This window comes from Janthinobacterium sp. GW821-FHT03C08, assembly GCF_059420905.1.
Window position 1 is genome coordinate 169,832 of record NZ_JBWKUP010000012.1, and the last position, 54,616, is coordinate 224,447.

Annotated in this window: 57 protein-coding genes and 1 other RNA gene (2 of these 58 cut by a window edge); 26 read left to right on the forward strand and 32 right to left on the reverse strand. The window is 63.4% G+C overall.

All coding sequences use genetic code 11. From position 1 onward, the window contains the following. The 3 genes from AC07VL_RS18820 to AC07VL_RS18830 form a co-directional block, all read left to right on the forward strand. Positions 1–336: the 3' end of a transglutaminase TgpA family protein gene (locus AC07VL_RS18820; protein ID WP_494807185.1), read on the forward strand. It extends 1,692 nt beyond the left edge of the window; only the last 336 of its 2,028 coding nucleotides appear in the window; its start codon lies off the left edge, out of view; it ends in the stop codon at positions 334–336. Between the two features lie 8 nt (positions 337–344). Further along, on the forward strand, positions 345–1,490 hold the full coding sequence (gene mltB / locus AC07VL_RS18825) for a lytic murein transglycosylase B (RefSeq protein ID WP_494807186.1): 1,146 nt from the start codon (positions 345–347) through the stop codon (positions 1,488–1,490). 440 nt (positions 1,491–1,930) lie between these two features. Further along, positions 1,931–2,263 carry a hypothetical protein gene (locus tag AC07VL_RS18830; RefSeq protein WP_034751784.1) on the forward strand — a complete coding sequence of 111 codons (333 nt, stop codon included), beginning with the start codon at positions 1,931–1,933 and terminating at the stop codon, positions 2,261–2,263. 230 nt (positions 2,264–2,493) lie between these two features. Here the strand turns inward: AC07VL_RS18830 and cysM are convergent, their stop codons facing one another. Continuing rightward, positions 2,494–3,396 (reverse strand): cysteine synthase CysM, encoded by a 903-nt coding sequence (cysM, locus tag AC07VL_RS18835; RefSeq protein WP_034751785.1) that lies wholly within the window; start codon positions 3,394–3,396, stop codon positions 2,494–2,496. 248 nt (positions 3,397–3,644) lie between these two features. Between cysM and AC07VL_RS18840 the strand changes: the two genes are divergently transcribed. After that, positions 3,645–5,402: an FAD-dependent oxidoreductase gene (locus AC07VL_RS18840; RefSeq protein ID WP_494807187.1), complete on the forward strand. Its 1,758-nt coding sequence runs from the start codon at positions 3,645–3,647 to the stop codon at positions 5,400–5,402. Between the two features lie 38 nt (positions 5,403–5,440). Here AC07VL_RS18840 and AC07VL_RS18845 read toward each other — a convergent pair whose 3' ends face one another. Continuing rightward, complete coding sequence (locus tag AC07VL_RS18845) at positions 5,441–6,796, reverse strand: M20/M25/M40 family metallo-hydrolase (RefSeq protein ID WP_494807188.1); 1,356 nt, start codon at positions 6,794–6,796, stop codon at positions 5,441–5,443. Positions 6,797–6,998: 202 nt separating this feature from the next. On the opposite strand from AC07VL_RS18845, the gene AC07VL_RS18850 reads away from it, so the two are divergent. From AC07VL_RS18850 to AC07VL_RS18860, 3 genes are all read left to right on the forward strand, one after another. Continuing rightward, a complete protein-coding gene (locus tag AC07VL_RS18850; protein ID WP_494807189.1) occupies positions 6,999–8,573 on the forward strand; it encodes a phospholipase D family protein in 1,575 nt (524 codons plus the stop codon). Positions 8,574–8,818: 245 nt separating this feature from the next. Then, complete coding sequence (locus AC07VL_RS18855; RefSeq protein WP_494807190.1) at positions 8,819–9,565, forward strand: PEPxxWA-CTERM sorting domain-containing protein; 747 nt, start codon at positions 8,819–8,821, stop codon at positions 9,563–9,565. Between the two features lie 179 nt (positions 9,566–9,744). Further along, entirely contained in the window at positions 9,745–10,605 is an 861-nt protein-coding gene (locus AC07VL_RS18860; protein ID WP_494807191.1) for a sterol desaturase family protein, read from the forward strand. 124 nt (positions 10,606–10,729) lie between these two features. On the opposite strand, the gene AC07VL_RS18865 is transcribed toward AC07VL_RS18860, so the two are convergent. The 15 genes from AC07VL_RS18865 to gyrA all read right to left on the reverse strand — a co-directional run bounded on the left by AC07VL_RS18865 (position 10,730) and on the right by gyrA (position 27,738). Then, positions 10,730–11,422: a ComEA family DNA-binding protein gene (locus AC07VL_RS18865; RefSeq protein WP_494807192.1), complete on the reverse strand. Its 693-nt coding sequence runs from the start codon at positions 11,420–11,422 to the stop codon at positions 10,730–10,732. A gap of 164 nt (positions 11,423–11,586) precedes the next feature. Beyond that, complete coding sequence (gene rfaE1 / locus AC07VL_RS18870; RefSeq protein WP_494807193.1) at positions 11,587–12,531, reverse strand: D-glycero-beta-D-manno-heptose-7-phosphate kinase; 945 nt, start codon at positions 12,529–12,531, stop codon at positions 11,587–11,589. Continuing rightward, positions 12,528–13,895, reverse strand: coding sequence for a UDP-glucose dehydrogenase family protein (locus AC07VL_RS18875; protein WP_494807194.1), 1,368 nt, complete (start codon positions 13,893–13,895; stop codon positions 12,528–12,530). The genes rfaE1 and AC07VL_RS18875 overlap by 4 nt, the downstream gene beginning before the upstream one ends. Before the next feature lie 85 nt (positions 13,896–13,980). Further along, positions 13,981–15,156 carry a lipopolysaccharide assembly protein LapB gene (lapB, locus tag AC07VL_RS18880; protein WP_290605964.1) on the reverse strand — a complete coding sequence of 392 codons (1,176 nt, stop codon included), beginning with the start codon at positions 15,154–15,156 and terminating at the stop codon, positions 13,981–13,983. Between the two features lie 46 nt (positions 15,157–15,202). Continuing rightward, positions 15,203–15,505, reverse strand: a complete 303-nt coding sequence (locus tag AC07VL_RS18885) for a LapA family protein (protein ID WP_034751796.1) — start codon at positions 15,503–15,505, stop codon at positions 15,203–15,205. Positions 15,506–15,746: 241 nt separating this feature from the next. Next, the gene (locus AC07VL_RS18890) at positions 15,747–16,052 is read right to left on the reverse strand and encodes an integration host factor subunit beta (protein WP_332848161.1); all 306 of its coding nucleotides are present in this window, start codon (positions 16,050–16,052) and stop codon (positions 15,747–15,749) included. A gap of 17 nt (positions 16,053–16,069) precedes the next feature. Next, the gene (gene rpsA / locus AC07VL_RS18895) at positions 16,070–17,782 is read right to left on the reverse strand and encodes a 30S ribosomal protein S1 (RefSeq protein ID WP_071650172.1); all 1,713 of its coding nucleotides are present in this window, start codon (positions 17,780–17,782) and stop codon (positions 16,070–16,072) included. 118 nt (positions 17,783–17,900) lie between these two features. After that, positions 17,901–18,569, reverse strand: coding sequence for a (d)CMP kinase (cmk, locus tag AC07VL_RS18900; RefSeq protein WP_494807195.1), 669 nt, complete (start codon positions 18,567–18,569; stop codon positions 17,901–17,903). 15 nt (positions 18,570–18,584) lie between these two features. Beyond that, positions 18,585–19,940, reverse strand: coding sequence for a 3-phosphoshikimate 1-carboxyvinyltransferase (aroA, locus tag AC07VL_RS18905; protein ID WP_494807196.1), 1,356 nt, complete (start codon positions 19,938–19,940; stop codon positions 18,585–18,587). A 15-nt stretch (positions 19,941–19,955) separates the two neighbouring features. Beyond that, positions 19,956–20,861 (reverse strand): prephenate dehydrogenase, encoded by a 906-nt coding sequence (locus AC07VL_RS18910; RefSeq protein WP_494807197.1) that lies wholly within the window; start codon positions 20,859–20,861, stop codon positions 19,956–19,958. 4 nt (positions 20,862–20,865) lie between these two features. Beyond that, the gene (gene hisC / locus AC07VL_RS18915) at positions 20,866–21,972 is read right to left on the reverse strand and encodes a histidinol-phosphate transaminase (protein WP_494807198.1); all 1,107 of its coding nucleotides are present in this window, start codon (positions 21,970–21,972) and stop codon (positions 20,866–20,868) included. A 125-nt stretch (positions 21,973–22,097) separates the two neighbouring features. Further along, entirely contained in the window at positions 22,098–23,168 is a 1,071-nt protein-coding gene (gene pheA / locus AC07VL_RS18920) for a prephenate dehydratase (RefSeq protein WP_494807199.1), read from the reverse strand. An 83-nt stretch (positions 23,169–23,251) separates the two neighbouring features. After that, positions 23,252–24,343: a 3-phosphoserine/phosphohydroxythreonine transaminase gene (serC, locus tag AC07VL_RS18925; protein ID WP_494807200.1), complete on the reverse strand. Its 1,092-nt coding sequence runs from the start codon at positions 24,341–24,343 to the stop codon at positions 23,252–23,254. Positions 24,344–24,368: 25 nt separating this feature from the next. Beyond that, positions 24,369–24,953 carry a DUF2059 domain-containing protein gene (locus tag AC07VL_RS18930; RefSeq protein ID WP_494807201.1) on the reverse strand — a complete coding sequence of 195 codons (585 nt, stop codon included), beginning with the start codon at positions 24,951–24,953 and terminating at the stop codon, positions 24,369–24,371. A gap of 106 nt (positions 24,954–25,059) precedes the next feature. After that, positions 25,060–27,738 (reverse strand): DNA gyrase subunit A, encoded by a 2,679-nt coding sequence (gene gyrA, locus AC07VL_RS18935; RefSeq protein WP_494807202.1) that lies wholly within the window; start codon positions 27,736–27,738, stop codon positions 25,060–25,062. A 613-nt stretch (positions 27,739–28,351) separates the two neighbouring features. Here gyrA and ompA point away from each other — a divergent pair. From ompA to AC07VL_RS18960, 5 genes are all read left to right on the forward strand, one after another. Beyond that, on the forward strand, positions 28,352–29,065 hold the full coding sequence (gene ompA / locus AC07VL_RS18940) for an outer membrane protein OmpA (RefSeq protein WP_290605993.1): 714 nt from the start codon (positions 28,352–28,354) through the stop codon (positions 29,063–29,065). Between the two features lie 129 nt (positions 29,066–29,194). Continuing rightward, entirely contained in the window at positions 29,195–29,890 is a 696-nt protein-coding gene (gene ubiG, locus AC07VL_RS18945; protein WP_290608814.1) for a bifunctional 2-polyprenyl-6-hydroxyphenol methylase/3-demethylubiquinol 3-O-methyltransferase UbiG, read from the forward strand. Positions 29,891–29,957: 67 nt separating this feature from the next. Continuing rightward, complete coding sequence (locus tag AC07VL_RS18950; protein ID WP_494807203.1) at positions 29,958–30,662, forward strand: HAD family hydrolase; 705 nt, start codon at positions 29,958–29,960, stop codon at positions 30,660–30,662. Between the two features lie 91 nt (positions 30,663–30,753). Further along, positions 30,754–31,114: a transfer-messenger RNA gene (gene ssrA, locus AC07VL_RS18955) on the forward strand. Between the two features lie 389 nt (positions 31,115–31,503). Continuing rightward, a complete protein-coding gene (locus tag AC07VL_RS18960) occupies positions 31,504–31,806 on the forward strand; it encodes an HNH endonuclease (protein WP_494807204.1) in 303 nt (100 codons plus the stop codon). A gap of 391 nt (positions 31,807–32,197) precedes the next feature. Here AC07VL_RS18960 and AC07VL_RS18965 read toward each other — a convergent pair whose 3' ends face one another. From AC07VL_RS18965 to AC07VL_RS18975, 3 genes are read right to left on the reverse strand one after another with little or no spacing between them, the layout of a single operon-like run. Continuing rightward, a complete protein-coding gene (locus AC07VL_RS18965; protein ID WP_494807205.1) occupies positions 32,198–32,824 on the reverse strand; it encodes a diguanylate cyclase in 627 nt (208 codons plus the stop codon). Between the two features lie 6 nt (positions 32,825–32,830). Next, positions 32,831–33,100 carry a hypothetical protein gene (locus AC07VL_RS18970; RefSeq protein WP_494807206.1) on the reverse strand — a complete coding sequence of 90 codons (270 nt, stop codon included), beginning with the start codon at positions 33,098–33,100 and terminating at the stop codon, positions 32,831–32,833. Positions 33,101–33,104: 4 nt separating this feature from the next. Next, the gene (locus tag AC07VL_RS18975; protein WP_494807207.1) at positions 33,105–33,800 is read right to left on the reverse strand and encodes a cache domain-containing protein; all 696 of its coding nucleotides are present in this window, start codon (positions 33,798–33,800) and stop codon (positions 33,105–33,107) included. 239 nt (positions 33,801–34,039) lie between these two features. Here AC07VL_RS18975 and AC07VL_RS18980 point away from each other — a divergent pair, with 239 nt between their 5' ends. Next, positions 34,040–34,549, forward strand: coding sequence for a M74 family metallopeptidase (locus AC07VL_RS18980; protein WP_494807208.1), 510 nt, complete (start codon positions 34,040–34,042; stop codon positions 34,547–34,549). A gap of 429 nt (positions 34,550–34,978) precedes the next feature. Here AC07VL_RS18980 and AC07VL_RS18985 read toward each other — a convergent pair whose 3' ends face one another. Then, positions 34,979–35,221 (reverse strand): hypothetical protein, encoded by a 243-nt coding sequence (locus AC07VL_RS18985; protein ID WP_494807209.1) that lies wholly within the window; start codon positions 35,219–35,221, stop codon positions 34,979–34,981. Between the two features lie 250 nt (positions 35,222–35,471). Between AC07VL_RS18985 and AC07VL_RS18990 the strand changes: the two genes are divergently transcribed. The 3 genes from AC07VL_RS18990 (at position 35,472) to AC07VL_RS19000 (ending at position 37,522) form a co-directional block, all read left to right on the forward strand. Continuing rightward, positions 35,472–36,230, forward strand: a complete 759-nt coding sequence (locus tag AC07VL_RS18990) for a hypothetical protein (RefSeq protein WP_494807210.1) — start codon at positions 35,472–35,474, stop codon at positions 36,228–36,230. Continuing rightward, positions 36,227–36,469, forward strand: coding sequence for an Imm32 family immunity protein (locus tag AC07VL_RS18995; RefSeq protein WP_494807211.1), 243 nt, complete (start codon positions 36,227–36,229; stop codon positions 36,467–36,469). The genes AC07VL_RS18990 and AC07VL_RS18995 overlap by 4 nt, the downstream gene beginning before the upstream one ends. A 63-nt stretch (positions 36,470–36,532) precedes the next feature. Beyond that, positions 36,533–37,522, forward strand: a complete 990-nt coding sequence (locus AC07VL_RS19000; RefSeq protein WP_494807212.1) for an SMP-30/gluconolactonase/LRE family protein — start codon at positions 36,533–36,535, stop codon at positions 37,520–37,522. Here AC07VL_RS19000 and AC07VL_RS19005 read toward each other — a convergent pair. Further along, a complete protein-coding gene (locus AC07VL_RS19005) occupies positions 37,509–38,576 on the reverse strand; it encodes an SDR family oxidoreductase (protein WP_494807213.1) in 1,068 nt (355 codons plus the stop codon). The two genes, AC07VL_RS19000 and AC07VL_RS19005, sit on opposite strands and share 14 nt — an antisense overlap. A 97-nt stretch (positions 38,577–38,673) precedes the next feature. On the opposite strand from AC07VL_RS19005, the gene AC07VL_RS19010 reads away from it, so the two are divergent. The 3 genes from AC07VL_RS19010 to AC07VL_RS19020 all read left to right on the forward strand — a co-directional run bounded on the left by AC07VL_RS19010 (position 38,674) and on the right by AC07VL_RS19020 (position 41,839). Then, a complete protein-coding gene (locus tag AC07VL_RS19010; protein WP_494807214.1) occupies positions 38,674–39,588 on the forward strand; it encodes a LysR family transcriptional regulator in 915 nt (304 codons plus the stop codon). Between the two features lie 69 nt (positions 39,589–39,657). Then, positions 39,658–40,692, forward strand: a complete 1,035-nt coding sequence (locus tag AC07VL_RS19015) for a MerR family transcriptional regulator (RefSeq protein ID WP_494807215.1) — start codon at positions 39,658–39,660, stop codon at positions 40,690–40,692. 67 nt (positions 40,693–40,759) lie between these two features. After that, a complete protein-coding gene (locus tag AC07VL_RS19020) occupies positions 40,760–41,839 on the forward strand; it encodes a hypothetical protein (RefSeq protein WP_494807216.1) in 1,080 nt (359 codons plus the stop codon). On the opposite strand, the gene AC07VL_RS19025 is transcribed toward AC07VL_RS19020, so the two are convergent. Then, the gene (locus AC07VL_RS19025; RefSeq protein WP_494807217.1) at positions 41,814–43,037 is read right to left on the reverse strand and encodes a D-amino acid dehydrogenase; all 1,224 of its coding nucleotides are present in this window, start codon (positions 43,035–43,037) and stop codon (positions 41,814–41,816) included. The two genes, AC07VL_RS19020 and AC07VL_RS19025, sit on opposite strands and share 26 nt — an antisense overlap. Then, a complete protein-coding gene (locus AC07VL_RS19030; protein ID WP_494807218.1) occupies positions 43,034–43,486 on the reverse strand; it encodes a winged helix-turn-helix transcriptional regulator in 453 nt (150 codons plus the stop codon). Before AC07VL_RS19030 ends, AC07VL_RS19025 begins: the two co-directional genes overlap by 4 nt. Positions 43,487–43,573: 87 nt before the next feature. Here AC07VL_RS19030 and AC07VL_RS19035 point away from each other — a divergent pair, with 87 nt between their 5' ends. Continuing rightward, a complete protein-coding gene (locus tag AC07VL_RS19035; RefSeq protein ID WP_494807219.1) occupies positions 43,574–44,767 on the forward strand; it encodes an MFS transporter in 1,194 nt (397 codons plus the stop codon). Here AC07VL_RS19035 and AC07VL_RS19040 read toward each other — a convergent pair. The 4 genes from AC07VL_RS19040 to AC07VL_RS19055 all read right to left on the reverse strand — a co-directional run bounded on the left by AC07VL_RS19040 (position 44,764) and on the right by AC07VL_RS19055 (position 48,177). Next, positions 44,764–45,459: a Crp/Fnr family transcriptional regulator gene (locus tag AC07VL_RS19040; protein ID WP_290606391.1), complete on the reverse strand. Its 696-nt coding sequence runs from the start codon at positions 45,457–45,459 to the stop codon at positions 44,764–44,766. The two genes, AC07VL_RS19035 and AC07VL_RS19040, sit on opposite strands and share 4 nt — an antisense overlap. 155 nt (positions 45,460–45,614) lie before the next feature. Further along, entirely contained in the window at positions 45,615–46,262 is a 648-nt protein-coding gene (locus AC07VL_RS19045) for a response regulator (RefSeq protein ID WP_494807220.1), read from the reverse strand. Positions 46,263–46,299: 37 nt separating this feature from the next. Next, positions 46,300–47,532 (reverse strand): GAF domain-containing sensor histidine kinase, encoded by a 1,233-nt coding sequence (locus AC07VL_RS19050; protein ID WP_290606389.1) that lies wholly within the window; start codon positions 47,530–47,532, stop codon positions 46,300–46,302. Between the two features lie 63 nt (positions 47,533–47,595). Then, a complete protein-coding gene (locus tag AC07VL_RS19055; protein ID WP_494807221.1) occupies positions 47,596–48,177 on the reverse strand; it encodes a DJ-1/PfpI family protein in 582 nt (193 codons plus the stop codon). Between the two features lie 207 nt (positions 48,178–48,384). On the opposite strand from AC07VL_RS19055, the gene AC07VL_RS19060 reads away from it, so the two are divergent. Together AC07VL_RS19060 and AC07VL_RS19065 are read left to right on the forward strand one after the other, a co-directional pair. Next, on the forward strand, positions 48,385–48,804 hold the full coding sequence (locus AC07VL_RS19060) for a hypothetical protein (protein ID WP_494807222.1): 420 nt from the start codon (positions 48,385–48,387) through the stop codon (positions 48,802–48,804). Between the two features lie 66 nt (positions 48,805–48,870). Beyond that, positions 48,871–49,170 (forward strand): antibiotic biosynthesis monooxygenase family protein, encoded by a 300-nt coding sequence (locus tag AC07VL_RS19065; protein WP_494807223.1) that lies wholly within the window; start codon positions 48,871–48,873, stop codon positions 49,168–49,170. 141 nt (positions 49,171–49,311) lie between these two features. On the opposite strand, the gene pncB is transcribed toward AC07VL_RS19065, so the two are convergent. Further along, the gene (pncB, locus tag AC07VL_RS19070; protein WP_494807224.1) at positions 49,312–50,502 is read right to left on the reverse strand and encodes a nicotinate phosphoribosyltransferase; all 1,191 of its coding nucleotides are present in this window, start codon (positions 50,500–50,502) and stop codon (positions 49,312–49,314) included. Between the two features lie 79 nt (positions 50,503–50,581). Further along, entirely contained in the window at positions 50,582–51,445 is an 864-nt protein-coding gene (locus AC07VL_RS19075) for a cysteine hydrolase family protein (protein WP_494807225.1), read from the reverse strand. A 70-nt stretch (positions 51,446–51,515) separates the two neighbouring features. Between AC07VL_RS19075 and AC07VL_RS19080 the strand changes: the two genes are divergently transcribed. Then, positions 51,516–51,755 (forward strand): TIGR02450 family Trp-rich protein, encoded by a 240-nt coding sequence (locus tag AC07VL_RS19080; RefSeq protein ID WP_494807226.1) that lies wholly within the window; start codon positions 51,516–51,518, stop codon positions 51,753–51,755. On the opposite strand, the gene AC07VL_RS19085 is transcribed toward AC07VL_RS19080, so the two are convergent. Beyond that, a complete protein-coding gene (locus tag AC07VL_RS19085; protein WP_494807227.1) occupies positions 51,737–51,991 on the reverse strand; it encodes a hypothetical protein in 255 nt (84 codons plus the stop codon). The two genes, AC07VL_RS19080 and AC07VL_RS19085, sit on opposite strands and share 19 nt — an antisense overlap. A 143-nt stretch (positions 51,992–52,134) precedes the next feature. Between AC07VL_RS19085 and AC07VL_RS19090 the strand changes: the two genes are divergently transcribed. Further along, positions 52,135–52,434, forward strand: a complete 300-nt coding sequence (locus tag AC07VL_RS19090) for a YciI family protein (RefSeq protein WP_494807228.1) — start codon at positions 52,135–52,137, stop codon at positions 52,432–52,434. 281 nt (positions 52,435–52,715) lie between these two features. On the opposite strand, the gene AC07VL_RS19095 is transcribed toward AC07VL_RS19090, so the two are convergent. After that, positions 52,716–53,321, reverse strand: coding sequence for an FMN-dependent NADH-azoreductase (locus AC07VL_RS19095; protein WP_290606373.1), 606 nt, complete (start codon positions 53,319–53,321; stop codon positions 52,716–52,718). Positions 53,322–53,454: 133 nt separating this feature from the next. Here AC07VL_RS19095 and AC07VL_RS19100 point away from each other — a divergent pair, with 133 nt between their 5' ends. Both AC07VL_RS19100 and AC07VL_RS19105 read left to right on the forward strand, forming a co-directional pair. Further along, entirely contained in the window at positions 53,455–54,369 is a 915-nt protein-coding gene (locus tag AC07VL_RS19100) for a LysR family transcriptional regulator (protein WP_494807229.1), read from the forward strand. Positions 54,370–54,428: 59 nt separating this feature from the next. Next, a protein-coding gene (locus AC07VL_RS19105) for a hypothetical protein (RefSeq protein WP_290606369.1) crosses the window boundary here: on the forward strand, positions 54,429–54,616 show its 5' portion. It continues 40 nt past the right edge of the window; 188 of the gene's 228 nt are visible here — the first part of the coding sequence; it begins with the start codon at positions 54,429–54,431; its stop codon lies beyond the right edge, outside the window.

The window sequence follows — 54,616 nt, forward strand, 5'->3', positions numbered from 1 at the left end:
CAGAAGCTAGCGCAAGCCTGCGCCGTGCTGGCCCTGCTGGCGGCGCTGGCCGGCGGCCTGCTGCACTGGCGCCACGGCCGCACCGGCGATCCGCTCGACGCCCTGTACGCGCGCTTTTGCCGCCTGCAGGCGCTGCGCGGCTACAGCCGTGCGCCGCATGAAGGCCCGCACGGTTATGCTGCGCGGCTGGCTGCGGGCAAGGCCACGCCCGAGGCGCACGCCGCCATGGCACGCTTTCTGGCAATCTATGCGACGATGAAGTATGGTAATGCCAGCCCAGACGACCACCTCCGCGCGCGGCGCAGCTTGCGCCGCCTGTTAACCCAATGCCGATGAGACGCTCCTTGTTACCGATCACATACCCCGCCCTGTCCCTGCTCCTCTCCCTCCCCCTGTGCCTGGCGACCGCGCATGCGGGCGAGAACAGCAATATTTCCGCCGCCGACCGCGCCCGTGCAGTGCGCGCGGCCAAGGCGCCGGCCGCCAAGGCAACCGTAAAGAAAGCCCCCGCGAAATTCGACTTCGAAGGCGAATTTGTCGACTATGTCAACTGGAAGGAAGTGCGCGCCTTCCTCGACGACATGTCGGCCAAGCATGGTTTTGACCGTGCCGAACTCGACACGCTGTTCGGCAAGGTGCGCTACGTGGACACGACGGTGCAGCTGATGAAACCGGCGCCGCCGGGCAAGCCGAAGAACTGGCAGGCGTACAGCGCCCGCTTCATCGAGCCCGTGCGCATCAATGCCGGCGTGAAATTCTGGGACGAGAATGCGGAAGCGCTGGCCCGTGCCGAGCGCGAATATGGCGTGCCGGCCGAGATCATCGTCGGCATCATCGGCGTGGAAACCGTGTATGGACGCAATACGGGCCGCTTCCGCGTGCTCGATGCGCTGACGACCTTGGCGTTTTCCTATCCGGAAAGTCCGACCCGCGCCGCCCGCATGGAATTTTTCAAGGGCGAACTGGAAAACGCGCTGCTGTTCGCGCGCAAGGATGGCATCGACCCGCTGACCTTGCTCGGCTCGTATGCGGGCGCCATCGGCCTACCCCAGTTCATGCCCAGCAGCATCATGAAATACGCCGTGGACTTCGATGGCGATAGTCACATCGACCTGCGCAATTCGACGGCGGACGCCATCGGCAGCGTGGCGCATTTTCTCGTCGAACACGGCTGGCGCCGCGACGACCCCGCCATCAGCGTGTATCCCGTCACCGTCTCGGCCAGCCACGCGTGGGAAAAATTCATCGGCCAGGGCTTGCAAGCCAAGTACCGCCTCGATGAGTTGCAGGCGGCCGGCGTCAGCGTCGTTGTCGCCCCGCCACCCAACATGCTGTTCGGCCTGATTGATTTACAAAATGGTTCAGAAGCAACTGAGTATAGCTTGGCAACCAATAACTTCTTTGCTATAACTCAGTACAACAGAAGTTATTTTTATGCCATGTCAGTGATCGACCTGGGCAAGGCCATCAGCCAAGTGCGCGCTCGCTAACCGAAAGTCAGTGTAAAGTTGTAATATTACTTGTAAGAAAGCGTAAGCGATGTTGAAGCGACCTGCAAACAGGTCTATGGTGGAGTCGATAACATCGTGCCAGCCTCGCTCGCCAGCCTGTTGTGCGGCACGGGATACGGAAATGGTTTTATACTTAACTTTTGTCAAAGTACAATTTTTGTTCTATCATAGAGCATAATAAAGAATAAATAGGTGTTGCAGCTAGACAACGCCGATTCTGTACAAAGCAAGATTACGGGGCTTTCCAGCCTGAAATTAAATCCTGCTGTACAATTGTGTATATATTATGAAAAACTGTATCCCGGATCGTACCGTGTGTGAATTCGTTCCTTTTAGTAAAGAATGAACATGAACGCAGCAAGAGCGAGCTCCGAGTGTTTTTTACTTTGCAGTGCAACTACAGAAGGAACAATAACATCATGACAAACCAAGTCGGCATTGATATGAACAGCGATTCGGACTCCGACGATCTGCTTCAGTACAACCCAAACAGACTGCTCGATACCCTGATCGAAAACCTGCGCCTGAAAAACGACGCAGCCCTGTCGCGCGCCCTGGAAGTGGCGCCACCAGTCATCAGCAAAATCCGCCATCACCGCCTGCCGGTCGGCGCTTCGCTGCTGATCCGCATGCACGAAGTCAGCGACCTGAGCATCCGTGACCTGCGCTACCTGATGGGTGACCGTCGCAACAAATTCCGCATCAGCGACAAGCAATTCAAGCCAAAAGAAGGCGAAACGCCACAAGGCTGATCCTGCCAGTTACGCAGGTTTTCCCTCCCCGCCATGGGGAGGGGGTGTTTCCGCAGTCCACAGGCCGTTCTGGCCGACATATTTTCCACCCTACATTATTCTCCGCGCTGTATCGACGCCCGGCAAAACCGTCGCGCGCGGCAGTGGCCAGGCAGCGCAACCGAGCTGACGCACAGTAAGCAGCGCAGGCCGCATGGCGCGCCGCGCGCCGTGTGCCTGGCCGTCCGCCATCAGGCAGGAAACACGCCCGTGGACAGATAGCGGTCGCCGCGGTCGCAGACGACGAAGACGATGGTTGCGTTTTCCACCGTCTGCGAGATGCGCAGGGCAATTTCGCAGGCGCCGGCCGCCGAGATGCCGCAGAACAAGCCTTCCTCCGCCGCCAGGCTGCGCGCCATGCGCTCGGCCACGCCCTGGCTCACATATTCCACCTGGTCGACGCGGCTCTTGTCGTAGATTTTCGGCAGGTAGGCTTCCGGCCACTTGCGGATGCCGGGAATCTGCGACCCTTCCTCGGGCTGGGCGCCGATGATCTGGATGGCGGGATTCTGTTCCTTCAGGTAGCGCGACACGCCCATGATGGTGCCCGTCGTGCCCATGGCGCTGACGAAGTGCGTGACCCGGCCTTCCGTGTCGCGCCAGATTTCCGGCCCCGTGCTTTCATAGTGGGCGCGCGAATTGTCTTCGTTGGCGAACTGGTCGAGGATCACGCCGCGGCCATCCTTCTGCATCTGCTCGGCCAGGTCGCGCGCATATTCCATGCCGCCCGTCTTTGGCGTGAGCAGGATGTCGGCGCCGTAGGCGGCCATGCTCTGGCGGCGTTCCACGCTGAGGTTATCGGGCATCAAGAGCAGCATCTTGTAGCCGCGCAGGGCGGCAGCCATGGCCAGGGCGATGCCCGTGTTGCCGCTGGTCGCCTCGATCAGGGTGTCGCCCGGCTTGATGACGCCGCGCTCTTCCGCGCGCTTGAGCATGGACATGGCGGCGCGGTCCTTCACTGAGCCGGCCGGATTGTTGCCTTCCAGCTTGCCGAGGATGACGTTGTTGCGCGCAAGCGCGTCGGCACCCGGCAAGCGCGTCAGCTGCACCAGCGGGGTATTGCCTATCGTATCTTCGAGTGTCTTGTAAGCCATCGTGTCTGTTTGAGTAATTTCAACAAAGACCCATTCTAATATGAGATGCTGGACGGCGTATGGCGAATAAGCCCGCACCCGCCAGCCGGCCGGTGCCGTGGCCGCTGCCGCGCCAGGCCGCATGGCGCCTGGCTTTACGCCAGGCAAGGGCATGCGCGCGCGGTTGGCCAGCGCCCCGCGCGCGCATGCGCTAGACTCGTGGCGGTTAGTTATTTTAGTAATTTGCTTATTCAATCAATGGATCAGTCATGGCCAGCAGCGCACCCGAATTCATTCCCGAAACCACGCAGGACGACCCGGTCCAGCCCAGCAGCCTCGATATCCAGGGCCGCATGCACCAGATTTCCCCCGTCTTCACCGAAGCGGAGCTGCGCCGGCTGCAGCGCTATGGCAAGGTCTGCCACTACGCGGGCGGCGCCAGCCTGTTCGAGGCGGGCAGCAGCAGCTTCGGCATGCTGGTCATCCTGTCTGGCCAGGTCGCCGTCACGCGCCATGAGGGACTGGGCCGCACCTCGCTGATGCGCGAGATCGGCCCCGGCCACTTCATCGCCGAAGTGGCGCAGCTGTCGGGCCGCCCCGCCCTCGTCAACGGCCATGCCGTGGGCGACGTGGACGTGCTCGTGATCAGCTCGGAATCGCTGCGCGCGCTGATCGTGGCGGAAGCGGAAATGGGCGAGCGCATCGTGCGCGCCCTGATCCTGCGCCGCGTGGCCTTGATCGAAATCAATTCGGGCGGCCCCGTGCTGGTGGGGCCGCGTGGCAATGGCAACCTGTTCCAGCTGCAAAGCTTTTTATCAAGCAATGGCCATCCGCACACGGTGCTGGACCCCGCCACGGATGCGGCCGCCGCCGCGCTGGCCGAGCGCTACCGGCCCGCGCCGCAGGAGTGGCCGCTGGTCGTGTGTCCTGACGGCAAGGTCATGAAAAACCCCGGCAATGCGGAACTGGGGCGCTGCCTGGGCATGCTGCCCGATTTGTCCGGCGACAAGATTTTCGACGTGCTGGTGGTGGGCGCGGGACCGGCCGGCCTGGCCACGGCCGTGTATGCGGCCTCGGAAGGGTTATCGGTCCTGGCGCTGGAACAGCGCGCCTATGGCGGCCAGGCGGGCGCCAGCGCGCGCATCGAAAACTATCTGGGCTTTCCTACTGGCATTTCCGGCCGCGCCCTGGCGGGACGCGCCTACGTGCAGGCGCAGAAATTCGGCGTCGAGATCGCCACGCCGGCCAGCGCCGCCAACCTGCTGTGCGACGGCTGGCCCCTGCGCGTCAAGCTGTGCGACGGCACCCAGGTGCGCGCCCGCACGGTGGTGCTGTCCTGCGGCGCGCGCTACCGCCGCCCGTCGCTGGCCAACCTGAAAACCTATGAGGGACGGGGCGTGTATTACTGGGCCTCGCCCATCGAAGCCAAGCTGTGCCGGCAGGAAGAGATCATTCTAGTCGGCGGCGGCAACTCGGCCGGCCAGGCGGCCGTGTTTCTCTCCGGCCACGCGGCCAAGGTCCACATGGTGATCCGCGGCGAGGGCCTGGCGGCCAGCATGTCGAGCTACCTGATCGAGCGCATCGCCGCCACGCCCAACATCACCCTGCACACGCACACGGAAATCATTGCCCTCGAAGGCGACGAGGATGGCTTGACGGGCGCCCGCTGGCGCAATAATCAAACAGGCGAAGAGTGCGATTGCGCCGTGCGCCGCGTGTTCCTCTTCGTCGGCGCCGATCCGAACACGGACTGGCTGCACGACTGCGCCGTGGCCGTCGACGAGCAGGGTTTTATCCGCACGGGCTTCGACGTCACGCGCGCCGAATGCCGCGCGCACGGCCACGCAATCTATCCTCCCGACTTGCCGGACCGTGCCGCGCTGGAAACGAGCGTACCAGGCGTCTTCGCCATCGGCGACGTGCGGGCCGGCTCCACCAAGCGGGTGGCCGCGGCCGTGGGCGAAGGCGCGGCCGTCGTGTCGCAGATCCACGGCTTCCTGGCCAGATTGCCCGCCGGCAGCGCCTGAGCACAGCGCCTGCGCGGGGGGCCAGTCAGGCCGTGACGCTAGCGCAAGGGAGTGGGATAGGTTGCCACGCTGACATTGCCATCCTTGTCGATGGCCTGGACGCCGAAGAAGTAATTATCTTTCGACAATTTCAGCCGCGCCTCGGTGACCTTGCCCACGTCCTGCGCACCCTGCCACTGATCCGCCGTCGTGGCGCGCCAGACGATGCGGTAGCCGGCCAGGTCCGGTTCCGTATTCGGCTGCCATTGCAGGGTAGTGGCGTTTTCCAGCTGCGCCGTGCGCACCTGCACGCCGGCGGGGGCGGCAGGCGCCAGGGCCAGCGAGGCCAGGGCCGCCGCATTCACCCGCGTCACTTTCGCCACATAGTCATAGTCGACGAATTGCGGCAAGTCGCCGTATTGCACGCCGTTTTCCACGCGTACATCCTGATGCTGATGGGAAAAATCCTCGTTCGGTTCCGTGAAGCGCAGGGCCGCGTAGCCTTGCGCGAGGAAGGGCATGTGGTCGCCGCCACGCAGGTAGCGGTCGGCGCGCTGGATGACGTTGACCTTGAAGCCGGGCACATAGCGCTCCCCTACCTGCTTCACATGGCGCGCCAGCTGGCGCGAAATGGAGTCGTTCTCTCCGCCCGTGGCCACGAGGCTGCGCACGCCGTCGCTCATTTCCTTGACGGCGGGAATGCCCTCGGCAAACAGGCGCACCTGGCCGCCATCGACCGTGCCGTCGTCGGCGCGCGAACTGCCGATGATGTCGTTATTGAGCATGCCGGCGATATTGAGTTTTTTCAGCTTTGCCTGTTCCGCCCAGTGGCCGGAGCCGAGCAAGCCCTGCTCCTCGGCCGCCACGGTCATGAAGACGAGGGTGGCGTCGAACTGGTAACGCGCCATCACGCAGGCCATTTCGATCACGGCCGCCGTGCCCGAGGCATCGTCGTTGGCGCCGGGGGCGTTGCCCGTGGCATCCATCACGTCGGTGGCGCGCGAGTCGTAGTGGCCGCTGACGACGTAGATGCGCCCGGCCGACTGCGGCTGGCTGCCCGGCAAGGTCGCCACCACGTTGACGATTTCCGTCGGCCGCGAAATGCGCTTCGAGACGGGTGCCACGTGGCTGTCGAAGGCCACCTGCAGGCGACCGCCCGCCTGCGCGCCGCAGCGCTCCAGCTCGGCCTTAATCCAGCGCCTGGCCGCGCCGATGCCCTGCGTGTCGGAGACGGTATCGGACATGGTATGGCGCGTCTGGAAACCGACCAGCTTGCGCACATGCGCCTCGATGCGCTGCGGCGAGATCTCCGCCACGACGCGCTCGATCTGCGGCTGTGCCCTGTCGCTGGCCGGCGCCGCCAGCACGCCCGCCGACAGCAGCGCTGCCGTCATTCCCGTCAATATCCGTACCATGCCACTGTCTCCTGAGAATTGTTAGACGGCCATTCTCGCATTTTTGACGGCAGGCAAGGAAGTTCCCGGATGAAATTCATGCATTATAGAAACTGCTACAATCGCCTCTCTCCATTCCGACCACGAAAGACCGCCGCATGCGCCAGCCCTCCCTCCTCCCCGCACGCCGCCGCGCGCGCGCGGTCCGTTGACGGTGCGCCGCATGCTCGTCAAGCTGCTGCTGTTCGCCGCGCTGTTTGCCCTGCTCAGCATTGCAGCCCTGTACAGCTACGGCCGCTTTGCGGAACGTTCGCTGGGTGCGCCGGGCACGGCCTTGCCCGTGGCGGCCGATGCCACCCTGCTCGACCGCGTGCTGGCGCCGCAGCTGGCACAGCGCCCGCAGCAGAGCGGCACTGCCCTGATCGACGACAACCTGGAAGCGTTTGCCCTGCGCGCCCTGAGCGCGCGCGAAGCGGGCCGCAGCATCGACCTGCAGTACTACATCTGGCATAACGACGTCACGGGACGCCTGCTGGTGCGCGAACTGCTGCGCGCGGCCGACCGCGGCGTGCGCGTGCGCGTGATGCTCGACGATATCAATGCACGGGGCCAGGATGCCGCCATCCTCGCGCTCGACAGCCACCCGCTGATCGAGGTGCGCATCTTCAATCCCGGCCGCAACCGCGACGGCATCTGGCGACGCGCCGTGGAAATGGCCTTGCGCGCGGTCAGCCTGAACCGGCGCATGCACAACAAGGCCTGGATCGTCGATGGCCGCGTCGCCCTCGTCGGCGGGCGCAATATCGGCGACGAGTATTTCGATGCCGCCGAGCAAGTCAACTTCCAGGATGCCGACCTGCTGCTGGTGGGGCCGGCCGTGCAGCAGGCGAGCGACATCTTCGACCGTTTCTGGAACAGCCGCGCCGTCATTCCCATCCGTGCCTTGCATGTCGGCAAGAACGCGGACGCGCCCGAGGCAGTACAGCTGCACGCCGTGCGCGCCCGTCTCGCGGCGCTCGGCGGCGAAGTGGGAGCCTCGCCGTATCTGCAGAAACTGACCGATACGGGCCAGCTGCAGGCGCACCTGGACGGGCGCCTGCGCCTGCACTGGAGCGGCCAGGTGCAGGTGGTGTCGGACCCGCCGGAAAAAGCCGCCCCCGTGGCCGGCTTGCAGCGCAGCGAGCACTGGCTCATGCACAGCCTGCTCCCCTTGCTGACGCAGGCGCGCGAGGAAGCGCTGCTGACCTCGCCATACTTCGTGCCCGGCGCCGCGCTCAGTACGCTGTTGGGCGACAAGGCCGCCGCCGGCGTCCAGGTCAGCGTGCTGACCAACTCGCTGGCCGCCACCGACGTGGCCCTCGTGCATGCAGGCTATGCGCGCTACCGCCAGGTGCTGCTGGGTGGCGGCGTCGACCTGTTTGAATTGAAGACCCTGCACCGCAAGCGCATCAGCCTGACGGGTTCGAGCCGCGCCAGCCTGCACACCAAGGCCATGGTGGTCGACCGTGCGCGGGGCTTCGTCGGCTCCTTCAACCTAGATCCCCGCTCGGCCCAGCTGAACACGGAGATGGGCGTACTGTTCACCGATCCGGCGCTGGCGGCCGACCTGCGCACGCTGTTCCTGCGCTCGACGGCCGGCGACACCAGCTACCGCCTGTTCCTCGACGACGGCGCGCTGCGCTGGTCGGATGCCACGGAAGAGCCTGCAAAAGTGTGGACGCATGACCCGGAAGCGGGTGTCTGGCGCCGCGCGCTGGTCTCCCTGATGCGCTGGCTGCCCATTGAGTCGCAGCTGTAATCGACGCCGACATGCATCAACCTCAAGCTCGACGAATTTACCATGCAAAAATAAATGTTGTTTTCAAGACATGTCACATGCTTTTTTGCCAAACGCTGCTATAATCGAGCCAACAAGACATAATAGTTGTCACAAATATACTTTCATAGTATTGCCCATCTCGCCTCTTCCGCGATATATTCATCGTTGGCCAAAAGCTCGCCGACAGACTGCAAGACCAAGCTGTCACTTTTGGAGCTATTACCATGCCTAAACCATACACCCTGCTGGCGCTGGCCGCCGCTATCTCCCTGTCCGCTGCCGGTGCCCAGGCCGCGACCAACCTCGTCAAGAACGGCGACTTCGAACTGACCAGCAATGGCACTTCGAAACAGCTGAACGAAGGCAATTACGACCGCGCAGACCGCACCTACCTGACGGACTGGTCCAGCAAGGGCTATAACTTCGTCTTGAACGGCAACAACATCGACGATACCAATGCCGCGACGGCGCTGGCCTTGTGGGGTCCGAACTCCTACAGCGGCCGAGGCCCGCAAAACGGCCTGGGCGTCAGCCCCACGGGCGGCAACGTGCTGGCCGCCGACTGGGATTATTTCCCCGGTCCCGTCACGCAACTGGTCAGCGGCCTGGTCGCCGGCCAGGCCTACACCCTGAGCTTTTCCTATGGCGCAGGCCAGCAGGTAGGCTTCCGCGGCGATAACCTCGTCAATTACTGGGACGTGTCGCTGGGCAGCAGCAAGCAGCAGACGGCGTCCCTGGCCAACGTCAGCCAGGGCTTCACGGGATGGCACCAGGCCAGCATGACCTTCACGGCGACGAACAGCAGCGAATTGCTGTCCTTCATGGCCAAGGGCAGCCCGACGGGCGCGCCGCCATTCATGCTGCTCGACGGCGTATCGCTCGTGTCGGCCGTGCCGGAACCGTCGACCTGGGGCATGCTGATCGGCGGCCTGGGCTTGATCGGCTTCGCGGCGCGCCGCCGCAAAGGCTAACAAAACCGGCTGCCCGGCGCGGCGCGCGTCCTGCGATGCTCGCCGTACGTTAGTGCAGCTGCGCCTCCCAGCCGCGCCGCGCATCGGCCCGCCACGGTTGTGTTACGCCTTGGCGCGCCAGCAAATCCGCACCGGCATTTCCTGGGCCGGGGTTTTCACCACCCGATCACGTTCCTGCCATGAGCCTGCTACAAACCCTACAGACGCACCTGCCTGGCCTTGCCGTGGATGTCCTGCGCCTGAGCCTGTGGCTGGTGCTGCTGGCCGTCCTCTTCGTGCCGCTCGAACGCTACTTTGGCGAACGCCACGCGGGGCGCCCGCGCACGGAACTGTTCAGCGACCTGGGCTTCTATTTCATCAGCAGCCTGCTGCCGGCCGCGCTGCTGGCCGTGCCGCTGGCCCTGGTCGCCGTCGCCGGCCAGCGTTTCCTGCCGGACGCCGTGCCCGCCGCCCTGGGCGCCCTGCCCCTGTGGGCCAAGCTGCTGCTGGGCTTGTTCATCGGCGAAGTCGGCACTTACTGGGGCCATCGCCTCAGCCATGAAATACCGTGGCTGTGGCGCTACCATGCCGTGCATCACAGCACGGAGCAGCTGTATTTCCTCGCCAACACGCGCACCCATCCCGTGGACATGGTCGTCACGCGCCTGTTCGGCCTGACACCCCTGTATCTGCTGGGACTGGCCGGCCCTGGCGCCGCCGGCAGCGCCGCACCCGTGCTGCTGCTCCTGATCGGCACCGTCTGGGGCTTCTTTATCCACGCCAACCTGCGCTGGCGCTTCGGCCCGCTCGAATGGCTGGTGGCCACGCCCGCCTTCCACCACTGGCACCACAGCAAGTTCGAACACATCAACCGCAATTACGCATCCACCCTGCCCGTGCTGGACCGCCTGTTCGGCACGCATCACCTGCCGGCCGAGTGGCCGGCCAGCTGCGGCATCGAGGCGTCCATGCCCGCCAGCCTGGCCGGCCAGTTGCTCGCACCCTGGCGCCGCGCGCCTGCCCCGGCCGCGCTGGCAACACGGCCAGGGCCAGCCGGCTGATCCCGGCAGCGGCACCCACGGCCCGGCCCACCGGCGTAAAAAAACCCCGCGCGGCCGGTACCACGCGGGGTTTTCTCGCAAGACTGCGCGGCACCACCACGCAGCCAGCTCCACGGCAAAACGCTTATTTCTTCTCGGCTTCCGCTTTCTTCGCGTCGGCAGCAGCCAGTTTCGCTTCCTTCTTCGCGGCGGCTTCCGCAGCCTTGGCTTCTTTCTTGGCGGCCGTAGCCGCTTTCTTCGCGGCAGCGGCTTCCTTCTTCGTTTCGGCAGCCGTTTTCACGGGAGCGGCATCGGCTGCGGCGGCGGGAGCGGCGGCAGGGACGGCCTTGGCGGCAGCTTCTTTCTTCGCGGCAGCAGCGGCAGCCTTGGCTTCTTTCTTGGCAGCAGCAGCTTCCTTCTTCGTTTCAGCGGCTGTCTTGGCTGGCGCCGCAGCGGTGTCGGTCACAGCAGCTGGCTTCGCTGCGGCTTCTTTCGCTGCAACTTCCTTCACAGCAGTTTCCTTTTTTGCGGGGGCTGCCTTCGCCACCGGGGCCGCCGGCGCGCCGGACTTGGCCTGGCCATTCACCTGCAGGCCCGCTTCCGACAGTTTCACGGAGCTTTTCGGGCCGATGCCCTTCACGCGGCTTTCGAAATCCGCCCAATCCTTGAAGGGGCCGCCCTTGGCACGCTCGTCGACGATGGCTTTTGAGGTGACGGGGCCGATGCCCTTGACGCTGTCGAGTGCCGCCTGGTCCGCCTTATTGACATCGACCTGGGCAAAGGCAAAGCCCATCGTCGCGACCAGGGTGGCGAAGGCCAGCAGTATTTTTTTGAACATGGGTATCTCTCCGTGGTGTGGTTTCAAGATGACTCGAACGCAAGGGAGGAACAGCGCCTTAACGGCTTTAACGGCTGGGACGTGATACGGTTGACAAGACGGGGACACGACAGGAAGGGAAAGCCTGCGCCAGATCAAACGGACGGCGCAGGCAAGACAGCGGTTTATTGCGGGAACAGCTCGTCGCGGGTGACGGTGGCCGTGCCCAGCTTGCCGACGACGATGCCGCCGGCGCGGTTGGCCGTGCGCACGGCGTCACCCAGGCCCATGCCGGCGCCCAGCATGGCCGCCATGGTGGCGATCACCGTGTCGCCGGCGCCCGAGACGTCGAACACTTCGCGCGCGTCGGTGGGCATGTGCAGCACCTCGTCGGCCGTGTACAGGCTCATGCCCTCTTCCGAACGGGTCAGCAGCAGCGCTTCCAGGCCCAGCTGCGCGCGCATCTGCTGCGCCCGCTCCGTGAGCTGCTCTTCCGTGCTCCAGCTGCCGATCACGCGGCGCAGTTCCGCCTTGTTCGGAGTGAGCACTGACGCTCCCGCATAGCGGCTGAAATCATCGCCTTTCGGGTCGACCATGACGATCTTGCCGGCGGCGCGGGCGGCCTTGATCATCTCGGCCACGTTCACCAGGCTGCCCTTGGCGTAGTCGGACAGGATCACCACGTCGTAGCTGGGCAGCAGCGCGTTGAATTGCTTGAGCTTGTCGCGCAGCACCGTGTCGCTGGGCGCATCCTCGAAGTCGATGCGCAGCATCTGCTGCTGGCGGCCGATCACGCGCAGCTTGATGATGGTGGAAATGGCCGCGTCGCGCTGCAGGTAGCTGTGGATGCCGCCGCCTTCGAGCAGGCGCTCGACCTGGCTGCCGGCCTCGTCGTCGCCGACCACGCCCAGCAAGCTCGTCTTCGCGCCCAGCGCGGCCGCATTGCGCGCCACGTTGGCCGCGCCGCCGAGACGCTCTTCGCGCTTCTCGATACGCACGATGGGCACGGGCGCTTCCGGCGAGATACGGCTGACATCGCCGAACCAGTAGCGGTCCAGCATCACATCGCCCACCACCAGCAGGCGCACCTGGGCCAGAGCGGCTGGCGCCGTCAAGTCGCGGGCGTTCATGCGCGCGTCAGGATCGAGCGACCGATCCCGTGGTATTCGATGCCCGCCTCGACCATGACGGCCGGTTCGAACAGGTTGCGCCCATCAAAGATCACGGCCTGCTTCAGGCGCGCCTTGACCTGCTCGAAATCGGGGCTGCGGAAGGCTTTCCATTCCGTCACGATGACCAGTGCATCGGCGTCCGTCAGCGCATCCTTCGGGCTGTCGGCGAAGCGCACCTTGGCCAATTGCTCCGGCGTCAGGTCCAGCTGCAGCACGCGGCGGGCCTCGGCCATGGCGACGGGATCGTAGACGGCCACCGTGGCGCCGCGCTGCAACAGGTCCGCCAGCAGCACGCGGGCCGACGCTTCGCGCATGTCGTCCGTATTCGGCTTGAAGGCCAGGCCCCAGACGGCGAAATGGCGGCCCGTCAGGTCGTCGCCGAAGCGCTTGACCACCTTGCCGCCGAGAATATGTTTCTGCTTGTCATTCACTGCTTCCACGGCGCGCAGGATCAGCAATTCCTGGCCGTGGCCGCGCGCCGTGCGCTCGAGCGCCTGCACGTCTTTCGGGAAGCAGGAACCGCCGTAGCCGCAGCCGGCGTACAGGAAGCTGTGGCCGATGCGCGGGTCCGAGCCAATGCCGTGGCGCACGGCCTCGATGTCGACGCCCACCTTGTCGGCCAGGTTCGCCAGTTCATTCATGAACGAAATACGCGTGGCCAGCATGGCGTTGGCCGCGTATTTGGTGAACTCGGCCGAACGCACGTCCATCCAGTAGGTGCGCTCATGGTTGCGGTTGAACGGCGCGTACAGGCTTTTCAGCAGGTCGCGCGCGCGTTCGCCCTGTGGCGTGGCATCGACGCCGATGACGATGCGGTCAGGGCGCATGAAGTCTTCGACGGCCGCGCCTTCCTTGAGGAATTCCGGGTTCGATGCCACCGAGAACGTCGCGGCCACGCCGCGCGCGTCCAGCTCGCCCTGGATGGCGGCGCGCACTTTTTCGGCCGTGCCGACGGGCACGGTCGACTTGTCGACGATGACCTTGAAGTCCGTCATGTACTTGCCGATGCCGCGCGCGGCGGCCAGCACGTACTGCAGGTCGGCCGAGCCATCTTCGTCGGGCGGGGTGCCGACGGCGATGAATTGCATCACGCCATGGTTGGCCGCCGCTTCCACGTCGGTGGAGAAGGTCATGCGGCCGGCGGCGCGGTTGCGCGCCACGACTTCTTCCAAGCCCGGTTCATGGATGGGGATGCCGCCGCTGTTGAGCAGCGCTACCTTTTGAGCGTCCAGGTCGAGGCAAAAGACGTCGTTGCCCAGCTCCGCCAGGCAGGCGCCGGTGACGAGGCCCACATAGCCCGTGCCGATAATGGTGATTTTCATGGTTGTGCAGTATTTCTTATTAGTGAATTTCAGGTGCTACATACGAGTACACGCCACGTTGCGCGGGGCAAGGTGGCGTGTAGGGTTAGTTCATGACGTTGAGCTCTTCGGTCCGGCGCGGCGGGTAGGTTTCCCACTTGTTGCAGCCCGGGCAGTGCCAGTAGAACTGGCGCGCCTTGAAGCCGCAGTGGCTGCACTGGTAGCGGGCCAGCTTCTGCGTGTAGCCGTGCACGAGGTTTTTCACCATCGACAGCTCGGACCAGATGGCGGCCGGCGCATCCATCATGCGCGCCTCCAGCAGCTTGTCCAGGCCCAGCAGGGTCGGCGTGCGGCGCAGTTCCGCGCTGACCAGCTGCTTCGCCGCTTCCACGCCGTCGAGTTCGATGACGGCCTTGAAGACGACTTCGATCAGGTCGATCGACGACGCTTCTTCCAGGTAGGAGCGCAGCAGGTTGACGCCTTCCTGCGGACGGCCCACTTTCGTGTAGCCATCCATCAGGCGCTGCGCCACCAGGGCCACGTGCGGCACGCTTTGCTGCTCCACGCGACGCCAGGTGGTCAGCGCGCCTTCCACGTCGCCGCGCGCCAGCAGCACGTCACCCGTCAAAATGGTGGCGCGCACGCTCTTGCGGTCCGTCTGCAGGGCTTTTTCCAGCAGCGGCATGGCTTCGTCCGGCTTCAGGTGCACCAGCGCGTCATGCGCCAGTTCGCAATAGAACTGGGCGATTTCCTTCTGGCGCGCACCGGCGCCCGATTCCTGCAAGCCCACGGCAGCCTCGATGGCGCGCGGCCATTCCTTTTCGCGCTGGTAGATTTCCAGCAGCGCGCGGCGCGCCTGGGCCGCATATTGCGTATCGACCAGGCCATTGAAGGTTTCCTCGGCGCGGTCGAGCAAGCCCGCCTTCAGGTAATCCATGCCCAGCTCGTAGGCGGCGTGGCCCTGCTGCTCCAGCGGCAGGTCGGGACGCGCCAGCAAATTCTGGTGCACGCGGATGGCGCGCTCCGTCTCGCCGCGGCGGCGGAACAGGTTGCCCAGCGCAAAGTGCATATCGGCCGATTCCGGGTCCAGCTTGACCACTTCGATGAAGGCGTCGATGGCCTTGTCATGCTGTTCATTGAGCAGGAAATTCAAGCCCTTGAAGTAATTGCGCGGCAAGCTGCGCGATTCCGACACCAGTTGATGAATGTCAACGCGCGCGGCTATCCAGCCCAGCGCGAAAAACACCGGGATACCCAAAAGCCACCAGAGTTCAAATTCCATGCGATTGTTTTTATTCGAATAAGAGAGATAGGAGCGACGGCGCTGCTTACTGCGCGCTCACGCTGTCCGGTTGCGGCTGGACATTGCTGGCCACGCCAACGGTCTGCAGCGCGGCAATGGTAGTTTTTTGCTTGGTCGCTTCGCGGCGGTGACGGAACACGGTCGGCGTCAGGGCCAGGACGCCCAGGCTGGCGCCAGCGACAAAAAAGCCCAGCAGCATCAGGACCAGGGGGCCGCGAATTTCATAATTAAGGAAAACATGCAGGTCGACAACCTGCGCATTCTTCAGCGCAAAACTGAAGAACAGGACGAAAAGAACACAGCCAACGATGGTGGAGATGATTTTCATCGATACGCCCAGAAAGTACAAAAAATGCCCGTGCCACATGGCACAAACGTAGAGTGCTGATCAAACCGTAGCGAGCGGCAGTGAGTTGTGGCCAAGAAGCGCAACCGTACTTTAGTACGGTGAGCATCGCAGGCCGCAAATCGCGACGCGCAGTAGGTTTGATTAGTGCTCTACGGCATATTAACAAAAAAAAGCGGCATCCAAGGACGCCGCTCTTTATTTTCCGCCTTCCAGCAGACGATTAATCCTCGATAATCGGTTGCCCGACCATCGCGTCCACCCGCTCGCGCAACTGTTTGCCCGGCTTGAAGTGGGGGACCCGTTTTTCAGGAACCATCACCTTGTCGCCGGACTTCGGGTTGCGGCCGATGCGCGGGGGCCTGCTGTTCAGGGCAAAACTGCCAAAACCGCGGATCTCGATGCGCTGGCCCGTAGCCAGGGCGTTGGTCATCGCATCGAGAATGGTCTTGACGGCATACTCCGCATCTTTCGCCACCAGCTGAGAGTAACGCTCAGCGAGGCGGCTGATCAGCTCGGACTTTGTCATCTGCCGTATCCGCAGTCTTAGTTCTTGTTATCGAACTTAGCTTTCAACAAGGCGCCCAGGCTGGTGGTGCCCGAAGCTGCGTTGTTGTCGGTAGCTGCCATCTTCTGCATGGCTTCCTGGGTTTCCACGTTGTCTTTCGCTTTGATCGACAGTTGGATGCCACGGGCTTTGCGGTCGATGTTCAGGACCATTGCTTCGACGGTGTCGCCGACTTTCAGGTGCGTGCCAGCATCTTCAACGCGGTCGCGCGAGATTTCGGAAGCGCGCAGGTAGCCTTCAACTTCTTCGGACAGTTGGATCACGGCGCCTTTAGGCTCAACCGATTTAACGGTACCGGTTACCAGCGAACCTTTGTCGTTCATGGCTGCGAAGTTGTTGAATGGGTCACCTTCCAGTTGCTTGACGCCCAGGGAAACGCGCTCGCGCTCAACGTCGATGGCCAGAACGATGGCTTCCAGTTCGTCACCTTTCTTGAAGCGACGCACGGCTTCTTCGCCGGTTTCGGTCCAGGACAGGTCGGACAGGTGCACCAGGCCGTCGATGTTGCCGGCCAGGCCGATGAACACGCCGAAGTCGGTGATCGATTTGATCGCGCCGCGGACTTTGTCACCTTTCTTATGGGTAACACCGAAGTCGTCCCATGGATTGGCTTTGCACTGTTTCATGCCCAGCGAAATACGACGACGCTCTTCGTCGATTTCCAGAACCATTACTTCTACTTCGTCGCCCAGTTGGACAACTTTGTTAGGAGCAACGTTTTTGTTCGTCCAGTCCATTTCGGAAACGTGTACCAGACCTTCGATACCCTGTTCCACTTCAACGAACGCGCCGTAGTCGGTCAGGTTCGTTACTTTACCGAACAGACGGGTGCTTTGTGGGTAACGACGGGACAGACCGGTCCAAGGATCGTCGCCCAGTTGTTTCACGCCCAGCGAAACACGGTTTTTCTCTTGATCGTACTTCAGGACCTTGGCGGTGATTTCCTGGCCAACCGTCAGCACTTCCGACGGGTGACGTACACGGCGCCATGCCAGGTCGGTGATGTGCAGCAGGCCATCGATACCGCCCAGATCCACGAACGCGCCGTAGTCGGTGATATTTTTGACGACGCCGGTCACGACCGTGCCTTCTTTCAGCGTTTCCATCAGTTTCTGACGCTCTTCGCCCATCGAAGCTTCGATGACGGCGCGGCGGGACAGAACCACGTTGTTACGCTTGCGATCCAGCTTGATCACTTTGAATTCGAGGGTCTTGCCTTCGAATGGGGTGGTGTCTTTGACAGGACGGGTATCAACCAGCGAGCCCGGCAGGAATGCGCGGATGCCGTTGGTCAACACGGTCAGACCGCCTTTGACTTTACCATTGACGGTACCGACGACGATTTCGCCCGATTCCATCGCTTTTTCCAGAGCCAGCCACGAAGCCAGACGCTTGGCTTTATCGCGCGACAGGATGGTATCGCCGAAACCGTTTTCCAGCGATTCGATCGCCACGGAAACGAAGTCACCAACTTTGACTTCCAGTTCGCCGTGGTCGTTCTTGAATTCTTCGACAGGGATGAATGCTTCGGATTTGAGGCCGGCGTTGACGATCACGAAATTGTGGTCGAGGCGCACGACTTCAGCGGAAATAACTTCGCCGGAGCGCATATCTTGACGCGACAACGATTCCTCGAAGAGCGCAGCAAAACTTTCCATACCGGTAGATTCGTTAGTTGTAACAGTAGACATAGGGTTCACACAGGTTATCCAGCAGAGATCGCACGATGCGACTTAAACTGGGTTAGGTTTTTGACACACCCGGACAGGCCAGGAGCCGTCAACGGGCACCACATAGCACAACAACACGCTATTTTGCTGCAGCTGCATACCATTTCAACACGGTTTCAACGGCATCATCTGCCGTCATGGCCGAGGTATCGAGGACATGCGCCCCTTCCGCGGGGACCAGTGGCGCAATCGCACGGTGAGTATCACGTTCGTCCCGCGCCTGCAAATCCATCAGAAGGTCTTCCATATTAGCAGAAAAACCCTTGTCTATCAATTGCTTGTAGCGCCGTTGCGCGCGCGCCTCGACGCTGGCCGTGAGAAACACCTTCAGCGGGGCGTGCGGGAAGATCACCGTGCCCATGTCGCGCCCGTCGGCCACCAGGCCCGGCGTCTTGCGAAAGCCCAGCTGCAAACCGACGAGGGCATGGCGCACCGTTGGTAAAACGGCAATTTTCGACGCCGTATTGCCCACTTCTTCGGCGCGGATCTGTTCGGTCACATTTTCGTTGGCCAGCAGGATTTCGCCGCCCGCGAAGTGGCAGGGCAGGTGCTCGGCCAACTTGGCCAGCGCGTGCTCGTCGCGCAGGTCCGTGCCGCGGCGCAGCGCCGACAAGGCCGTCAGGCGGTACAGCGCGCCCGAGTCCAGGTAATGAAAGCCCAGCTTGTCGGCCACGCGGTGGGCCACCGTGCCCTTGCCGGAAGCGGTGGGGCCGTCGATGGCGATGACTGGGATGGTGGAGGTCGGCATTGTATTATTTATCAATTAAATTAAGGTATCTTTGGCAATCCCCGCGAACGCGGCGAAATACTCGGGGAAGGTCTTCGCCACGCATTTCGGGTCCATGATGCGCATTTCATTGCCGCGGCGGGCGGCGCCGTCCAGCGAAGCGAGCGAAAAGCACATGGCCATGCGGTGGTCGTCATACGTGTCGATGGTGGCCGCCTGGATCTCGGCCGGCGGCGTCACGCGCAGGTAATCCGCGCCCTCTTCCACTTCGGCGCCCAGCTTGCGCAGTTCCGTGGCCATGGCCGCCAGGCGGTCCGTTTCCTTCACCCTCCAGCTGGCGATATTGCGCAAGGTGCTCGTGCCATCCGCGTACAAGGCGGCCACGGCGATCGTCATGGCCGCGTCGGGAATATGGTTGAAATCCATGTCGACGGCTTTCAGCACGCCGTTCGAACGCGCCTCGATCCAGTTCTCGCCCATGGTGATGGTCGCGCCCATCTGCTGCAAGGCTTCGACGAAGCGCACGTCGCCCTGGATGCTGTCGCGCCCCACGCCTTCCACGCGCACGGGACCGCCGCCGATGGCGCCGGCCGCCAGGAAGTAGGACGCCGACGAGGCGTCGCCTTCCACGTGGATGGTGCCCGGGCTCTGGTACTGCTGACCCGGCTGCACGGTGAACGACTGCCAGCCGTCATGCTCGACCGTCACGCCGAAGCGGCGCATCAGGTTCAGGGTGATCTCGATGTAGGGCTTCGAGATCAGCTCGCCCGTGACGTCGATGGTGACCGCATGGTCGCGCGCCATCAGCGGCGCCACCATCAGCAAGGCCGTGAGGAACTGGCTCGACACGTTGCCGCGCACGGCGATGCGCTGCGCGTGGATGTGGCCGCGGCGGATGCGCAGCGGCGGGAAGCCCTGCTCGCCCGTGTATTCGATCTGCGTGCCGACGGCGTTCAGCGCGTCGACCAGGTCGCCGATGGGGCGCTCGTGCATGCGCGACACGCCGTGCAGCGTGTAATCGCCGCCGATGACGGCCAGCGCCGCCGTCAGCGGGCGGATGGCCGTGCCGGCATTGCCCATGAACAGGTCAGCAGCATGGTGCGGGAAGACGCCGCCGCAGCCTTCCACGTGGTGGATCTGGTGCGCCGTGGCCGGATCGCCCTGCAATTCGTCCTGCGTCCATTTCACGCCCAGCGACGTCAATGCCGTGAGCATGACGAAGGTGTCGTCGGAGGCAAGCAGGTCGACGATCTTGGTCTTGCCCTTGGCCAACGCGGCCAGCAGCAGCACGCGGTTGGAAATGCTTTTCGAACCGGGCAGACGCACCGTGCCTTCGACGTGCATCACCGGCTTCAAATCGATATGGTGGGGGTAGTGCTTGGTCTGGGTCATGCTGGAATCCTTCAATTATTGTGTGGGCGCGGGCGCTTCCGCCGTTTCGATCGCCTCGATCCATTGCTGCCGGGCGTGCTGGGCGTTCGCATACACGCCCTCGATGGCGGCGCCGTCGCCAGCGGCCAGGTGGGCGCGCAAGGTCGTCAACTGCGCCAGGTAGGCGTCCAGTTCGTGCAGCAGCGCCGGCTGGTTGGCCAGGCTGATGTCGCGCCACATTTCCGGCGATGAGCCGGCGATGCGCGTAAAGTCGCGAAAGCCGCTGGCCGCGTATTGAAATAGCAGGCCCGCGTGGGGCTTGTTGGCGATGTCGTCGACCAGCGCAAAGGCCAGCAGATGCGGCAGATGGCTGACGGCGGCAAACACCTTGTCATGTTCTTCGGGGCTCAAGGCGTGCAGGATGGCGCCGCAGGCGCGCCAGGCGGCCGCCACGCGTTCCACGTCAGGCGCGGCGTTTTCCGCCAGCGGCGTGAGCACCACTTTCTTGCCTTGATACAAATCAATGATGGCCGCATCGGGGCCATTCGTCTCGCGTCCCGCGATCGGGTGGCCGGGAACGAACTGGCCCGCCTTGCCTCCCAGCGCCGCGCGCGCGGCCGCCACCACGTCGCTTTTCGTGCTGCCCGCGTCGGTGACGACGGTGCCCGGCTGCAGGTGCGGCGCGATGGAGGCGAGGATGGCCCCCGTCTGCGCCACGGGCGCGGCCAGCAGCACCAGGTCGGCGCCCGCGATGGCCGTGGCCATGTCGCCGCCGATCTCGTCGATGATGCCCAGCTCCAGGGCGCGCGCCATCGAGGCCGGCGAACGGCCCATGCCGACCACCGTGGCGACTGCCCCCGCGTGCTTCAGGGCGCGCGCGAACGAGCCGCCGATCAGGCCTACGCCGAAGATGACGATTTTTTTCAGTGCAGGCGTCGTCATGGCGTCAGGCCAGCGCTTTCGTCAGCGCCGCGATGAAGATGGCGTTTTCCTGCGGCAGGCCGATGGAAATGCGCAGCCATTGCGGCAAGCCGTAGCTGCCCACGGGGCGCACGATGACGCCCTGCTTGAGCAGCGCCAGGTTCACGCGCGCGCCCGCCTCGTCGTCGTCGCCCACCTTCACCAGCACGAAATTGCCGTGCGATGGCACGTATTCCAGGCCCAGGGCATCGAACGCCTCGGTGAACTGCTGGTAGCCGGCCGCGTTGTTGCGCGCGCTCTGCTCGAGGAATTCCTTGTCGTTCAGGGCGGCGATGGCGGCCGCCTGCGCCAGCGAGTTGACGTTGAACGGCTGGCGGATGCGGTTCATCAGGTCCGTCAGCGCCGGCTGGGCGATGGCGAAGCCGATGCGCAGGCCAGCCAGGCCATACGCCTTCGACAAGGTGCGCGAGACCACCAGGTTCGGATACTGGCGCACCCATGCCGTCGACTCGTACTGGTCTTCAGCCGAGAGGAATTCGTTGTAGGCCTCGTCGAGCACGACGACGACGTGCGCCGGCACTTTTTGCAGGAAGGCTTCCAGCTGCGCCGCCGACAGGAAGGTGCCGGTCGGGTTGTTCGGGTTGGCGATGAAGACCAGGCGGGTGTCGTCGGCAATCGCCGCCGCCATGGCGTCGAGGTCATGGCCGTAGGCTTGCGCCGGCACGACGATGTGGCGCGCGCCCAGGCCTTGCGTGGCCAGCGCGTACACGGCAAACGAGTATTGCGAGTACACGACGGACTGGCCATGCTCGACAAACGCGTGCGCGGCGATTTCCAGGATATCGTTGCTGCCGTTGCCCAGCGTGATCCAGTCGGCCGGCACGTCATAGCGCTTGGACAATACGGCTTTCAGGTCGAAGCCGTTGGCGTCCGGATAGCGGCCCAGGTCATCGATGGCGGCGATCATCGCCTGCTTGGCCGATGCCGGCATGCCGTACGGGTTTTCATTCGACGCCAGCTTGACGATGGCTGCCTCGTCGAGGCCAAATTCACGCGCAACTTCCGCGATCGGCTTGCCGCTCTGGTAAGGGGCGATGGCGCGGACGTATTCAGGACCGATATTTTTAGACATGGTGTTCTTTAAAAGTTGGTGAATGATTAGGCTGGTGGCTGTTGTTGGGTTACGCTGCGCTAACCCAACCTACAGCTTACCGTAGGTCGGATTAGCGCAGCGTAATCCGACACCAGTCAACGAAGTCACAGACTGACCGGATACGACCCCAGCACCTTGAAGAACGCCGCATTGCCCTGCAGTTCGGCCAGCGCCTGGGCGACGGCTGCGTCGTGCACGTGGCCTTCCACGTCGACATAGAAATAATACTCCCAGCTGCCCATGCGCGCCGGGCGCGACTCGAAGCGCGTCATCGACACGCCATGCTTGGCCAGGGGCGCGAGCAGCTGGTACACGGCGCCCGCCTTGTTCGGCACGGCCAGCACCAGCGAGGTCTGGTCCTTGCCCGACGGCGCCGTCTGCAAGGTGCCGACGACGGCAAAGCGCGTGCGATTGTGCGGGTCGTCCTGGATATGGCCTTTCACCACGCCCAGCTTGTACTGCGCGCCCGCCAGTTCGCTGGCAATCGCCGCCACCGTGCCATCCTCGCCGGCCAGGCGCGCCGCTTCGGCGTTCGAGGCCACGGCGCGGCGCTCGATGTGCGGGTAGTTCTGGTTCAGCCACACCTGGCACTGCGCCAGCGCCTGCGAATGGGCGCAGATGGAGGTCACGCCATCCATGTTGCCGCTCTTCGTCATCAGGCTGTGGTGCACGGCGATCGATACTTCGCCGCTGATGATGAGGCTAGTCTGCAGCATCATGTCCAGGGTGCGGTTGACGGCGCCTTCCGACGAATTCTCGATGGGCACAACGCCGAAGTCCGCCGTTCCCGCCTCGGCGGAGCGGAACACTTCGTCGATGGACGCGCACGGCAAGCCTTCGACGGCGCTGCCGAACTGCTGGTAGACGGCTTGTTCGCTGAAGGTGCCGGCCGGGCCCAGATAGGCCACGGTGACGCGTTTTTCCAGCGAGCGGCAGGAGGACATGATTTCGCGGAAGATGGTCTGCACTTCGCGGTCGCCCATGGGGCCGGGATTGCGCTCGGCCACGCCGCGCAGCACCTGCGCTTCGCGCTCGGGGCGGAACACGGGCGCCTGCGTTTCGGCCTTCACGTGGCCCACTTGCTGGGCGATCTGCGCGCGGCGGTTCAGCAAGTCGAGGATTTGCGCGTCGATCGCATCGATCTGTTCGCGCAGCGGTTTCAGTTTATCGGTCATGGTTGGTTTGTTTCGTCAGCTGTACTTCAATCATTGCCGCGCGGCCTGCGCCGGCGGCGGGCCGGCGCGGTCGCTTAAGCGACTCAGCGTCCGGCAAACTCGTTCAGATAATTCACCAGGGCTTGCACGCCCTCGATCGGCATCGCGTTATAGATCGATGCACGCATGCCGCCGACGGACTTGTGGCCCTTCAGTTGCAGCAGGCCGCGCTGTTTCGCGCCGGCCAGGAATGCGTCGTTCAAGCTTTCGTCGCGCAGATAGAACGGGATGGTCATGCGCGAGCGGTATTCCGGGGCGACCCGGTTCTGGTAGAAGTCGTCCGCATCGAGCGCCGCGTACAGCAGCGCCGCTTTCTCAATATTACGCTGTTCCATGGCTGCCACGCCACCCTGGCGTTTGAGCCACTGGAAAACCAGGCCGGCGATATAGATGCCGTAGGTGGGCGGCGTGTTGTACATCGACTCATGTTCGGCCACGATGCTCCAGTCGAAGGCCGACGGGCAGATCGGCAGCGCCTTGCCCAGCAGGTCTTCGCGCACGATGACCAGCGTCAGGCCGGCCGGGCCGATGTTTTTCTGCGCGCCGCCGAAAATCACGCCGTATTGCGATACATCAATAACCCGCGACAGAATGTGCGAGGACATGTCGGCCACGATGGTGGTCCCCGCCGGCACGTTCGGCGCCTGCTGGAATTCCACGCCATCGATGGTTTCATTGGTGCAGATGTGCAGGTAGGCGGCGCCTGGCGTCAGCCGCCAGTCCGATACGGCCGGCACATGCGTGAAACCGGCCGCCTGCGACGATGCCGCCACGTTGACGTTGGCGTACTTGGCCGCTTCCTTGATCGACTTGCCGGACCAGGAGCCCGTGTGCACGAAGTCGATGGTGGCCGGCTGCGTGGCGCCATGAGCCACCAGGTTCATGGGGATGATGGCATTTTCGCCCAGGCCGCCGCCCTGCAGGAACAGGATCTTGTAGTTCTCGGGCACGGCCAGCAGCTCGCGCAGGTCGGCCACGGCCTGTTTGTAGATGGAGATGAACTCGGGACCACGGTGGCTCATTTCCATCACCGACATGCCGCTGCCATGCCAGTCCTGCATCTCAAAGGCCGCTTGCGCCAGCACTTCCTTGGGCAGGACGGCCGGGCCGGCGGAGAAGTTGTAGATTTGGGTCACGATACGGTCCTTGGCAAAATGAAAATTATTGGGGCGGCTGCGTGGCCGCCCGCATGACTTGCTCCAGCACGGCATTGACGCGCGGGATCAGCACGCGCTGGCTGATGGCCATCGATTCGGCCGACAGCTGCGGCATGGTGGCCAGCATCTTGCGCCCCAACGGCGTCTTGTAGAAGGCCGTCAGCTGCTCGACTTCCGGCACCGTGTAATAGCGCGCGTACAGGGGCACCATCTCGGCGCTCAGCTCGTCGATCAGGGTCGGGTCGGCCAGCACCTGCGTCAGGGTGGCGACGGCGACGGGAATCTCTTCCTCGGCACTGGCCAGCGCGCGCGCCTTGCGCTGCTCGTCGAGCCGCGGATCGGTATTGATTTGCTGCTGCGCCGACTGGCGGATCATTTCAGGCACCGATTGCAGCATCTGGTCGAAGATGCTGCGCGTGAGCTGCGGGAACTGCATCGCCTCGAGCATGCGCCGCACGGCCACTTTCATGGCGGGGCTGGGCGCGGCCTGGCGGGCCGGCGCGGCTTGCGTGCTCTGGGCCAGGGCCGGCAGGGTGGCAAGAAAGGCCAGCGAAAACGCGGCGAAGAAGGTGGCGACGATTTTTCTCATGGCATGCGGGACTTTACAAAAGCGGGGAACAACTTGAAATAGGCTGGCTGGCGCCGCAACGGGCACGCCAACAGCAATTGGGGCTCCTCGCGGAGCCCCAATCATCTTACTCCGGCTGGGCCGGGTCGGCCGGATCGGCTGGTTCGGCCGCCGCCGGCGCGGCATCCGTGCCCGCCTCCGTCGTCAGCTCGACTTCATCGATATCCGTCTCCACCACGCGCTGCAGGCCGGACAGCTTGGTGCCGTCTTCCACGGCGATCAGGGTCACGCCCTGCGTCGCGCGGCCCATCTCGCGGATTTCCGACACACGGGTGCGGATCAAGACGCCGCCGGTGGTGATCAGCATGATTTCATCGCTGGTATCGACCAGGGTCGCGGCAACCACTTTACCGTTGCGCTCGCTGGTCTGGATGGCGATCATGCCTTTCGTGCCACGGCCGTGGCGCGTGTACTCGGTGATCGGCGTACGCTTGCCGTAGCCGTTCTCCGTGGCCGTCAGCACCGACTGCTGCTCGTTCTCGGCCACCAGCAGGGCGATCACGTGCTGGCCCTCTTCCAGGTTCATGCCGCGCACGCCGCGCGCCGTGCGGCCCATCGGACGCACGTCGTTTTCGTCGAAGCGCACTGCCTTGCCCGAATCGGAGAACAGCATCACGTCGTGCTGGCCGTCGGTCAGCGCGGCGCCGATCAGGAAGTCGCCGTCGTCCAGGTCGACCGCGATGATGCCGGCCTTGCGTGGATTGCTGAAGTCCTTCAGCGGCGTCTTTTTCACGGTACCCAGGCTGGTCGACATGAAGACGTAATGGTCTTCCGGGAAGGTGCGGTTCTCGCCCGACAGCGGCAGGATCACGGTGATCTTTTCGTTGTCCTGCAGCGGGAACATGTTGACGATAGGCTTGCCGCGCGAGTTGCGCGAGCCTTGCGGCACTTCCCACACCTTCAGCCAGTACATGCGGCCACGGTCCGAGAAGCACAGGATGTAGTCGTGCGTATTGGCGATGAACAGCTGGTCGATCCAGTCTTCCTCTTTCGTCGCCATGGCCTGCTTGCCGCGCCCGCCGCGCTTCTGCGCACGGTATTCGGTGATCGGCTGCGCCTTCATGTAGCCCGTGTGCGACAGGGTCACGACCATGTCCTGCGGCGTGATCAGGTCTTCCGTTTCCAGGTCGGTGGCATTGAGTTCGATCTGCGAACGGCGCACGTCCTTGTTGCCGGCGCCGTATTCGTTCATCGCCAGGGTCATTTCATCGGTGATGATGACGGTGACGCGCTCCGGCTTGGCCAGGATGTCGAGCAAGTCGGCGATGTGCGCCATGATGTCCTTGTACTCGTTGACGATCTTGTCCTGCTCCAGACCGGTCAGGCGCTGCAGGCGCATCTGCAGAATTTCCTGCGCCTGGTCGTCCGACAGCTTGTACAGGCCATCCGTCTGCATGCCGTAATGCTTCGGCAGGTTTTCCGGACGGTAGGCATCCACGCCGCCCGGCGTCGTGCCGTCGCCCGTGCGCGCCAGCATTTCGCGCACGACGGACGAATCCCAGGCCTTGGCCATCAGCTCGACCTTGGCGATCGGCGGCGTCGGCGCGGCCTTGATGATGGCGATGAAGTCATCGATATTGGCCAGCGCGACAGCCAGGCCCTCGAGCACGTGGCCCCGTTCGCGCGCCTTGCGCAGTTCGAACACGGTGCGGCGCGTCACCACTTCGCGGCGGTGCGACAGGAAGCATTGCAGCATCTGCTTGAGGTTCAGCAGTTTTGGCTGGCCATCGACCAGGGCTACCATGTTCATGCCGAAGGTGTCTTGCAGCTGAGTCTGCTTGTACAGGTTGTTCAGCACCACTTCCGGCACTTCGCCCCGTTTCAGCTCGATCACCACGCGCATGCCCGACTTGTCGGACTCGTCGCGGATGTCGGAAATGCCGTCCAGCTTCTTGTCGCGCACGTTTTCGGCGATGCGCTCCAGCAAGGACTTCTTGTTCACCTGGAATGGCAGTTCGTCGACGATGATGGCGATGCGGCCGCCATCCTTGCCGTATTCCTCGAAGTGCGTCTTGGCGCGCATAACGACGCGGCCGCGGCCCGTGCGGTAGCCGTCGCGCACGCCCGAGACGCCGTAGATGATGCCGGCCGTCGGGAAATCGGGCGCGGGGATTAGTTCGATCAATTCATCGATCGAGCAGTCCGGGTTGCGCAGCACGTGCAGGGCGCCGTTGATGACTTCGGTAATGTTGTGTGGCGGAATGTTCGTCGCCATGCCCACGGCGATGCCGGAAGAGCCGTTGATCAGCAGGTTCGGGATACGCGTCGGCAAGACCGTCGGTTCCTTTTCCTTGCCGTCATAGTTGGGCTGGAAGTCGACCGTGTCCTTGTCGATATCGGCCAGCAGTTCGCTGGCGATCTTGTCCAGGCGGCACTCCGTGTAACGCATGGCCGCGGCGCCGTCGCCGTCGACGGAACCGAAGTTGCCCTGGCCATCGATCAGCATGTAGCGCAGCGAAAAATCTTGCGCCATGCGCACCAAGGTGTCGTAGATCGAGGCATCGCCGTGGGGGTGGTATTTACCCATGGTTTCGCCGACCACGCGGGCGCACTTGACGTAAGGGCGGTTCCACACGTTGTTCATTTCATGCATCGCGAACAAGACGCGGCGGTGCACTGGCTTCAAGCCATCGCGCGCATCCGGCAAGGCGCGCCCGACGATCACGCTCATGGCGTAATCGAGGTAGCTCTTGCGCATCTCTTCTTCGAGGGAAATAGGAATTGTTTCTTTTGCGAATTGATCCATTGGCGGTTCGACTGATCTCAGGCTGTGGTTAACTTATCTGCTACGCAATGTATGACGCAATACTGCATATCCTGGGTGGCTGCTAGGGCGGAGTGCCGCGCAAAAAAATGGCCGGGACAGTGACAAGGCCGCTAGCCGTACCATTCGGTCCGTCCAGCCCATGCCGCGCTACCGTGCACTTTTTGTTTAGCACTCTTAACAGCCAAGCGCACGATTTTAGCATGCGCGCCCGGCTACCTGTACAAATTGGCCAGACGGGCAATATTGACAGTTTGCACCGGCGCCGTGCGGGCTTGCCTGTCGATAATGCACAATGGCAATACCAGTTCAAGTCCTCTGCCCTAAAAAGAGGCAAAAAAAGCGATCAATTGTTACAGACGCGTTACAAATGAGCATTTCCGTTGCGTGAAAACAACGTGCGGTCTAAAATCGGGCAAGCTTTGATTTAACCACGGTCGTGTGCCCCTGATGCGTGTGGCAAAATGACTGGGAAGTTAATTGCTAGTTTCGCAATCTGAAACGAGCGCATATGGTCTACATGATAAAATCTTGGCACGTAGCACCAGTAGCGCAGTGTTGTTCTGCGGATATCACCCCCCGAAAGGAAAAAAGAATGAATAAATTTGTAACGCTGTTTTTCGCTGCATCCGCAGTGATTGCTGGCTCGGCTTCGGCCCAAACCCCAACCTCCCCACCGTTCGCGCCAGTTACCACTGACATCAAAGCACCAAGCCCAAAAAGCGCTTACGTGCAAGATGCTCGCGGCGTGATCGTGCGTGACCCATTCGGCCTGTGCTGGCGTACCGGTTACTGGACACCTGCTGACGCGGTGCCAGGTTGCGACGTTCCCCTGTGCGTAGAGCCAGAAACTCTGCAAGACGGCAAATGCGTGGCTCCACCTCCGCCACCAGCACCACCAGCACCAGCGCCAGTCGTCGTGGTACCAGTACCAGTCGTCGTAGCTCCTACCTCGGAAAAAGTCAGCTTCGCTGCTGATGCATTCTTCGATTTCGACAAAGCTACGCTGAAGCCAGAAGGCAAAGCCAAGCTGGACGAGCTGACCGCACAACTGGGCGGCATCAACCTGGAAGTCATCATCGCCGTGGGTCACACCGACTCCGTCGGCACCGATGCTTACAACCAAAAACTGTCGGTACGTCGTGCTGATGCTGTCAAATCCTACCTGGTTTCCAAAGGCGTTGAAAGCAACCGCGTGTACACCGAAGGCAAAGGCGAAAAGCAACCAGTGGCTAGCAACGCTACCGCTGAAGGCCGCGCTAAAAACCGTCGCGTGGAAATCGAAGTTGTCGGTACCCGCAACAAGTAATAGCTGAGCCCCCTGGACTTGCCGCAAGTTATCGCGCAAGTCAAGGACAGCAGGAAAAAACCCCGCCACGGCGGGGTTTTTTTTCGTCCGTGGCTGCCCAATTGTGAAATTGCCGCTATTATTCGACCTATGAACGCCGACCCTCTTGAAATCCAAAAATTCAGTGAGCTGGCCCACCGCTGGTGGGACCCCACTTCCGAGTTTCGTCCCCTGCACGAAATTAACCCCCTGCGCCTGGAATGGATCAACGCGAAGGTGCCGCTGGCCGGCAAGCGCGTGATCGACATCGGCTGCGGCGGCGGCATCCTGGCCGAATCGATGGCCCGCAAGGGTGCCGACGTGACGGGCATCGACCTGTCCGACAAGGCCCTGAAAGTGGCCGACCTGCACAGCCTCGAATCGGGCGCCAAGGTACGCTACAAGCTGATCGCCGCCGAAGCCATGGCCGAGGCCGAGCCGGGCCAGTATGACGTCGTCACCTGCATGGAGATGCTCGAGCACGTGCCGGACCCCGCCGCCATCGTCCAGGCCTGCGCCGCGCTGGTGAAACCGGGCGGCCACGTCTTCCTGTCGACCCTGAACCGCAACCCGAAAGCCTACCTGTTCGCCATCCTGGGCGCCGAATACGTGCTGCGCCTGCTGCCGAAAGGCACGCACGACTATGACAAATTCATCACCCCGGCCGAACTGTCGCAATACGTGCGCAGCGCCGGCCTGGATGTCAACAGCATGCGCGGCATGGGCTACAATCCATTGACCAAGATTTACTCACTTAATAGCGATACCAGCGTCAATTATTTGGTGGCCTGCACCCGGCCCTTGTAACCATCACGCACAAAACAAGGCGGCTACGGCCGCCATTTTTCATTCCCACTTGACACATTTGCCCGCCATGACCACCGACCACCTGCCAGCCCCGCGCGCCATCCTGTTCGACCTCGACGGCACCCTGGCCGACACCGCGCCTGACCTGGCGGCGGCCATCAATCTGCTGCGCGCGCGCGCAGGCCTGGCGCCAACGCCCTACGACATCCTGCGCCCCACCGCCTCGGCCGGCGCGCGCGGCATGATAGGCGCTTCCTACGGCGTCCAACCGGGCGAAAGCGGCTACGAAGCCCTGAAAGACGGCTTCCTCAACAACTACGAAGCGGCGCTGGCCGTGGAAAGCCGTTTGTTCGACGGCATTCCCCTGCTGCTCGACGGCCTGAGCGCCCTGGGCCTGGCCTGGGGCGTCGTCACCAACAAGGCCGCCCGCTTCACGGAGCCGCTGGTCGGCCAGATCGGCCTGGGCGCCGCCGGCTGCGTGATCTCCGGCGACACCATGGCGCACCCGAAACCCCACCCCGCCCCCCTGCTGGAAGCGGCGCGCCGTCTGGAGCTGGCGCCGGAAGACTGCTGGTACGTGGGCGACGACCTGCGCGACATCCAGGCCGGCCGTGCCGCCGGCATGCGCACGGTCGCCTGCGCCTGGGGCTACTGCGGCCCCGTCGAACCGCAACACTGGAACGCCGACCACCTGCTGGACACGCCGCAAGCCCTGCTGGAATTGGTGAGCACGGTAGTCAAGGCAGCACAGGCGCGGCAGCTGGCGGCGTGAGGGCTTGAAACTGCCGCCAGCTGGCCGTAGATGCATCACTGCGAATGCATCATGCAAGAGTGTGAAGATTGCGCTACAATGAAGGTTCTGTGGGGACGACCTGGTTTCGACGTGGGTTGCAAAGCAGCGCAGGGCATACCGAGGGCTGGCTACCTCGTAAATACACCCAGAAAAAACTTAACTGCAAACGATAACTCGTACGCACTGGCAGCTTAATCGCTGTTAGCTCTAGAACACCTCGTCCCTGGGGTGGGCCGTCAAAAGCTCTAGAGTCATTTACAGGGACTCGTCGTATGCTGGGTTACTTAGCGTCCGACTAAATAATAGGTAACTCGCTTGCCCATAACGTGCACATCCGTGCTGGCTGAGTTAAATTAAATGATAGTGCTAAGTATGTAGAACTGTCTGTGGAGTGCTTGCGGACGCGGGTTCGATTCCCGCCGTCTCCACCACTGAATAAATAAAAGGGCTTCCCCGTCTTGGCGGGGAGGCCCTTTTTATTTATTCCATGCATGCAGAATGCGGGCATCAAAGCCGCGTCCGGTACGGACGCGGGGGTTTTGCGGGACTTCGGCAAGCGCAGCTTGGCGCCGCAAAACCGGGTTGCGCTTGCAAGCGCAACCCTCTCCGATTCGTCCGACCAGGTTTACGCCGCAGGCGGTTTTTCCTAAAGACAACCTTAGCGGCTCAGGCTGTGTACGAATGCCGGACCTGACCCTCGCTCCTCCGTTGGTTGTTCAGGCTGCATACGAATGACGGACCGAACCCTCGCTTCGTCATGCGACATCCGGGGCCAATGATATAGTGGCGGAAATATAGATAGTCACTGAAGGAAACCACCATGAAAAACGACGCAAGCGCTCGCCCGCGAGCAAGCCAGACACCGGCCAGACTCAGCAAAGGGGACTTCATCACCGCACTGCGCAAGCTGCTGCAAGAAGAAGCAAAGGCCGGCAAGTCCAGCGTGGATGTACGCGCTGCAACCCTGCATACCGACGTTGGCGTTTATCCCGCGCGCGGCCACTCGATGCCAACTTGTTGCACCGTCATGCATGAAGAGATGCAGCCGGGCGACGAGGTACTGCTGACGCCACCCGGCGGCAAAGGACCTGCGCTGCTGGTCCGGTATAAATTGCCGCGCTGAAAATCGCGGCCTTGAGCTACCGGCGGCGATTCAGCTGGCGGGTTTGCCTGTGACCTCGCCAATGGCATACCCGAGCATCGCTCATCCTTGCAGCATGAACCCGATTGATGGGCGTGGCACGGGCAGCAGCCGCCGCAAGCAGGCGCGCTGCATACAAAAAATGGGCGCGATGTCCACGCATGGCGGACCTGCCGCCGCCCCACTCTCCCCGCAACCGCTCCCCCAATGCTCGGCCCTGTGGACACATCGCAAGCGTAACCACAGCGCCCCCCCTCCCTGGGACGATGCCGGAACAGCAATCCGTCACGCTGGCGTCGAACAGGTCTTTTGCGGCGCCTCCCGTCAAGCGAAGCGCGACCTTGGTTTCGCCCGCAGCCGGGGGCAAGCATGGCTAGCGAAACGCAAGAAGGCTCGCTATCCGTCCGGCACTGTCGCGCGACGATGCATGGCGAACCTGGTTTCTCCCGGAGGATTTGGCCTCATACAAAGCCTGGTCAGCGAGTTCGATCAGCTCGACTGGCTGGTTTTCCAGGTGCGCCGGTACAAACGCCGCCACGCCGACACTGGCCGTCACCACGCCAGGGGGATTGCCCCGATGGTCGATGCCCAGCGATTGCATGGCCTGGCGCACGCTTTCCGCCACTGCCAGGGCGCCAACCAGATCCGTTCCGGGCAACAAAATGACCATTTCCTCGCCACCGTAGCGCGCCGCAAGGTCGCCCGGCCTGCGCATGCTGTAGGCCACCACCTTGCCGATCTTTCTCAGGCACTCGTCGCCAGCCACATGGCCATACAGGTCGTTGTATTGCTTGACGCAATCGACATCGAGCAACACCAGCCCTAGCGGGCTGCCTTCGCGCTGGGCGCGGCTGAATTCGGCGAGCAGCGACTGGTCGAAGTGGCGCCGGTTCGCCAGCCCCGTCAGCCCATCCTGGTTGGCAAGCCGGGCCAGGGTTTCATTGATCAATTCCAGTTCGTTGCGTGCCGCGAGCAGTCCCGCCTCGCTGTTTGCCCGCAACTCGATCTACCGCACCATGCGGTAACCGATGAATGCAATCAGCAGCACCAGCACCCCGCCCACGGCATGTTGCATCACCGTATCGAGGCGCCACGCAGCGAGCACCTCATCCTGCGACAGTGCGGCGGAGACCACCAGCGGATATCCGCTGATTCGTCGATAGCTGTTGATGCGCGTCACGCCATCGACGCGCGACCTGAACACCGCGGTGCCAACGGGACCTTTTGGCAAATAATCATGAAATAAGGGAAACGGCGAGAGATCGCGCCCCAGCATGCTTTCATCGAACGGCCCGTCTCAACAAAAGAATGCCATTGCCATTCGCAATGAAGATGGCGCCCTTTTCGCCTATCGAAAACCGTTCGTAAAACTGCCTGAAATAATTCATGTCGATGGTCGCCAGCGCCACGCCGCCAAAGCTGCCATCAGGCAGATTGATACGGTGCGATACCGTGGCTACCCAGTCCCTCGTCGATTTGCTGCGCACGGGCGGGCCGATATAAGGCCCGCGATCGCCATGCGTTCGATGGTAGTTGAAATACTCGCGATCAGAATTGTTCAGACGGCTCAATAGCGTCTTCTGGGAGTTCACCAGCCAGCTGCCATCGCTGGCATAGACGAAGATGCCGTGCAACTGCGGCAGCTCGGCGACGCGGGTGACCAGCAATTTATGGATACGCTCCAGTTCCGTGCCGGAGACGACGTCCGCTTCCATCCGCTCCACCAAACCGACCAGTACCGTATCGGCTTCCTTGATGGTGTCATAGGCATGCTGGGCGACAGCTTGCGCCAGGTTGGCGCTTTCACGGCCCGCTTCCGCCAGTTGCACTTCCCGCGCACGCAAGGTCATCCATAACTGCAGCGCCAGCAGCGACAGGCACACCAGCAAGACGAATGAGATAGCCAGCGGCAACAAGGAGAAACCCCGGAAACGAGTGCCCAGCAATCGTGGCGGCAGGCTATGCGACCTGATCATGGCGACACTCCCATTTTTGATATTTAGCAAAGTGTGCATGAATTAGGCAGCAACATACTCACACATCGTCACGAAAAATGTGAAAAATTCATCATGTGACTTGCCGCGCAATATGTCCTTTGCGCCATGGCGGTGGCGAACCCTGTTCCAGTTCGCAACTGTTTGCGGTAGCGCAATCCGGGATGGGATGGACTGCGAAACAATGCCAGTTCCCCAGCGTTGCGTATGACGGAGTTGAGATGCTTGAAGTACAGCCCAGGGACAAGCGTGGATTTTTCATCCTGCCTCAGGCACCGGAAGGTGCCGGCTACTACGTCTATGGCAATCTGCGGCGGATGCCACATTCCGGCCATATGGCCCAATATGCGCACCCCAGCTTGCTATCCCTGATTTTTTACATCGAACGTGAATGGCAGGCAATTGATGATCGAAAATTTGGCATCGGAAATATCAGTATCGCGGAAGGGTTAGGGTACGACAAGCATGTCAGCCACCGGAAAGGCATTGAAATGGATATACGCCCCTTACGTAAAGACAAACTGGCAGGCCAGTCCGCACGCGTGTCGCGCTTTGATGACGTGTATGACAGAAACGCCACCATCAAATTGATACGCCTGTTTCTGCAACATCCCATGGTCACCAAGGTCTACTTTAACGATGGCGAGGTACAAAAGACGATTGCCGGTGGGCGCGTCCGGTCCCTGCAAGGGCACGACGACCATCTTCACATTGAAATCAGAGAGCACTGATGAATACTCGGCTTGCTTGCTGCACCATGGCGCTAGCTCTACTTTCGCCGTCCCAAGCCGCGGACAAGCCGCCGGCATGGACTGGCGAACCACGGCCCTTGCAGGGTGACTATCAAATCTATGGCGGAACCTTGTCCGAAATGCTACCGCCCACGCGAAACGACCGAAAAGTGGCAATCATGGTCAAAGGGGAATTGGCACGGGAACTGTTTACCCAGATCGGCCCCGATGTGAAACAGGAACAGGCATGCAGCTCCTCGGCGGACTACCGGGAGCGGCGCAGGGGGGACATTAGCTGCGTTCATACAAAAGGGGCAGCATACGAATGCTATTTCGGACTCGACATGCGTACAGGTAAAGGGATGTATGGAGCGATCTGCTAGCCCCCACGCAGCCTGGCAGCCATTAAACAGCCAGGCTCGGGGGCTCCTACCTTCGGTTCAACGGTACATACTCCCCCGGCAAGTGCGCCGCCTCCAGCGCATCGGCGAACGCCAACAAGAACTTTGCCGGGCCATGTTCGGACACCAGCAGCGATGCGCCCTTGTGGCGCAGCAGTTTCAAGACTTCCTGCTGGTGCGCCTGGTATTCCTGCGAATGGCCGTAGAACGTTTGATACATCTCAAGAGTTTCCATGGCCTTGGCGGCCAGGATGAATTCGGGTCTGTCCATGATGTCTCCTCGTTGTTACTGCTGCCAAAACCACGAAAAAAACCTGCAAGACGTGCTGGCCCGTGCCCGTCGCACTGCCTAGCGGCAACCACATCCGTATTTCCATCATACGCCTCAAGCCGGCCGTTGCGTCGTCCTGCCGCGCATCTTTTTCTATCGCTCCCATCCGGCACCATCGCTGCGGTGCGCGCGCTGGCGCCAGGTACCCGCGCATGGCATCATGCGCGCTGCCCACCCCTCATAACGACATATGGACCAATATCACTTCCTCGTAGGCGAATTCAAGAAAGATACTCCCTTCGATCCCGCTGCCGCCAGCGCACAGCTGTTCGCCTGGTTCGCGCTGATCGACGAGTCCGTCGAGCGCTACGGCAACAAGCGCGGCAAGATCGTCAAGTACTCACAGCGCAATTACGAGAAGATGCTGTGCGCGCCAGAGACCAACAGCATCGGCCTGCTTTCGCCGCGTATCGTGCCGCCCGACGAAGCTGACGAGGCCGTCAACTGCGACGCGCAAGCCATGTATTCATCGGACTCGGAGCTGGTTCTGTCCATCCGCGCCAGCAAGCTTGCGCTGACGCCGCTGTTCGACGGTGCGCGGGCCATACCCGGCCTGCTTGAGCATTGCGAATATGTATATTGCTACGCTGAAACGCAGGGCTATGGCACCGGCTACGCACTCGGCTACCGGCGGGTCGACGAGGCCCACCCGATGACCTTTGGCACGCCTTGCCCCGCAAATAACTGGGCCGCCATCAAGCGGCGCGGGCTGCAAGATGCGCACCTGCGCGATGTCTATCCCATCAACGGTTTCACGCCAGCCAGGCTCGATGCGCTGCCACCCCAGCGCCGGCAAGCGCTGCGCGCTGCGATGCAAGCCCATGGCCGCTGCGAAGACCATGCCGGCTGGATCTTCTGGTACCTGCAGCCCGGGGAACTGGAAGCGGCCCGCGCCGCACTGAACGCACACGCCATGCTGGGCGCCTACATCAACCACCGAAACTCATGAGCACACATTTATCGCTGCACTGCTATCTGCAGGACGAGGCCGCAGAACGGCCCCTGCCCTGTTCCGACGTGACCATCCAGGCCGACCCGGCCACCCTGCGCGCCATTGCCCATTTTCTGCTGGCCAGCGCGGACGCGTTTGAGCAGGCGCAAGACCGGGCCGGCATGCATGCCCATCTGCAAGACGAGTGGGACGACTGGCAGGACGACTTCCCCGACCTCGTCGTCGTGACGGCATAGACTGGCGCCCCGCCTGCTGCGCGTCGGGTAACATACGCCACCTTTGCCACACCGAGATCACCGATGCTCCACTCCCGAACCACCCTGGCGTCGCTGCGCGCCACCGTGCTGGCCGCCGCGCTGGCCACCCTGTCCGCCTGCGCCAGCCCGCCCGCGCATGAAACGCTGTTCCTCGCCACCACCCTGACGGCCCCGCATTCCTTCACCAAGGGCATCGAGGGTCCCGCCGTGGATGCGGAGGGGAATATCTATGCCGTCAACTTTGCGCGCCAGCAAACCATCGGCAAGGTGCGCCCGGACGGCAGTGGCGAGGTGTACCTGACCCTGCCCGGCAGCAGCATCGCCAACGGCATCCGCTTCGGCAGCCGGGGGCAGATGTATCTGGCCGACTACATGGAGCACACGATCTATCTAGTCGACCCGGCCACGCGGGCGCTGACCATCCACGCGCGCGAGCCGCGCATGACGCAGCCAAACGATATCGCCATCACGGCCGATGACGTGCTGTATGCGAGCGACCCGAACTGGAAGGAAAACACGGGCCGCGTGTGGCGCATCGCGCAGGACGGCACGGTGACCCTTGCGCTCGACACCATGGGCACGGCCAACGGCATCGAGGTGAGCCCCGACGGCAAGATCCTGTACGTGAATGAAAGCGTGCAGCGCAATATCTGGATGTACGACATCGCCGCGGACGGCAGCCTGGGCGGCAAGCGCCTGCTGATCAAGTTCGACGATTTCGGCATGGATGGCATGCGCGTGGACGTGGACGGCAACCTGTACGTGACGCGCTACGGCAAGGGCACGGTGGTGAAACTGTCGCCGCAGGGACGCATCTTGCGCGAGATCAGCGTGCCCGGCGCCAAGCCCAGCAACATCACCTTTGGCGGCCCCGACGGCCGCACGGCCTACGTGACGGAAGTGGTGCAGGGACGCCTGCTGCAGTTCCGCGTCGACCGGCCGGGCCTGGAGTGGCAGCGGGGGCAGGAAAGCAAGGCCAGGGCCGGCGCATCCGCCCCCGGCAAACCCGGCAACGGCGTCAGCGCGGAATGATGCGCTCCGCCTTCAGCTTCTCGAACAGATTGAAGAAAGCCTCGGGCGTGTCCTGGTAGTCGAGGAAGCCCGCCTTGCGGCTCTTGCCCATGTCCGTCATCACTTCCATCGGCCGTCCCAGGTCGGCATCCGTATGCCACCATGAGGCGAGGCGGCCGATATCGGACTCCACCAGTTGATGCTGTGCGGCGATGGCGCGCCATTGCGCGGGCGCGTCCTGCATGCGAGCGGCCAGCGGCGCCATCGTCTCGGGCAAGTCCGCCGCCTCGACGCCGAAATACGCGGCCAGGCGGGGCCACAGCCACTTCCAGCGGAACACGTCGCCATTGACGATATTGAAGTCTTCGTTGCGCGCGCAAGGGCTGTCCGCCGCCCACGCCAGGTGGCGCGCGATCTGGCCCGCGTCCGTCATGTCGGACAAGCCGTGCCACTGCGCGGGCGAACCGGGGAAGACGAAAGGCTGGCCGCCGGCCTTGCACAAATGCGCGTACACGGCCAGGGTCAGGCCCATGTTCATGGCATTGCCCAGCGCATGACCGATGATGGTGTGCGGGCGATGCACGCTCCACGTAAAGCCGTACTGCGCGGCCGCTGCAAACAAGCGGTCTTCCTGTGCATAGTAGAAATTGTCCACGTCCTGGCGGCCCTGCTCTTCGCGGAAGGGCGTCACGGGCACGCTGCCCTTGCCATAGGCATCGAACGGTCCCAGGTAATGCTTGAGGCCCGTCACCAGGGCCGCGTGGCGCAGGTGGCCGTGCGGCCCCAGCGCGGCCAGCACGTTGGCCACCATGGCGCCATTGACACGGATGTTTTCCTGTTCATTGTCCTGGCGCGCCCAGGCTGTAAAAAAGACGTGGCTGGCGTCGAGGCCCGCCAGCGCGGCGGCGACAGCGGCGCCGTCCGTCGCATCGAGCGGCAGGGCCGTGCAGCCGGCGGGAACTGGCGTGCGGCCGCGCGAGACGCCCGTCACCTGCCAGCCTTCGCCGAGCAGATGCGTGGCCAGATTGCTGCCGATGACGCCGCTGGCGCCGATGATGAGGGCGTGTTTTTGCATGAGAAAGTAGCTCCGAAAGAAAAATCCATCATATCCGCGACGCAAATTCTTATCCGCGATACTATTTCCACTTATTCATGAATAAAATTCCCGAATCATGTTTTCATCGGAACATCTGAAGGGCCTCACGCCCTTTCTCGCCACGGCCGACGCGGGCAGTTTTACCAGGGCGGCCGAGCGCCTGCACCTGAGCAGCTCGGCCGTCAGCAAGAGCGTGGCGCGGCTGGAGGAACGGCTGGGCGTGCTGCTGTTCGAGCGCAGCACGCGCAGGCTGAAACTGAGCGATGCCGGGCGCGCCTACTACGCCACCTGCAAGCGCGTGCTGCAGGAACTGGCGGATGCGGAAGACGTGCTGGCCGACCATGCGGCGGAACTGGCCGGCAAGGTGCGCATCGGCGTGCCCGCCGCGTATGGCCGCCTGCGCGTGATGCCGGCGCTGATCGATCTGTGCGAAAAATATCCGCGCCTGCAGCCGGCCATCGCCTTCAGCGACCGCTTCGTCGACCTGTTCGAGGAGCGCATCGATATCGCCGTGCGCATCGGCGCGCCTTCGCACTGGCCCGCCGCGCTGGGACAGATGCAGCTGGGCGAAGAGCGGCTGATCCTGTGCGCGGCGCCCGCCTACCTGGCGCGGCGCGGCACGCCGGCCAGCGTGGCCGAACTGGAAGGGCACGACTGCATCGCCTACGGCCGCGCCGATGGTTCGCCCATGCCGTGGCAGTTCCCGGACGGGGACCAGGGCGGGCAGGTCGAGTATCGCCTGGCGTCTCCCCGCATGACGGTGGGCGACGCGGAAGCGCGCACGGCCGCCGTGCTGGCGGGCCTGGGCGTGGCGCAGCTGGCCACCTGGCTGGTGCAGGAGCACCTGGCCACGGGCGCCATCGTGGCCGTACTGCCGGAACTGGCCACGCCGGGCTTGCCCCTGTACCTGGCCTGGCCGCTGGCGCGCCAGCTGACGCCGAAAACGGGCACCCTGCTGCAGGAATTGCGCCAGCGGTTGACCATCCACTGAAAATACGGCTTGACCCTGACGCTGCGTCAGGGTCGATGCTGTGTGTACGCACCAGGAAAGGAGTGACACATGCTGTTGAAGATCGGTGAACTGGCCAAGATGACAGGCCTGAGCATCCGCACCCTGCACCACTACGACAGCATCGGCCTGCTCTCGCCCTCGGCGCGCACGCAGGCTGGCTACCGCCTGTACCAGCACGGCGACATGGACCGGCTGCACCGGATCATGGCGCTGCGCAAGTTCGGGCTGTCGCTGGCCGAAATCGCCACTGCACTCGCCGGCCCCGAGCTGCCCCTGGCCTCCATCGTGGCGCAGCAGATCGCCATGCTGGATCACCAGATCGCGCAGGCATCCACCCTGCGCGAGCGCCTGCACAGCCTGCAGGCGCAACTGGCGCAGGGACAGGCACCGGAGCTGGCCGAGTGGCTCACCACGATGGAGTTGATGACCATGTACGACAAATACTTTACCCCCGAAGAACTGCAGCAATTGCCGCTGCTGACAGATAGCGCCGTGGAACAGGAATGGCAGGCGCTCGTCGCCCGCGTGCGCGCCCTCCAGGCGACGGGCGCCGCTCCCGACGATGCGCAGGCGCAGGCGCTGGGCACGGAATGGATGGTCAAGCTGGTGCGCGACACGGGCGCCCACCCGGGCCTGTTCGCGCGCCTGAACGCCATGCACGCGCAGGAACCGGCCATGCGGCAAACCACCAGCATCGATGCGGACTTGATGCAGTTCATCCTTGCCGCCTTCAATGCCTCGCGCATGGCGCTGTACCGGCCCTTCCTGAACGATCAGGAATACGCGCACCTGCTGGCCAACTACGGCAGGCGTTCGGGCGAATGGCCAGCCCTGATCGCCGCCGTGCGCGCCGCCATGGATGCGCGCACACCGCCCACGGACCCGGCCGTGCTGCAGCTGGCGCGGCAGTGGCTGGAGCTGTTCCGCTCCTATGCGGGCACGGACCCGGCCACGCAGCTGAAATTTCGCCAGGCGCACCAGCAGGAACCGCGCCTGATGGAAGGCAGCTTCGTCGACGCCGCCATGCTGCACTACCTGGGCGCGGCGATGGCCCAGGTGGCGCAGGAGCGTCCCGGCAAATAAGTTGACGTGCGGCACATCGTGGGCGAGGCCATGTAGAATCGGCCATCGCCCATTCCAGGAATACCCGATGCGCCGCCTTCTGCTTCTCTGTCTGTCCCTGCCCGCCCCGCACCTCGCCATGGCCGCCGATGCGCCCGTGCAAGGGGTGTGGCAAGGTACTTTGGGCAAGGCCAATATCGTCGCCTGCTTCAACCAGCCCAGTCCCACGCAGGGGGCTGACCGCAGCGGCAACTACTACTACACGCGCTACAAGACGCCCATCATGCTGTCCATGGCGAACGGCAAGAGCGACTGGAGCGAGTCCGACGCCAAGGGCGATACGACAGGCACGTGGTCTTTGCATGCGCCGCAGGGCGGCAAGCTCACGGGCACCTGGACGGAGCCGAAAAGCGGCAAGACCCTGCCCCTGGCCTTGACCTTGCTGGAAGCGGCGGGCGACCGCGAACACCCGTCCTGCGCCAGCGACGCCTACAACCTGGCGCTGGAAGACTTTCCCAACACCAAGGTGAGCAAACCCCTTACCTTCGAAGGCAAGCAATACCGCAACCTGCAAGTGGGCGACACCATCACCGTGGAATTGATGGCGCCCGGCGACGGCGTGGCGAAAATCAATGCGCAACTGCGCGCCGTGCTGGCAAAGAACAAGAAGGACCTGGCCGACTTTTATGCCACGCGCCGCGAATACCTGGGCCGCAACGGTTTCACGACGGAAGACGAAGTGTATGCGGAACCGACTTACTGGTCGCCGCGCTGGGTGACGATCAAATTCTACCGCTGGCCGGCCGGCTATGGCGCCAGCGGCATTTCCATCCGCTTCCGCACCTGGGACGTGAAGACGGGCCAGGAAACGGATATGTGGAACTGGTTTGGCGCCAGCGCCAGCGATGGCGACGACAAGGCCGAATTGCCGGACCGCCTGCGCCAGGCCCTGTTCAAGGATGTGGCAATCGACGCCGAATGCAAGGGCACGGATTACGACGGCCGTGGCCGCTTCCACCTGTCATTGAAGCCCGAAGGCGTGTCGTTCTGGGAAGACGCGAACGGCAGCGGCTGCGAAAACGATTTTTTACTGCCGTACAGCAAGGTTGGCCCCTTCCTCACCGTCAAGGGCCGCGCCGCGCTCAGCGATCTGCTGCCGAAGAACTAGGCGCGACCGCCTCGGCCACCATCTCAGCCGTCGCGGCCGCCAGGGTCCAGCCCAGGTGGCCGTGGCCCGTGTTGTAATACACGCCCGGCGCCTTGCCCGGGCCCACTTTGGGCAGCATGGCCGGCAGCATGGGACGAAGGCCCGCCCACGGGATCACCTGGCGCGTCTTGATGCCAGGAAAGCACTGCTCGACCCACTGCACGAGCGGGCGGACGCGGTCGGCGCGGATGTCGTGATTGAAGCCGTTGAACTCCGCCGTGCCCGCCACCCTGAGCCGGTCCTCGCCCAGACGGCTGCTGACCAGCTTGGTCGCGTCGTCGAGCAGGCTGACGGACGGTGCCGCTGCCCGGCTGGCTGCATCGTCCAGTTGCACGGTAATCGAATAGCCTTTCACGGGATACACATTCACGTGGTCGCCCAGCATGGCCGCCATGGCGCGGCTGGCCGTGCCCGCGCAGATGACGACGGCGTCGAACACGCTGCTGTCCTCGCCCATGGAGACACGCACCTGGCCGTGCTCGCGCGCCAGCGCGGTGACTTCCTGGCCATAGCGGCAGGCCACGCCCAGGCGGGCGCAGGCGTCGGCCAGGCCGCTGGTGAACTTGTGGATGTCGCCCGTGGAATCGCTGTCCGTGTAGTAGCCGCCGTAAAAGTCGCCCTGCAAGGCCGGCTCGATGGCGCGCATTTCCAGCAAGCTCACGGCGCGCCGCTGCAAGCCTGCCTGCGCCAGCAGGCGCGACACGCCGGCCGCGCGCTCGAATCCGGCTTTGTCACGGTAGACGTGCAGGATGCCTGCGCGGCGGTGATCGAAAGCTATCTTTTCTTCTTCCGCCCAGGCAAACAGATGTGCGCGCGCGGCAATCGCCATGCGCGCCGTGGCGATGGTGTTGCGTTCATACGCGGGCATGGCGGCGAGAAATTCCGTAAACCAGCTCAGCTTGTGCCAGCTGGGCCAGGGATGCAGCAGCAGCGGCGCATCGCTCCGCGCCATCCATTTCAAGGCGTTCACAATCGTCGCCTTGTGGTTCCACACTTCCGCATGGCAAGCCGACAATTGGCCGCCGTTCGCATACGACGTTTCCATGGCCGCATAGCGGTGGCGCTCGAGCAGGGTCACGTGCACGCCGCGTTTCGCCAGCGCATACGCCGTGGTGACGCCCGTAATGCCGCCGCCGATGACGGCCACCGTGCGGCTCATGGCGCCTCCACCTTCTGTACGACGGTATCGCCCGCCTGCAGGATGCGGCCATCCTCGGCCAGCACGTCCATCCTGCGCACGGGCAAGCCTGAACCACGCTGCAGCAAGGTGGAATGCGCCTCGCCAGGGTCGAACAATTGCGCCTCGCTCCACTGGCGCAAGCCGACGACGACGGGAAACAGGGCCAGGCCCTTGGGCGTCAGCACGTATTCCTGGTAGGCCGTGCCGTCCGAGGCGGGCGCGACCGTAAAAATGCCCTCTTCCACCAGCGTGTGCAGGCGGTCGGCCAGGATGTTCTTCGCCACGCCCAGGCTTTTCTGGAATTCGCCGAAGCGGCGCATGCCGTCAAAGGCGTCGCGCACGATCAGCAGCGACCAGCGCTCACCGATCGCGTCGAGCGCGCGCGCCACGGGACAGGGGTCGGTTTTCAGGCTCTTGCGTTTGGCCACGGGCATTCTCCAGGATTAACTGGTTGCATTTTAAAACTTCTCGGCGTAGACTCCAACTGGTTTTAATTTGAAACCACATAGACATCCATGCGCGACACGACCTCTCCCCTTCCCCTGGCAACGCTTGCCCCCTCCCTCATCTGGCTGTTTGCCTGCGCGGCAGGCCTCAGCGTGGCCAATGTGTATTACGCCCAGCCCTTGCTCGCCACCCTGGCGCAGGAATTCGGCATGACGGAGGCGGCCAGCGGCATGGTCATCACGGCCACGCAGCTGGGCTGCGCGCTGGCCCTGCTGCTGCTCGTACCCTTGGGCGACATGCTGAACCGGCGCCGGCTGACCCTGTTCCAGCTGGGCTTGCTTGCCGTCTCGCTGGCGGCGCTGGGCTGCGCCCGTTCCACGGCCGCCTTGCTGGGCGGCATGCTGCTGGTGGGCTTGCTGGGCACGGCCATGACGCAGGGCTTGATCTCCTATGCGGCCAGCGCGGCGGCCAGCCACGAGCGTGGCAGGGTCGTCGGCATGGCGCAGGGCGGCGTGGTGATCGGCTTGCTGCTGGCGCGCACCCTGTCCGGCGTGGTGGCAGATATCGCCGACTGGCGCGCCGTGTATTTTGTTTCCGCGGCCATCGCGTGCGCCATGCTGTTGCTGCTGTGGCGCAAGCTGCCGTCGGCAAAGCCATCCGATCAAAAGCTGGCCTACGGCGCCCTGCTCGCCTCGATGCTGGACATGCTGCTGCACAACAAGGTGCTGCGCGTGCGCGGCATGCTGGCCCTGCTGATGTTTGCCGTGTTCAATATCTTCTGGAGCGCCCTGGTGCTGCCCCTGACGGCGCAAGGCTACAGCCATGCGGCCATCGGCGCCTTCGGCCTGGTCGGCGTGATCGGTGCGCTGGGCGCGGCGCGTGCGGGCGCCATGGCGGACAAGGGCCGCGCGCAGTGGACGACGGGCGCCGCCCTGTTGCTGCTGCTGGCCGCGTGGCTGCCGCTCAGCTTTGCGGGGACAGCCCTGTGGCCCCTGGTCATCGGCATCATTGCGCTGGACCTGGCGGGCCAAGCCATCCACGTGACGAACCAGAGCCTGATTTTCAAGCAGGACAGCGACGCGCACAGCCGCCTGGTGGCGTGCTATATGCTGTTTTATGCGGTGGGCAGCGGCCTCGGGGCCATCGCCGCCACCAGCGTGTATGCGCTGGCGGGCTGGCATGGCGTGTGCGCGCTGGGCGCGGCGGTCAGCTTGCTCGCCCTGCTGTTCTGGCGGCTGACCTTGCCTGCTGAAAAGGCCTAGTTCAAGAGCGCCGTGGCGGCGCCATGGCGGTACGTCTTCAGGGCATCGGGCTGGATCTGGATCAGCGAACCGCTGACTTTAATCAAGTGCAAGTCCGTCAGCTGGTGCAGCACGCGCGACAGGGTGGCGGGCGCCAGGTTCAGGAACGATGCCAGCAGACTTTTCTTCAGGTCCAGCTTGACCTCGTTGGAGCGCTGCTGGTCCGATGCCTGCAGCAGATACTCGACGACGCGCTGGGTGGCGTTCTGCACGGAGCAGCGCTCCACGTTGCGGATAAAGCCCATCAGGTGGTGCGACAGGCTGTTCATCATCTGGCGCGCGATGCGGGGCGACTGGTCCAGCAGGCGCAGCAGTGCGTGCGGCGGGATGCGCAGCAGCAGGCAATGCTCGAGCGCTTCGGCGCAGAAGGGATACGGTTCATCGAGGAAAATCATGGCTTCGCCGAAGCTCTGGCCGGGACGGATCAATTCCAGCACCTTGTCCGTGCCTTCCATGGAAAACACGCTCAGCTTGACGAGGCCGAAGACCACCACGTAGGCGCCTTCCGCCACTTCGCCCTTGCGAAACAGCACCTTGCCTTTTTCCACTTCGACGCGCACGACATCCTGGCGCAATTGCTCTAATTGCGAAGGGGAAATATGGCGGAACAGAGCCTGGCTCGACAGCAAGCCATCGACGTTGACCTTATGCATGACACTCTCTTATTGGATTAGCGAATGACTAAGAGTGTAATGCGCAGGCACGGTCAAGGCCATACGTCAAAGGAACTAGGGTTGTCTAGGCCGGAACGCCATGCAGGTCAAACAATCGCGCATTCCCTGCGCACTATTTGCGCTTTGCTTGATCTTTATTTACCGAGTTCGCGCTCGACCGCATACACGGCGATCTGCACGCGGCTGCTGAGCTTGAGTTTTTTCAGGATGTTCTGCACGTGGATCTTCACCGTGCTTTCGGCCACGTCCAGCTGGCGCGCGATTTCCTTGTTGCTCAGTCCTTGCGCCAGGCAAGCCATGGCTTCGCGTTCGCGCGGCGTGAGCTTGTCGTAGTCCGCTTCGGGCGCGTTCTGGCCCGCGCGGAACTGCGACACGAGCTTGGCCGTCATGGCGTCGGCAATCACCGATTCGCCGGCGGCGGCGCGGCCGATGGCCTGACCCAGCTGCTCGGCTTCTATATTTTTCAGCAGGTAGCCGCGCGCGCCCGCGCGCAGGGCCGCGCCCAGGTCGGCCGCGTTTTCCGACACCGTCAGCATCAGCACGGCCATCTGCGGCCAGTCCTGCAGGATCAGCTGCAGCGCTTCCACGCCGGACACGCCGGGCATGTTCAAGTCCATCAGCACCACGTCCGGCTGCAGTTCGGCCGCCAGCTTGACGCCGTCGAGCCCGTTCGACGCCTCGCCCACCACCTGGAATTGAGGGTTGCGCTGCAGCAGCAGCTTGACGCCGCTGCGCAGCAGGGTGTGGTCGTCGACCAGCAGGATTTTGATTGGAGGATTCACGTGTTTGTTTCTTCTGCCTGATAGGAATAATTCACTGTTACGCCGCCTGGCGCCGGGCTGCCGGCAGGGCCAGCGAAATCGTCGTGCCGCCGCCGGGCGTGCTGTCGATGGCAAACTGCGCACCGAGCCGCTCGGCCCGTTCCTGCATGATACGCAAGCCGATCTGCAATTCCGTTTTCTTGTCGCGCAGGTGGGCGGCGAAACCTTCGCCATCGTCGCGCACCTGCAGCGCGAAATCGCGCCCGTTCTCCACGCGCAGGGCCACGTTGCTGGCCTGCGCATGCTTGCGGATGTTCGACAGCGCCTCCTGCACGATGAACAGGATCTGCAGCTGCTGCTCGGGCGCCAGCGGCGCGCCGTTGCCGCTCATGTCCAGGGTGCCGGCCACGCCCGTCTGCAGCTCGAACTTGGCCAGCACTTCCAGCAGCTTGCTTTCGAGGTCGCTGCCATGCCAGCGCGTGCGGAAGTTGACGAGCAGTTCGCGCACGTCCTGGTAGCTTTGTTCGACGCCCATGCGCATCAGCGGCAGCACCTCGGCCGCCTCGTCGAGCTGGCCCCGGCGCACGGAATCGTCGAGCATCTGCACCTGCAGGCTGATGAAATTGAGGCTTTGCGCGATGCTGTCGTGCAAGCCTTCGGCCAGCAGGCTGCGTTCGCGCGCCACGGCGAATTCCTTTTCGCGCGCGATCAGGCGCTGGTTTTCGATGGCGATGCCCAGGCTCTGGCCCAGGGTTTCCAGCCAGCCCTGCTGCTGCGCGTGGACGGCTTGCGGCCGCGCAAAGTGCAGCGAAAAACTGCCCACCACCTGCTCGCGCGCAAGGATGGGAAAGACGGCGATGGCGATGAAGCCTTCGTCCTGGCAGCGGTAGCGCTGCAGTGCATCGGCCTGGCGGAAATCGCGGATCTGGATCACGCCCTGCGCCACGGCCGCGCCGCACAGGCAATCGTTGTTGCGGATGCAGTGCTCCTCTTCCACCATGGCGTCGGAAATGCCCTCATGCACGATCATGTGCACGGTGTCTTGTTGCGGATCAAGGATGCGCACGGTGCCCCCTTCGGCCTGCGCGAACTGCATCACGTGGCGCAAAAAGCCCCGACACAGCGCATCGATGGCATGCTGGCCCGCCAGCAGGGTGGAAATGTCGTGCAGGGTGGCCAGCTGGCGCTCCTGCGCGGCGCTCAGGCCGGACTGGGCTTGTGCCAGGCGGCGCTGGCGCCAGCGCGAAGCGGGAAGTTGTTTGCGGGATGAATGACTGCGCGGCGCATGCATGAAAAACTCGAATCTGAAAAGTAGTGCGCCCGGCAAGCGCTGCGCCTGCCGGGCCGGTAAAGGTTACAAACGGATCTCGGTGCCCAGCAGCTTGACGAACTGCGCCAGCCAGGCCGGATGCGCAGGCCAGGCGGGCGCCGTGACGAACTGGCCATCCGTGACGGCATCCGTGACGGCGATGTCGGCATACGTGCCGCCCGCCAGTTTCACTTCCGGCGCGCAGGCGGGATAGGCGGAAATACACTTGCCGCGGATGACGTCGGCCGCGGCCAGCAATTGCGCGCCGTGGCAGACGGCGGCGACAGGCTTGCCCGCGTCGGCGAAATGGCGCACGGCGGCGATGACTTTCTCGTTCAGGCGCAGGTATTCGGGGGCGCGGCCGCCGGCGATCATCACGGCATCATAGTGGGCCGGGTCGATCTCGTCGAAGCTGGCGTTCAGGGTGAACAAATGGCCCGGCTTTTCCGTGTAGGTCTGGTCGCCCTCGAAATCGTGGATGGCCGTCTTGATCGTCTCGCCGCTCTTCTTGCCGGGGCAGACGGCATGCACGGTGTGGCCCAGCATCAGCAGCGCCTGGAAAGGCACCATCGTTTCATAATCTTCTGCAAAATCGCCGGTCAAAAACAGAATTTTCTTCGCTGCCATTTGGTTCTCCTATGAAAGATCATCCCTCGCATCGCCGTCGGCACAGTGCGTCCCAGGGCGTATCTTAGCGCGACTTGGCAGCCATACTGGATATTTATCAAACTTTTGCGCCTGAATGCAGGAATTTGGAGGCTGAGCCAGAATTATTTCAAGGCTCACGGGTCAAATCCAGACGACCTTTTTGAAAGCCTGGCCATGAGCACGCCCATGAGCATTCCCCGCAGCGCCACGCTGATCCGCATCTTCGACCATTTCACCGATGCGGAGCGCGCCCGCGGCGCCCTGCTGGCCGACGGTTTCGCCGCCCACGCGGTGCAGCTGGACATGGGCGACGACGAAGCCGGTCCCGTGCAGGGCAATTTTACCGTCGGCAATCGCGACACCTTCACGGGCCGTTTCGAGCGCGCCATCAACGCCGTGTTTGGCGGCGACAACCATGTGTACCGGCGCAACTACGGCACCACGGCATTTCGCGGCATGTTCCGCCTCATCGTCGCCGTCAGCAATACGCAGGAACGGGAACGGGCGCATGCCATCGTGCAGGCATGCAACGGCTGCGACATCGAACAGCGCACGGCCAGCCATGCGGGCGGCCAGCGCGCGGACGCAGGGGCGCAGGCCCCCTGATACCCTCCCCTGCGCGGCCAAATTATGGCAAGATCGGCGTTCCTTCATTCCACAGCGGAACTTGCCATGATTTTTGAAATTGCCCACATCCAGATCAAACCGGCCACGCACGATGCCTTCGAGGCGGCCGTGACGAAAGCCGTGCCCCTGTTCCAGCGCGCGCGCGGCTGCGAGTCGATGCGCCTGGAGCGCTCGATCGAAAACGGCGATGCCTACCGCCTGGTGGTGGGCTGGAGCACCCTGGAAGACCATACCGTGCATTTCCGCGGCAGCGACGACTTCCAGGCATGGCGCGGCCTGGTGGGCGAATTCTTCGCCGCGCCGCCGCAGGTCGAGCACATGCACACGGTGCTGACGGGATTCTAGACCAGCAATGAAGCGCCTGACCGAAGCGTAGCGCGCGGCAGCAAGCGGTCGCCGCGAAGCGGAACCGTGCCGGGCACGGGGCCGCCGATGCCGTGAGCATCGGCGGGCGCAGGGCGGCGCACAGCAGCGGATGTCTGGCGCCTACACGGCAGGATGGTGAAACACCTGCCGCAAATACGCGAGGAAGGTTTCATCCTTGCACAGGGTCTTGCCCGGTGAATCCGACAGTTTCGCCACGGACTGGCCATTGCAGCGCACCAGTTTCATGACGATATTGAGCGGCGTCAACCCCACGTCGTTGGTCAGATTGGTGCCGATGCCAAAGCCCGTCATGATGCGGTCGGCGAAGTGCTGGTACAGGGCGAAGGCCTTGTCCAGGTCCAGGCCATCGGAAAACACGAGGCGTTTGGTGTTGGCGTCGATGCGCAGGGCCGCGTAGTGGGCCAGCGCCTTTTCGCCCCACTCGACGGGGTCGCCCGAATCGTGGCGCAAGCCGTCGAACAGCTTGGCGAAATACAGGTCGAAGTCGGCCAGAAACGCATCCATGCCGACCACGTCCGTCAGGGCGATGCCCAGGTCGCCCCGGTATTCCTGCACCCAGTCCTCCAGTGCCGCCTTTTGAAAATCGCGCAGGCGCACGCCAAACGACTGGAATGACTGCATGTATTCATGCGCCATGGTGCCGATCGGCACGATGCCCAGCTTTTTCGCCAGGTAGACGTTTGACGTGCCCTTGAAATACTCGGGCACTTCGCGCGCCAGGCGCTGCACCACCTCGTCATGCCAGGCGCCGGAAAAGCGCCGGCGCACGCCGAAGTCGGAAAATTCAAACGGATGCTTGCGCCGTGGCAGCTTGCCGAATTCCTTGACGGCCGCCACTTTCAAGCCCAGGCGGTGGCGCCCTTCACGCATGGCGGCATCGCCGTCGAAGCGGCGGAAATACAGTTCGTTGATGATATACAGCACGAAAATCTCGAAGCCCATCACGTGCACCTGCGGCCCGGCCGCGTGCACGAGCAGGGTGTCGCCGTCCGTGCTGACGTCGATGAACTTGCGCTGGAAGCGGAACACCGTCAGAAAGTCGACGAAATCGCTCTTCATGAAGCGCAGGGTGCGCAAATAGGCCAGCTCGTCGTCGGCGAACGACATCGAGCACAGGTGGTCGAGCTGATCCTCCAGCTCGCCCTTCAGTTCGGCCAGCGGGAAGGCGGTGGCGTTGCGGCAGACAAATTCGTATTCGGTATGGGTATTCGGATGACCGTGCAGCAATGCTTGCCACATTGTAAATTTATACAGATCGGTTTCCAGCAAACTGCGCACTATCGGGGTCATGTAGGTTTTCTCCAACTTCCTGAAGCCAGAATAGTACGCCACTGCGGGCATTTCAGCAGCGCCCGCCTGCAGGATGGCGTTACGCCGCCCCGTTGGCCAGCAGTTCCGGCAAGACCTGGGCGGCGCTGGCCAGGCGTGCGCCGCGCGCCTGCATGGCGGCAAGAAAGTCGCGCTGCTGCGCTTCAAAGCCCGTCACGGGACTCATGCAGTCCGTCAACAGCACCAGCCGCGCCAGTGCCTGCGGCCCTTGCTGCGCCTGCAGGTAGTCGGCGATGTGCTCCGTGCTGGCCTTGACGCAATGGCTGCCCGCCTCGCCGCAGAGATAGATCTGCTGCGCTGGCAACAGGGTGTCGAGGAAGGCGCGGTTGAGCTGGGTGGCCGCATCCTGCGGATCGGGCACTTCGGCCATGACGGCCGAGTAATGCTCGGTCCAGGGATTGGAGCCCTTGCTCAGCTTAGCAACCACTTGCAGGTGATCCACTTCCCACGCGTTGTAGGCAGCGCGCACGGCCGCGTGGACATTCTGGCCCCAGCTGCCGATCTCGCAGTGCACGGGCCACACCATCAGCTGGTAGCGCCCGGCCTGCTCCAGCGCATCGAGGTAGGCCAGCACGCGCGGCAAGGCGCCGCTGGCGGCGGGCCGGTACTGGCCGTCGCGCACCTGCCGCGCGCCGATCTGCGTGAACGGCGCGACGGGAGCGCCGTCGCCCGTGCGCCAGAAGGCGGGATGGGCGATGTCGTAGCGGTGGTGGGCATCGAGCGTGATGCTGATCTGCGTCAAACCCGCTCCGCCTGCCTGGATCAGCTGCGCCACGCGCAGCAGGTCGGCGTGGGCGCCGGGCACGGCCAGCGCGGGTGCGGCGCCCGCAGGCAGCCAGTCGGGCGGCAGGTCGCAAAAATCGTTTTGCGGGTCGATGACGAGCAGGTGCAGCTGGCGTTTCATGGCAATCCTCGGGGTGGCGGATAGTGCATGATAATGGCAACATCGCCATCACGCCAATCCGGGAGCCGCCATGCACCTCGCCAAGCGCAATCACTTGCGTCCGAACAAATTACTCAACAGCAAATGGACGGCCGTCACACCCGTCAACAAGGAAAAACACTTCCTTGTCGTCAAGCTGTGCGCGCCGGCTACGCCGGATGAAGCCGTCACGCACGTGGAACTGGAGGCCGTGCATACGGGCCGCGTGCAGATCCTGCCCTGGCGCGCGCTGCAGGATGCGGCGCAGTGGCATCAGGGGTGGAAGACGTAGCGGCGCCGGCGCCGCTCGACCAGCTTGACGGCCACTTCGCCCGCTTCCGCGACGGCGTCCGCTTCCGTCGCAAACTGCTGGTCGGCCGAGACGCGGCGCTTTTTCACCAGGTTTACCCGGTGCATGGGGTTGCGTGACGGGGCGTAGATGGCGACGTAGGCACCCCACAGCTTGCAGCCCCGCAAAGGTTCCGCCGTGTAATTCACTTCATAAAAATCAACATACTTGATCGGCACGATGGTTGCTCCAAAATTGGCATGGCCGGACAGCTTGTCTCTACGGACTGACGCGGTAAAGGGTTGGAATACTTGCGCTCGCGCATGCTCAGCATACTCGCTTCAGCTCTATCTTTTTTATCACGCGGCACAGGAGAAAACGGATGAACGACTACATCATCTTCATGCATGACGACACGCAAACACCGATGGACACCGCCGCTCCCGCCTGGGACAGCTACTTTGCCATGCTGCGGGCCAGCGGCCGCTTCTGCGGCGGCAGCGCCATCGGCGCCGGGGTCTGTGTCCACCGCTCCGGCCAGGCCAGGGCGGTGACGCCACACTTGTCGGGCTATATACGTGTACAAGCAGAAAGTATAGACGATGCGAAAAAATTATTACTGGGCAACCCCGTACTGAACGCGGGTGGCACGGTGGAAATTCGCGAACTGCCGCGCGATTGACGGCAACGGCCCTCCCTGTGGCGGGCGCCGGGATGGAGACGGGGGGACTGTTCTTGCATGCGCGGCGCGGCGCGCCGGATGGTGCTGAAGCAGGGGAAATTGCCGGCCGCGGCGATGCCGCTGGCGCGCCGCGCGGGCGGATGTCCTGCGCAGCAGGCTGCGCGTGCCAGTGTGTGCATGAGGGGCTTTCATGGCGAACCGCTCGCCGGGCTGGCACGGGGCGTGCCGCCGGCAAGCTTATGCCAGCCCGGACAGGCTGTCTATCCCTCGAAAGGCGTAGTTCAGGCAGCCAGGGCCGCGATCGAGGCGCGGCTCTTGGCGATCGCGCTGGCGACGGCATCGTCGCCCATGGCCACGCCTTCGGCGCGCACGAACTCGATGTCGGTGATGCCGAGGAAGCCCAGCGCCGCGCGCAGGTAGGTGCTCAGGTAGTCATACGCGGCGCCCGGGCCTTCGCTGTAGACGCCGCCGCTGGCCGTGAAGATATAGGCTTTCTTGCCCGTGGCCAGGCCGACGGGGCCATTGGCCGTGTACTGGAAGGTGCGGCCCGCGCGCGCCACGTGGTCGATCCACGCCTTCAGGGTCGAGGGCACGGAAAAGTTGTACATGGGCGCGGCCAGCACCAGCACGTCGGCGGCCAGCAATTCGTCGACGAGGGTATCGGACAGCTGCACGGTGGCGGCCGCCTGCGCGCTGCGCTGTTCGGCCGGCGTGAAGAAGGCGCCCATCATCTCTTCCGTCAGGTGCGGCACGGGCTGCAGGGCCAGGTCGCGTTCGGTGATGGTGTTGCCTTGCGCGGCCAGTGCGGCGACGAATTCGCCCGATAACTGACGCGACAGGGAACCGTTGCTGCGCACGCTGCTATTGATGTACAAGACCTTGCTCATGAAATACTCCTTCGACAACGGGTGACGGAAATGCCGCATCGCGGCCCTTGCACACATCATAGTTCGGGTCTACCATCGATAAAACCGTGTAAATATAAATGCTTAGCATCGAATTTTTAGATATGGAGTCCCCATGAGAGAACCGGGCCAGCCTTCGCTCGACCAGCTGCGCGTGTTTGTCGCCGTCATCGACGCGGGCGGTTTCGCCCATGCGGCGCGGCAGCTGCACCGCACGCAGTCGGTGATCAGCTACACCATCGCCAACCTGGAGGAACAGCTGAACGTGGTGCTGCTCGACCGCGGCAAGCGCAAGCCCACCCTGACGGATGCGGGCCGCGCCCTGCTGGCCGACGCGCGCGCCGTGGCCCTGAAGGTGGACGGCATGCGCGCGCGGGCCAAGGCCCTGGCGGGCGGGCTGGAAGCGGAAGTGTCGGTGGTGGTCGACGTGATGTTCCCCACCTGCGTGCTGGTGCGCGTGCTCGAGGCGTTCCAGGCGCAGTTTCCCACCGTCGCCCTGCGCTTGCGCATCGAGGCCATGGGCGCCGTGGCGCAGCTGGTGATGGATGGCAGCTGCCATATCGGCCTCGGCGGCTGGATGACGGCCACGGCCAGCGTCTTCGAGCGCCTGGCCGTCGGCCACGTGCGCCTGCTCCCCGTGGCCGCGCCCAGCCACGCGCTGGCGCAGCTGGCCGGCCCGATTCCGTCATCGCTGGCGCGCGAGCACGTGCAGCTGGTGCTCAGCGACCGCAGCGCCCTGACGGAAGGCCAGGATTTCGGCGTGCTGGGACTGCGCAACTGGCGCCTGGGCGACCTCGGTTCCAAGCACGCCCTGCTGCGCGCGGGCCTGGGCTGGGGCAACATGCCCGAAGCGATGGTGCGCGACGACCTGCAGGCGGGGCGCCTGGTGCACCTGCCGCTGGCGGTCGACAATGGCGAGAATTATCCCATCTACCTGATCCAGCGCGCCGACACGCCGCCGGGCCAGGCGGGCAAGTGGCTGACGGAGCGTTTTGCGGAGCAGCTGCCGCTGCTGGAACAAGTCTTTTAGATGCGCGCGCGGACGGGTATCATGCGCGCATACATTGATCAGTATCAAAAGGAAACACCATGGCCGGCATCGACGACTTCGTCAACAAGCAAAAACCTGGCGCGCGCTTCGTCATCACGGCGCAGATGCTGCGCATGACACCGCAGCAGTTCGACGCCGTGGCGCAGGAATGGATGGAAGACGGCGGCCCCGGCTTCGACGTGGCCGGCATCCCGCACCGTGTCGTCGTTGACGGGCAATTCTATAT

Excerpts from the sequence above, each read along its gene's own strand:
- AC07VL_RS19080 (WP_494807226.1), top strand. The coding sequence starts at position 51,516 with ATGCACCTCGCCAAGCGCAATCACTTGCGTCCGAACAAATTACTCAAC.
- pheA (WP_494807199.1), bottom strand. The coding sequence starts at position 23,168 with ATGACCGATAAACTGAAACCGCTGCGCGAACAGATCGATGCGATCGAC.
- gyrA (WP_494807202.1), bottom strand. The coding sequence starts at position 27,738 with ATGGATCAATTCGCAAAAGAAACAATTCCTATTTCCCTCGAAGAAGAG.
- AC07VL_RS19100 (WP_494807229.1), top strand. The coding sequence starts at position 53,455 with ATGAGAGAACCGGGCCAGCCTTCGCTCGACCAGCTGCGCGTGTTTGTC.
- AC07VL_RS19010 (WP_494807214.1), top strand. The coding sequence starts at position 38,674 with ATGTTTTCATCGGAACATCTGAAGGGCCTCACGCCCTTTCTCGCCACG.
- AC07VL_RS18990 (WP_494807210.1), top strand. The coding sequence starts at position 35,472 with ATGGACCAATATCACTTCCTCGTAGGCGAATTCAAGAAAGATACTCCC.
- AC07VL_RS19095 (WP_290606373.1), bottom strand. The coding sequence starts at position 53,321 with ATGAGCAAGGTCTTGTACATCAATAGCAGCGTGCGCAGCAACGGTTCC.
- AC07VL_RS19025 (WP_494807217.1), bottom strand. The coding sequence starts at position 43,037 with ATGAGCCGCACGGTGGCCGTCATCGGCGGCGGCATTACGGGCGTCACC.
- AC07VL_RS18910 (WP_494807197.1), bottom strand. The coding sequence starts at position 20,861 with ATGACGACGCCTGCACTGAAAAAAATCGTCATCTTCGGCGTAGGCCTG.
- cysM (WP_034751785.1), bottom strand. The coding sequence starts at position 3,396 with ATGGCTTACAAGACACTCGAAGATACGATAGGCAATACCCCGCTGGTG.
- AC07VL_RS18850 (WP_494807189.1), top strand. The coding sequence starts at position 6,999 with ATGCTCGTCAAGCTGCTGCTGTTCGCCGCGCTGTTTGCCCTGCTCAGC.
- AC07VL_RS18950 (WP_494807203.1), top strand. The coding sequence starts at position 29,958 with ATGACCACCGACCACCTGCCAGCCCCGCGCGCCATCCTGTTCGACCTC.
- AC07VL_RS18840 (WP_494807187.1), top strand. The coding sequence starts at position 3,645 with ATGGCCAGCAGCGCACCCGAATTCATTCCCGAAACCACGCAGGACGAC.
- AC07VL_RS19035 (WP_494807219.1), top strand. The coding sequence starts at position 43,574 with ATGCGCGACACGACCTCTCCCCTTCCCCTGGCAACGCTTGCCCCCTCC.
- ubiG (WP_290608814.1), top strand. The coding sequence starts at position 29,195 with ATGAACGCCGACCCTCTTGAAATCCAAAAATTCAGTGAGCTGGCCCAC.
- rfaE1 (WP_494807193.1), bottom strand. The coding sequence starts at position 12,531 with ATGAACGCCCGCGACTTGACGGCGCCAGCCGCTCTGGCCCAGGTGCGC.
- AC07VL_RS18930 (WP_494807201.1), bottom strand. The coding sequence starts at position 24,953 with ATGAGAAAAATCGTCGCCACCTTCTTCGCCGCGTTTTCGCTGGCCTTT.
- AC07VL_RS18860 (WP_494807191.1), top strand. The coding sequence starts at position 9,745 with ATGAGCCTGCTACAAACCCTACAGACGCACCTGCCTGGCCTTGCCGTG.
- AC07VL_RS18975 (WP_494807207.1), bottom strand. The coding sequence starts at position 33,800 with ATGATCAGGTCGCATAGCCTGCCGCCACGATTGCTGGGCACTCGTTTC.
- AC07VL_RS18985 (WP_494807209.1), bottom strand. The coding sequence starts at position 35,221 with ATGGACAGACCCGAATTCATCCTGGCCGCCAAGGCCATGGAAACTCTT.
- AC07VL_RS18890 (WP_332848161.1), bottom strand. The coding sequence starts at position 16,052 with ATGACAAAGTCCGAGCTGATCAGCCGCCTCGCTGAGCGTTACTCTCAG.
- hisC (WP_494807198.1), bottom strand. The coding sequence starts at position 21,972 with ATGTCTAAAAATATCGGTCCTGAATACGTCCGCGCCATCGCCCCTTAC.
- AC07VL_RS18970 (WP_494807206.1), bottom strand. The coding sequence starts at position 33,100 with ATGCTGGGGCGCGATCTCTCGCCGTTTCCCTTATTTCATGATTATTTG.
- AC07VL_RS18830 (WP_034751784.1), top strand. The coding sequence starts at position 1,931 with ATGACAAACCAAGTCGGCATTGATATGAACAGCGATTCGGACTCCGAC.
- cmk (WP_494807195.1), bottom strand. The coding sequence starts at position 18,569 with ATGCCGACCTCCACCATCCCAGTCATCGCCATCGACGGCCCCACCGCT.
- aroA (WP_494807196.1), bottom strand. The coding sequence starts at position 19,940 with ATGACCCAGACCAAGCACTACCCCCACCATATCGATTTGAAGCCGGTG.
- AC07VL_RS19000 (WP_494807212.1), top strand. The coding sequence starts at position 36,533 with ATGCTCCACTCCCGAACCACCCTGGCGTCGCTGCGCGCCACCGTGCTG.
- AC07VL_RS19060 (WP_494807222.1), top strand. The coding sequence starts at position 48,385 with ATGAGCATTCCCCGCAGCGCCACGCTGATCCGCATCTTCGACCATTTC.
- pncB (WP_494807224.1), bottom strand. The coding sequence starts at position 50,502 with ATGACCCCGATAGTGCGCAGTTTGCTGGAAACCGATCTGTATAAATTT.
- AC07VL_RS18845 (WP_494807188.1), bottom strand. The coding sequence starts at position 6,796 with ATGGTACGGATATTGACGGGAATGACGGCAGCGCTGCTGTCGGCGGGC.
- AC07VL_RS18995 (WP_494807211.1), top strand. The coding sequence starts at position 36,227 with ATGAGCACACATTTATCGCTGCACTGCTATCTGCAGGACGAGGCCGCA.
- AC07VL_RS19040 (WP_290606391.1), bottom strand. The coding sequence starts at position 45,459 with ATGCATAAGGTCAACGTCGATGGCTTGCTGTCGAGCCAGGCTCTGTTC.
- AC07VL_RS18960 (WP_494807204.1), top strand. The coding sequence starts at position 31,504 with ATGAAAAACGACGCAAGCGCTCGCCCGCGAGCAAGCCAGACACCGGCC.
- AC07VL_RS18875 (WP_494807194.1), bottom strand. The coding sequence starts at position 13,895 with ATGAAAATCACCATTATCGGCACGGGCTATGTGGGCCTCGTCACCGGC.
- AC07VL_RS19005 (WP_494807213.1), bottom strand. The coding sequence starts at position 38,576 with ATGCAAAAACACGCCCTCATCATCGGCGCCAGCGGCGTCATCGGCAGC.
- ompA (WP_290605993.1), top strand. The coding sequence starts at position 28,352 with ATGAATAAATTTGTAACGCTGTTTTTCGCTGCATCCGCAGTGATTGCT.
- AC07VL_RS19055 (WP_494807221.1), bottom strand. The coding sequence starts at position 48,177 with ATGGCAGCGAAGAAAATTCTGTTTTTGACCGGCGATTTTGCAGAAGAT.
- lapB (WP_290605964.1), bottom strand. The coding sequence starts at position 15,156 with ATGGAATTTGAACTCTGGTGGCTTTTGGGTATCCCGGTGTTTTTCGCG.
- AC07VL_RS19075 (WP_494807225.1), bottom strand. The coding sequence starts at position 51,445 with ATGAAACGCCAGCTGCACCTGCTCGTCATCGACCCGCAAAACGATTTT.
- AC07VL_RS19090 (WP_494807228.1), top strand. The coding sequence starts at position 52,135 with ATGAACGACTACATCATCTTCATGCATGACGACACGCAAACACCGATG.
- AC07VL_RS19050 (WP_290606389.1), bottom strand. The coding sequence starts at position 47,532 with ATGCATGCGCCGCGCAGTCATTCATCCCGCAAACAACTTCCCGCTTCG.
- AC07VL_RS19020 (WP_494807216.1), top strand. The coding sequence starts at position 40,760 with ATGCGCCGCCTTCTGCTTCTCTGTCTGTCCCTGCCCGCCCCGCACCTC.
- AC07VL_RS18855 (WP_494807190.1), top strand. The coding sequence starts at position 8,819 with ATGCCTAAACCATACACCCTGCTGGCGCTGGCCGCCGCTATCTCCCTG.
- AC07VL_RS18865 (WP_494807192.1), bottom strand. The coding sequence starts at position 11,422 with ATGTTCAAAAAAATACTGCTGGCCTTCGCCACCCTGGTCGCGACGATG.
- AC07VL_RS19065 (WP_494807223.1), top strand. The coding sequence starts at position 48,871 with ATGATTTTTGAAATTGCCCACATCCAGATCAAACCGGCCACGCACGAT.
- AC07VL_RS18885 (WP_034751796.1), bottom strand. The coding sequence starts at position 15,505 with ATGAAAATCATCTCCACCATCGTTGGCTGTGTTCTTTTCGTCCTGTTC.
- AC07VL_RS18980 (WP_494807208.1), top strand. The coding sequence starts at position 34,040 with ATGCTTGAAGTACAGCCCAGGGACAAGCGTGGATTTTTCATCCTGCCT.
- rpsA (WP_071650172.1), bottom strand. The coding sequence starts at position 17,782 with ATGTCTACTGTTACAACTAACGAATCTACCGGTATGGAAAGTTTTGCT.
- AC07VL_RS19015 (WP_494807215.1), top strand. The coding sequence starts at position 39,658 with ATGCTGTTGAAGATCGGTGAACTGGCCAAGATGACAGGCCTGAGCATC.